General features: G+C 68.3%; 54 protein-coding genes, 4 tRNA genes and 1 pseudogene (2 of these 59 cut by a window edge). 21 read left to right on the top strand and 38 right to left on the bottom strand.

What is annotated here, in order from left to right; genetic code table 11:
* The 9 genes from WA675_RS11895 to hppD all read right to left on the bottom strand — a co-directional run.
* Window positions 1-127 carry the start of an alpha/beta fold hydrolase gene (locus WA675_RS11895; RefSeq protein WP_336084298.1) on the bottom strand. The gene continues 689 nt to the left of window position 1, outside the view, so the window shows 127 of its 816 coding nt (coding positions 1-127); it begins with the start codon at window positions 125-127; its stop codon lies beyond the left edge, outside the window.
* Between the two features lie 76 nt (window positions 128-203).
* Window positions 204-698, bottom strand: coding sequence for a hypothetical protein (locus WA675_RS11890; RefSeq protein ID WP_336084297.1), 495 nt, complete (start codon window positions 696-698; stop codon window positions 204-206).
* A 229-nt stretch (window positions 699-927) separates the two neighbouring features.
* Window positions 928-2118, bottom strand: coding sequence for an elongation factor Tu (tuf, locus tag WA675_RS11885; RefSeq protein ID WP_336084296.1), 1191 nt, complete (start codon window positions 2116-2118; stop codon window positions 928-930).
* Between the two features lie 113 nt (window positions 2119-2231).
* Window positions 2232-4334: an elongation factor G gene (gene fusA, locus WA675_RS11880; RefSeq protein ID WP_336084295.1), complete on the bottom strand. Its 2103-nt coding sequence runs from the start codon at window positions 4332-4334 to the stop codon at window positions 2232-2234.
* 148 nt (window positions 4335-4482) lie between these two features.
* Window positions 4483-4953, bottom strand: coding sequence for a 30S ribosomal protein S7 (rpsG, locus tag WA675_RS11875; protein ID WP_019049358.1), 471 nt, complete (start codon window positions 4951-4953; stop codon window positions 4483-4485).
* A 1-nt stretch (window position 4954) separates the two neighbouring features.
* Window positions 4955-5329 (bottom strand): 30S ribosomal protein S12, encoded by a 375-nt coding sequence (gene rpsL / locus WA675_RS11870; RefSeq protein ID WP_019049359.1) that lies wholly within the window; start codon window positions 5327-5329, stop codon window positions 4955-4957.
* A 269-nt stretch (window positions 5330-5598) separates the two neighbouring features.
* Complete coding sequence (locus WA675_RS11865; protein WP_336084294.1) at window positions 5599-6144, bottom strand: DUF3558 domain-containing protein; 546 nt, start codon at window positions 6142-6144, stop codon at window positions 5599-5601.
* Window positions 6141-6665, bottom strand: coding sequence for a DUF3558 domain-containing protein (locus WA675_RS11860; RefSeq protein WP_336084293.1), 525 nt, complete (start codon window positions 6663-6665; stop codon window positions 6141-6143). The genes WA675_RS11865 and WA675_RS11860 overlap by 4 nt, the downstream gene beginning before the upstream one ends.
* Window positions 6666-6696: 31 nt before the next feature.
* Window positions 6697-7842, bottom strand: a complete 1146-nt coding sequence (gene hppD, locus WA675_RS11855; protein ID WP_336084292.1) for a 4-hydroxyphenylpyruvate dioxygenase — start codon at window positions 7840-7842, stop codon at window positions 6697-6699.
* Window positions 7843-7985: 143 nt separating this feature from the next.
* On the opposite strand from hppD, the gene WA675_RS11850 reads away from it, so the two are divergent.
* Window positions 7986-8501, top strand: coding sequence for an Lrp/AsnC family transcriptional regulator (locus WA675_RS11850; protein ID WP_336084291.1), 516 nt, complete (start codon window positions 7986-7988; stop codon window positions 8499-8501).
* A 105-nt stretch (window positions 8502-8606) separates the two neighbouring features.
* Here the strand turns inward: WA675_RS11850 and WA675_RS11845 are convergent, their stop codons facing one another.
* The 3 genes from WA675_RS11845 to WA675_RS11835 all read right to left on the bottom strand — a co-directional run bounded on the left by WA675_RS11845 (window position 8607) and on the right by WA675_RS11835 (window position 12488).
* On the bottom strand, window positions 8607-9713 hold the full coding sequence (locus tag WA675_RS11845) for a winged helix DNA-binding domain-containing protein (RefSeq protein WP_336084290.1): 1107 nt from the start codon (window positions 9711-9713) through the stop codon (window positions 8607-8609).
* A gap of 96 nt (window positions 9714-9809) precedes the next feature.
* Window positions 9810-10784: an NADPH:quinone oxidoreductase family protein gene (locus WA675_RS11840; protein WP_336084289.1), complete on the bottom strand. Its 975-nt coding sequence runs from the start codon at window positions 10782-10784 to the stop codon at window positions 9810-9812.
* A gap of 51 nt (window positions 10785-10835) precedes the next feature.
* A complete protein-coding gene (locus WA675_RS11835; protein ID WP_336084288.1) occupies window positions 10836-12488 on the bottom strand; it encodes a serine/threonine-protein kinase in 1653 nt (550 codons plus the stop codon).
* Window positions 12489-12675: 187 nt separating this feature from the next.
* Between WA675_RS11835 and WA675_RS11830 the strand changes: the two genes are divergently transcribed.
* Entirely contained in the window at window positions 12676-13446 is a 771-nt protein-coding gene (locus WA675_RS11830) for an acyl-[acyl-carrier-protein] thioesterase (protein WP_336084287.1), read from the top strand.
* 119 nt (window positions 13447-13565) lie between these two features.
* On the opposite strand, the gene WA675_RS11825 is transcribed toward WA675_RS11830, so the two are convergent.
* A complete protein-coding gene (locus tag WA675_RS11825) occupies window positions 13566-15233 on the bottom strand; it encodes an FAD-dependent oxidoreductase (RefSeq protein WP_336084286.1) in 1668 nt (555 codons plus the stop codon).
* Between the two features lie 156 nt (window positions 15234-15389).
* Here WA675_RS11825 and WA675_RS11820 point away from each other — a divergent pair, with 156 nt between their 5' ends.
* Window positions 15390-15881 (top strand): SixA phosphatase family protein, encoded by a 492-nt coding sequence (locus WA675_RS11820; protein ID WP_336084285.1) that lies wholly within the window; start codon window positions 15390-15392, stop codon window positions 15879-15881.
* A 4-nt stretch (window positions 15882-15885) separates the two neighbouring features.
* Here WA675_RS11820 and WA675_RS11815 read toward each other — a convergent pair whose 3' ends face one another.
* Window positions 15886-16086: a hypothetical protein gene (locus WA675_RS11815; RefSeq protein ID WP_336084284.1), complete on the bottom strand. Its 201-nt coding sequence runs from the start codon at window positions 16084-16086 to the stop codon at window positions 15886-15888.
* A 47-nt stretch (window positions 16087-16133) separates the two neighbouring features.
* Between WA675_RS11815 and WA675_RS11810 the strand changes: the two genes are divergently transcribed.
* From WA675_RS11810 to WA675_RS11790, 5 genes and pseudogenes are all read left to right on the top strand, one after another.
* The gene (locus tag WA675_RS11810; protein ID WP_336084283.1) at window positions 16134-16502 is read left to right on the top strand and encodes a VOC family protein; all 369 of its coding nucleotides are present in this window, start codon (window positions 16134-16136) and stop codon (window positions 16500-16502) included.
* A gap of 32 nt (window positions 16503-16534) precedes the next feature.
* Complete coding sequence (locus tag WA675_RS11805; RefSeq protein ID WP_336084282.1) at window positions 16535-16990, top strand: MerR family transcriptional regulator; 456 nt, start codon at window positions 16535-16537, stop codon at window positions 16988-16990.
* Window positions 16991-17026: 36 nt separating this feature from the next.
* Window positions 17027-17488, top strand: a pseudogene (locus tag WA675_RS11800) (carboxymuconolactone decarboxylase family protein); the annotation flags it as partial.
* A 15-nt stretch (window positions 17489-17503) separates the two neighbouring features.
* Window positions 17504-17821: a GNAT family N-acetyltransferase gene (locus WA675_RS11795; RefSeq protein WP_336084532.1), complete on the top strand. Its 318-nt coding sequence runs from the start codon at window positions 17504-17506 to the stop codon at window positions 17819-17821.
* Complete coding sequence (locus WA675_RS11790) at window positions 17818-18807, top strand: pirin family protein (RefSeq protein ID WP_336084281.1); 990 nt, start codon at window positions 17818-17820, stop codon at window positions 18805-18807. Before WA675_RS11795 ends, WA675_RS11790 begins: the two co-directional genes overlap by 4 nt.
* Before the next feature lie 8 nt (window positions 18808-18815).
* On the opposite strand, the gene WA675_RS11785 is transcribed toward WA675_RS11790, so the two are convergent.
* The gene (locus WA675_RS11785) at window positions 18816-19292 is read right to left on the bottom strand and encodes an SRPBCC family protein (protein ID WP_336084280.1); all 477 of its coding nucleotides are present in this window, start codon (window positions 19290-19292) and stop codon (window positions 18816-18818) included.
* Window positions 19289-19621, bottom strand: coding sequence for an ArsR/SmtB family transcription factor (locus WA675_RS11780; RefSeq protein WP_336084279.1), 333 nt, complete (start codon window positions 19619-19621; stop codon window positions 19289-19291). The genes WA675_RS11785 and WA675_RS11780 overlap by 4 nt, the downstream gene beginning before the upstream one ends.
* Before the next feature lie 85 nt (window positions 19622-19706).
* Here WA675_RS11780 and WA675_RS11775 point away from each other — a divergent pair, with 85 nt between their 5' ends.
* The 5 genes from WA675_RS11775 (at window position 19707) to WA675_RS11755 (ending at window position 24564) form a co-directional block, all read left to right on the top strand.
* Window positions 19707-20963, top strand: coding sequence for an FAD-dependent oxidoreductase (locus tag WA675_RS11775; RefSeq protein ID WP_442945610.1), 1257 nt, complete (start codon window positions 19707-19709; stop codon window positions 20961-20963).
* A 111-nt stretch (window positions 20964-21074) separates the two neighbouring features.
* Window positions 21075-21785, top strand: a complete 711-nt coding sequence (locus tag WA675_RS11770) for a hypothetical protein (RefSeq protein ID WP_336084278.1) — start codon at window positions 21075-21077, stop codon at window positions 21783-21785.
* An 88-nt stretch (window positions 21786-21873) separates the two neighbouring features.
* Entirely contained in the window at window positions 21874-22560 is a 687-nt protein-coding gene (locus WA675_RS11765; RefSeq protein ID WP_336084277.1) for a hypothetical protein, read from the top strand.
* An 11-nt stretch (window positions 22561-22571) separates the two neighbouring features.
* On the top strand, window positions 22572-23558 hold the full coding sequence (locus WA675_RS11760; RefSeq protein ID WP_336084276.1) for a DMT family transporter: 987 nt from the start codon (window positions 22572-22574) through the stop codon (window positions 23556-23558).
* A 178-nt stretch (window positions 23559-23736) separates the two neighbouring features.
* Window positions 23737-24564 (top strand): formate/nitrite transporter family protein, encoded by an 828-nt coding sequence (locus WA675_RS11755; RefSeq protein WP_336084275.1) that lies wholly within the window; start codon window positions 23737-23739, stop codon window positions 24562-24564.
* Here WA675_RS11755 and WA675_RS11750 read toward each other — a convergent pair.
* The 6 genes from WA675_RS11750 to rplJ form a co-directional block, all read right to left on the bottom strand.
* Entirely contained in the window at window positions 24561-25094 is a 534-nt protein-coding gene (locus WA675_RS11750; RefSeq protein WP_336084274.1) for a hypothetical protein, read from the bottom strand. The two genes, WA675_RS11755 and WA675_RS11750, sit on opposite strands and share 4 nt — an antisense overlap.
* 83 nt (window positions 25095-25177) lie before the next feature.
* On the bottom strand, window positions 25178-29131 hold the full coding sequence (locus WA675_RS11745) for a DNA-directed RNA polymerase subunit beta' (RefSeq protein WP_336084273.1): 3954 nt from the start codon (window positions 29129-29131) through the stop codon (window positions 25178-25180).
* A gap of 98 nt (window positions 29132-29229) precedes the next feature.
* Window positions 29230-32730 (bottom strand): DNA-directed RNA polymerase subunit beta, encoded by a 3501-nt coding sequence (rpoB, locus tag WA675_RS11740; protein ID WP_336084272.1) that lies wholly within the window; start codon window positions 32728-32730, stop codon window positions 29230-29232.
* Window positions 32731-33270: 540 nt separating this feature from the next.
* Window positions 33271-34350, bottom strand: a complete 1080-nt coding sequence (locus tag WA675_RS11735) for an ABC transporter ATP-binding protein (RefSeq protein WP_336084271.1) — start codon at window positions 34348-34350, stop codon at window positions 33271-33273.
* 230 nt (window positions 34351-34580) lie between these two features.
* Window positions 34581-34967: a 50S ribosomal protein L7/L12 gene (gene rplL, locus WA675_RS11730; protein ID WP_336084270.1), complete on the bottom strand. Its 387-nt coding sequence runs from the start codon at window positions 34965-34967 to the stop codon at window positions 34581-34583.
* Window positions 34968-35027: 60 nt separating this feature from the next.
* Entirely contained in the window at window positions 35028-35558 is a 531-nt protein-coding gene (gene rplJ, locus WA675_RS11725) for a 50S ribosomal protein L10 (protein WP_336084269.1), read from the bottom strand.
* 401 nt (window positions 35559-35959) lie between these two features.
* Here rplJ and WA675_RS11720 point away from each other — a divergent pair, with 401 nt between their 5' ends.
* The gene (locus WA675_RS11720; protein WP_336084268.1) at window positions 35960-37570 is read left to right on the top strand and encodes an MFS transporter; all 1611 of its coding nucleotides are present in this window, start codon (window positions 35960-35962) and stop codon (window positions 37568-37570) included.
* 79 nt (window positions 37571-37649) lie between these two features.
* Here WA675_RS11720 and WA675_RS11715 read toward each other — a convergent pair whose 3' ends face one another.
* The 11 genes from WA675_RS11715 to WA675_RS11665 form a co-directional block, all read right to left on the bottom strand.
* Complete coding sequence (locus WA675_RS11715) at window positions 37650-38180, bottom strand: NADPH-dependent FMN reductase (RefSeq protein ID WP_336084267.1); 531 nt, start codon at window positions 38178-38180, stop codon at window positions 37650-37652.
* A gap of 111 nt (window positions 38181-38291) precedes the next feature.
* On the bottom strand, window positions 38292-39005 hold the full coding sequence (rplA, locus tag WA675_RS11710) for a 50S ribosomal protein L1 (RefSeq protein ID WP_336084266.1): 714 nt from the start codon (window positions 39003-39005) through the stop codon (window positions 38292-38294).
* Between the two features lie 81 nt (window positions 39006-39086).
* Window positions 39087-39521, bottom strand: coding sequence for a 50S ribosomal protein L11 (gene rplK / locus WA675_RS11705; protein ID WP_336084265.1), 435 nt, complete (start codon window positions 39519-39521; stop codon window positions 39087-39089).
* 240 nt (window positions 39522-39761) lie between these two features.
* A complete protein-coding gene (nusG, locus tag WA675_RS11700; protein ID WP_336084530.1) occupies window positions 39762-40559 on the bottom strand; it encodes a transcription termination/antitermination protein NusG in 798 nt (265 codons plus the stop codon).
* Window positions 40560-40672: 113 nt separating this feature from the next.
* Entirely contained in the window at window positions 40673-41053 is a 381-nt protein-coding gene (gene secE / locus WA675_RS11695; protein ID WP_336084264.1) for a preprotein translocase subunit SecE, read from the bottom strand.
* Window positions 41054-41084: 31 nt separating this feature from the next.
* A tRNA-Trp gene (locus tag WA675_RS11690) sits at window positions 41085-41157 on the bottom strand.
* A gap of 198 nt (window positions 41158-41355) precedes the next feature.
* Window positions 41356-42423 (bottom strand): fused (3R)-hydroxyacyl-ACP dehydratase subunits HadA/HadB, encoded by a 1068-nt coding sequence (locus WA675_RS11685; RefSeq protein ID WP_336084529.1) that lies wholly within the window; start codon window positions 42421-42423, stop codon window positions 41356-41358.
* Window positions 42424-42551: 128 nt separating this feature from the next.
* Window positions 42552-42722, bottom strand: a complete 171-nt coding sequence (rpmG, locus tag WA675_RS11680; protein ID WP_019049401.1) for a 50S ribosomal protein L33 — start codon at window positions 42720-42722, stop codon at window positions 42552-42554.
* Window positions 42723-42758: 36 nt separating this feature from the next.
* A tRNA-Met gene (locus WA675_RS11675) sits at window positions 42759-42834 on the bottom strand.
* 59 nt (window positions 42835-42893) lie between these two features.
* A tRNA-Thr gene (locus tag WA675_RS11670) sits at window positions 42894-42966 on the bottom strand.
* Window positions 42967-43220: 254 nt separating this feature from the next.
* Window positions 43221-43303 (bottom strand) — tRNA-Tyr (locus tag WA675_RS11665).
* 177 nt (window positions 43304-43480) lie between these two features.
* On the opposite strand from WA675_RS11665, the gene WA675_RS11660 reads away from it, so the two are divergent.
* Window positions 43481-43972 carry a YajQ family cyclic di-GMP-binding protein gene (locus WA675_RS11660; RefSeq protein WP_071930525.1) on the top strand — a complete coding sequence of 164 codons (492 nt, stop codon included), beginning with the start codon at window positions 43481-43483 and terminating at the stop codon, window positions 43970-43972.
* Window positions 43973-43986: 14 nt separating this feature from the next.
* Here WA675_RS11660 and htpX read toward each other — a convergent pair whose 3' ends face one another.
* Window positions 43987-44850: a zinc metalloprotease HtpX gene (gene htpX, locus WA675_RS11655; RefSeq protein WP_336084263.1), complete on the bottom strand. Its 864-nt coding sequence runs from the start codon at window positions 44848-44850 to the stop codon at window positions 43987-43989.
* Window positions 44851-44886: 36 nt separating this feature from the next.
* Window positions 44887-45909: a polyprenyl synthetase family protein gene (locus WA675_RS11650; RefSeq protein WP_336084262.1), complete on the bottom strand. Its 1023-nt coding sequence runs from the start codon at window positions 45907-45909 to the stop codon at window positions 44887-44889.
* Window positions 45910-46054: 145 nt separating this feature from the next.
* Here WA675_RS11650 and WA675_RS11645 point away from each other — a divergent pair, with 145 nt between their 5' ends.
* Complete coding sequence (locus WA675_RS11645; protein ID WP_336084261.1) at window positions 46055-47320, top strand: geranylgeranyl reductase family protein; 1266 nt, start codon at window positions 46055-46057, stop codon at window positions 47318-47320.
* Between the two features lie 36 nt (window positions 47321-47356).
* Here WA675_RS11645 and WA675_RS11640 read toward each other — a convergent pair whose 3' ends face one another.
* A complete protein-coding gene (locus tag WA675_RS11640) occupies window positions 47357-47854 on the bottom strand; it encodes a DUF2505 domain-containing protein (RefSeq protein ID WP_336084260.1) in 498 nt (165 codons plus the stop codon).
* Window positions 47855-47894: 40 nt separating this feature from the next.
* Here WA675_RS11640 and WA675_RS11635 point away from each other — a divergent pair, with 40 nt between their 5' ends.
* From WA675_RS11635 to WA675_RS11620, 4 genes are all read left to right on the top strand, one after another.
* Window positions 47895-48332: a DUF3592 domain-containing protein gene (locus tag WA675_RS11635; protein ID WP_336084259.1), complete on the top strand. Its 438-nt coding sequence runs from the start codon at window positions 47895-47897 to the stop codon at window positions 48330-48332.
* A 72-nt stretch (window positions 48333-48404) separates the two neighbouring features.
* Entirely contained in the window at window positions 48405-49550 is a 1146-nt protein-coding gene (locus tag WA675_RS11630; protein ID WP_336084258.1) for a glycosyltransferase family 4 protein, read from the top strand.
* A 33-nt stretch (window positions 49551-49583) separates the two neighbouring features.
* Window positions 49584-50297, top strand: coding sequence for a demethylmenaquinone methyltransferase (locus tag WA675_RS11625; RefSeq protein ID WP_336084257.1), 714 nt, complete (start codon window positions 49584-49586; stop codon window positions 50295-50297).
* Window positions 50298-50483: 186 nt separating this feature from the next.
* Window positions 50484-54845 carry a molybdopterin-dependent oxidoreductase gene (locus tag WA675_RS11620; protein ID WP_336084256.1) on the top strand — a complete coding sequence of 1454 codons (4362 nt, stop codon included), beginning with the start codon at window positions 50484-50486 and terminating at the stop codon, window positions 54843-54845.
* Window position 54846: 1 nt separating this feature from the next.
* Here WA675_RS11620 and WA675_RS11615 read toward each other — a convergent pair whose 3' ends face one another.
* Entirely contained in the window at window positions 54847-55890 is a 1044-nt protein-coding gene (locus WA675_RS11615; RefSeq protein ID WP_336084255.1) for an aldo/keto reductase, read from the bottom strand.
* Between the two features lie 82 nt (window positions 55891-55972).
* Here WA675_RS11615 and WA675_RS11610 point away from each other — a divergent pair, with 82 nt between their 5' ends.
* Window positions 55973-56584, top strand: a complete 612-nt coding sequence (locus WA675_RS11610) for a TetR/AcrR family transcriptional regulator (RefSeq protein WP_336084254.1) — start codon at window positions 55973-55975, stop codon at window positions 56582-56584.
* Here the strand turns inward: WA675_RS11610 and WA675_RS11605 are convergent.
* Window positions 56577-56658 carry the 3' end of a TIGR03086 family metal-binding protein gene (locus WA675_RS11605; protein WP_336084253.1) on the bottom strand. Its footprint extends 509 nt past the window's final position, so the window shows 82 of its 591 coding nt (coding positions 510-591); the start codon falls outside the window, past its right edge; it ends in the stop codon at window positions 56577-56579. The genes WA675_RS11610 and WA675_RS11605 overlap by 8 nt on opposite strands.

Here is a 56658-nt window from a genome sequence, read left to right as displayed (position 1 = left end):
TCGGATTGGCGTGATCGGGCATGAACCACCGCAGGAACACCAGCGGATTCCCCTGCCCGAACGCCAGGTACGGCATTCCGTGTTCGAGCACACCCTCGCTGACCTCGAACCCCTGCACCACAGCCACGCCGCCTCCGATCCGTCCGGACATCTGTGCCCGGAACGCTATCGGGCGCGGCGTGACTACGCGATGACTCCGGGGGTCAAGAACCGCTGCCGCCGCCCCCGCGCCCCAGTCCACCACGCTGGATGACGGTGCCGCTCTTGGTCTTGATCTCGACATTGCTCGGCTTGATGGTGGAACCACCTGTCGGCGCCTGACCCAGCTGGGCGTTGCCACCGTAGTAGTAGCGGTATTGCGGCCACGTCGTGGACGTCTTGCTGTACGACCCGCCCGAACCCGTACCGCTGCACTGGCTGTCGGCGACGACGGTGCGCGCCCCGTTGCGTTCCTCGCGCACGCACGAGGCCGTCACGGTCTCGGGCTTCGAAGGCCGGTCCAGCAGATAGGCACCACCGATGACCGCGGCGATGCCGACGATGGCGACGGCACCCATTACGGTGGCGCTGTTCGTCGAACCGGAGCGGGTGGGCGGCTTTCGCAGCTGTGCGCGGTAGGCCTCCTCGGACCGGCGCTGCGAGGGCAGCACGAACGGCTCCGGCGGCGGACGCGTGGGCCAGCGAGCTGGATCCGGCACGCGATACGGCGTGTGGGCCGGATCCCGACCCGAATTCTGTTCTCCCCCAGGCATCATGAGCATCACCCCCGCTACATCGCTACCCCCATGGTGCCATGTCCGGCCGGGGGACTCGAATGATTATCGCGGGGTGGGCTTGCGGAATCCTTGCGAGACAACAGGTCCCGGAAACGCCGAACGGCGCCGCTCCCGGAGGAGCGACGCCGTTGCGGTGTCAGTGATTACGAAATCACTTGACGATCTTGGTGACGCGACCGGCACCGACGGTGCGGCCACCCTCACGGATCGCGAAACGCAGGCCCTCGTCCATGGCGACCGGCTGGATCAGCTTGACGGACATCTCGGTGTTGTCACCGGGCATGACCATCTCGGTGCCCTCGGGCAAGGTCACAACGCCCGTCACGTCAGTCGTACGGAAGTAGAACTGCGGACGGTAGTTGTTGAAGAACGGGGTGTGGCGGCCGCCCTCGTCCTTCGACAGGATGTACGCCTGGCCCTCGAACTCGGTGTGCGGGGTGGTGGTGCCCGGCTTCACGACGACCTGGCCGCGCTCCACGTCCTCGCGCTTGATGCCACGAACCAGCAGACCGACGTTGTCGCCCGCCTGGCCCTGGTCGAGCAGCTTGCGGAACATCTCGATACCGGTGACCGTGGTCTTGGTCTTCTCCGGGCGGATGCCGACGATCTCGACTTCCTCGTTCACGTTGATGATGCCGCGCTCGACGCGACCGGTGACGACGGTGCCACGACCGGTGATCGTGAAGACGTCCTCGACCGGCATCAGGAAGGGGAGCTCGGTCTCACGGACCGGGTCCGGGATCGACTCGTCGACGGCGGACATCAGTTCGAGGACCGAGTCGGCCCACTTCTGGTCACCCTCGAGGGCCTTCAGGCCCGAGACGCGCACGACCGGCGCGTCCTCGTCGAACTCCTGCGAGGCCAGCAGCTCGCGGACCTCCATCTCGACGAGCTCGAGGATCTCCTCGTCGTCGACCATGTCCGACTTGTTCAGCGCGACCAGGATGTAGGGCACGCCGACCTGACGGGCGAGCAGCACGTGCTCACGGGTCTGCGGCATCGGGCCGTCGGTGGCGGCCACGACCAGGATCGCGCCGTCCATCTGGGCGGCACCGGTGATCATGTTCTTGATGTAGTCGGCGTGACCCGGGGCGTCGACGTGCGCGTAGTGACGCTTCTCGGTCTGGTACTCGACGTGGGAGATGTTGATCGTGATACCACGAGCCTTCTCCTCCGGCGCCTTGTCGATCTGGTCGAAAGCGAAGCTCTCGTTCAGGTCCGGGTACTTGTCGGCCAGCACCTTGGTGATAGCAGCCGTCAGCGTGGTCTTGCCATGGTCGACGTGACCGATGGTGCCGATGTTGACGTGGGGCTTCGTCCGCTCGAACTTCGCCTTCGCCACTGTGGTCCTCCTGGACTAGTTAGTGCGTGCTTTTTGCAGCAGTGCGGTTATTAAGGGGGGTCGTGCTGACGCCCGGTTGCCGCGGCCAAGCGTACTCGGCCGCGGCAAGCGAATTACTCGCCGGTCGCCTTGGCGATGATCTCCTTGGACACGTTGGCCGGAACCTCAGCGTAGGAGTCGAACACCATGGAGTAGTTCGCCCGGCCCTGGGTCTTCGACCGCAGGTCACCGATGTAGCCGAACATCTCCGAGAGCGGAACCAGCGCCTTGACGACACGGGCACCACTGCGTTCCTCCATGGCCTGGATCTGGCCACGGCGGGAGTTGAGGTCGCCGATCACATCGCCCATGTAGTCCTCGGGCGTGGTGACCTCGACCGCCATCAGCGGCTCGAGGATCACCGGACCGGCCTTACGGGCCGCTTCCTTGAGGGCCTGCGAGCCCGCGATCTTGAACGCCATTTCCGAGGAGTCGACGTCGTGGTACGCGCCGTCGAGCAGGATGACCTTCAGGTTCACCAGCGGGTAGCCGGCGAGCACGCCGTACTGCATGGCGTCCTGGGCACCCGCGTCGACCGACGGGATGTACTCACGGGGCACGCGACCGCCGGAGACCTTGTTCTCGAACTCGTAGGTCGCGCCGTCTTCGCCGACGAACGGCTCGACCGCGATGATGACCTTCGCGAACTGGCCGGAGCCACCCGTCTGCTTCTTGTGGGTGAACTCGAGCTTCTCGACGGTCTTGGTGATCGTCTCGCGGTAGGCCACCTGCGGCTTGCCGACGTTCGCCTCGACCTTGAACTCGCGCTTCATGCGGTCCACGAGGATGTCGAGGTGGAGCTCGCCCATGCCGCCGATGACGGTCTGGCCGGTCTCGGCGTCCAGCTTGACCGAGAACGTCGGGTCTTCGCGCGCCAGCTTCTGGATCGCGGTGCCGAGCTTCTCCTGGTCGGACTTGGTCTTGGGCTCGATGGAGACCTCGATGACCGGGTCCGGGAACGTCATCGACTCGAGGACGACCTGGTTCTGCGGGTCCGACAGGGTGTCACCGGTGGTGGTGTCCTTCAGACCGATCACGGCGTAGATGTGACCCGCCGAGGCCGAGGGAACCGGGTTCTCCTTGTTGGAGTGCATCTGGAACAGCTTGCCCAGACGCTCCTTCTTGCCCTTGGTCGAGTTGACGACCTGGGCACCGGAGTCGACCTTGCCCGAGTACACGCGGACGTAGGTGAGCTCACCGAAGAACGGGTGCACCGCGATCTTGAACGCCAGCGCCGAGAACGGCTCCTCGGCGCTCGGCTTGCGGGTGACGACCTCGTCTTCCTTGCCGGGCAGGTGGCCCTCGACCGACTCGACGTCCAGCGGGGACGGGAGGTAGTCGACGACGGCGTCGAGCATGGGCTGCACGCCCTTGTTCTTGAACGCCGAGCCACACAGCACCGGGTAGAGCTCGGAGCCGATGGTCATCTTGCGGATGGCGCCCTTGATCTCCTCGATCGAGAGCTCCTCACCACCGAAGAACTTCTCCAGCAGCGCCTCGTCCGACTCGGCGACGGTCTCGAGCAGCTCCTGGCGGTACTGCTCGGCCTTCTCCTGCAGGTCGGCCGGGATCTCCTTGACCTCGTACTTCTCGCCCAGCTTGGTCTCGCCGGTCCACACCTTGGCGTTCATCTCGACCAGGTCGACGATGCCCTCGAAGGTGTCCTCCGCGCCGATCGGCAGCTGGATGACCAGCGGCTTGGCACCGAGGCGGTCCTTGATGGTCTGCACGGTGAAGTAGAAGTCCGCGCCGAGCTTGTCCATCTTGTTGACGAAGCAGACACGCGGCACGTCGTACTTGTCGGCCTGACGCCACACCTGCTCGGACTGCGGCTCGACGCCCTCTTTACCGTCGAAGACGGCGACGGCGCCGTCGAGCACACGCAGCGAACGTTCCACCTCGACGGTGAAGTCCACGTGGCCCGGGGTGTCGATGATGTTGATCTGGTGCTGGTTCCAGAAACACGTCACCGCCGCGGAGGTGATCGTGATGCCGCGTTCCTGTTCCTGTTCCATCCAGTCGGTGGTCGACGCGCCGTCGTGCGTCTCACCGATCTTGTAGTTCACACCGGTGTAGAACAGGATGCGTTCGGTAGTGGTGGTCTTGCCCGCATCGATGTGGGCCATGATGCCGATGTTGCGGACCTTGTTCAGGTCGGTGAGCACGTCCTGTGCCACGGAAATCTTCCCCGCTCGTAGCTAGTTGGGATTCTCTGGTACGACCCTGGTTCGGGTCGTCACTATGTCAACGCCGGAAGTGGCACCGAAGTGCCACTCACGACTGTGAGCCTTCCGGCGCCGACACGAGCGACGGGCCGGGCGGCAATCACCAGCGGTAGTGCGCGAAGGCCCGGTTGGACTCGGCCATCTTGTGGGTGTCCTCGCGACGCTTCACCGAAGCGCCGAGGCCGTTGCTGGCGTCGAGGAGCTCGTTGGCGAGACGCTCGACCATGGTCTTCTCGCGACGGGCGCGGGAGTAGCTGACCAGCCAGCGCAGGGCCAGGGTGTTGGCGCGGCCCGGACGGACCTCGACCGGCACCTGGTAGGTGGCGCCACCGACACGGCGGGGCTTCACCTCGAGGGCGGGCTTGACGTTGTCCAGCGCGCGCTTGAGGGTGACGACCGGATCGGTGCCGGTCTTCTCGCGCGCCTGCTCCAGGGCACCGTAGACGATGCGCTCAGCGGTGGACTTCTTACCGTCCAGCAGGATCTTGTTGACCAGCTGAGTGACCAGCGGCGACCCGTAGACCGGGTCGTTGATCAGCGGACGCTTGGGTGCGGGGCCCTTGCGTGGCATATCAGCTCTTCTCCTTCTTGGCGCCGTAGCGGCTGCGGGCCTGCTTGCGGTTCTTCACACCCTGGGTGTCGAGCGAGCCACGGATGATCTTGTAGCGGACACCCGGGAGGTCCTTCACACGACCGCCACGGACGAGCACCATCGAGTGCTCCTGCAGGTTGTGGCCCTCGCCGGGGATGTACGCCGTGACCTCGACTGCGCTGGTCAGGCGAACACGCGCGACCTTACGCAGCGCGGAGTTCGGCTTCTTGGGGGTGGTGGTGTACACGCGAGTGCACACGCCACGACGCTGCGGGCTCCCCTTCAGGGCCGCGGTCTTGGTCTTGGAGACCTTGTCGCGACGACCCTTGCGGACCAGCTGGTTGATGGTTGGCATATACCGGCTTTCTGGCTCATCCCCGCCTGCGCAGGGACCCTTTGGTGTTGGTCGACGTTTAACCTGCACGTCCAGCCACGTTTCCTTTGACCCGCGGTCGGGCGTGTCGCGCGCAGGTCAGGGCCCCTTTTCAGGGCACGCTGGAACTTACCGGCCGCTCTCGCTGGCCTACGTTCACGCACGAACTTGCCCGTAGCAATCCGGGCACAGGGATCCACGATACCCGCGTGCCCGAATCCGGGTCAAAGTGGGGTGCGCCATCCGGGCTGCTACCGGGCCAGATCCAAGGTCAGCTCGACCAATTTCTGGGCCGCGGCGCAGGGGTCGGGATGCGCGGTGCCCGGGCGGTAGTTGATCCACCAGCCGATGACGCCGACATCGGCGGCCGGTGCGGTGACACCGCAGGAGTCGTTGTCGTTCGGTCTGCGGACCTGCAGGGCCCTGCGGCCCTGGACGGTGATGTCGCCGGTGAGGTAGCCCAGCTTGTCGTTGGTGGTCTTCTCGTTGTTGAGCGTGCCCATCTCGTACCAGTTCAGGGTGGCCATGGCCTCGCCGCCGGGTGCGTCGGAGATCGCCCACATGCAGACCGCGCCGCTGAAGGAACTGTTCACGAACACGGCGTCGCCGACGATCTGGCCGATTTTGTCCGTGGCCACCACTTCGCATTCGCGCATCAGCTTGTCGAAGTCGGTGTTGATCGTCTGGCCACCGCCGCCGCTGCCCACCGGCTGGGCGTTGCCCTCGATCTTGTCGCCGCAGCCGGTGAGGGTGACACCGACCAGCAGGGTGAGCGCCGCGAGCGCGCGGGCCCTCACCCCAGCCGTCCCACGGTGAGCTCGGCCAGGGCCCGGGCGCGGTCGCACGGGTTGCCCGCGGCGAAGATGCCGTTGTTGGTCGACCATTCGAAGAAGTCGTCATCGAGCTGGACCGCGAGATCGCAGATCGAGCCGTCCGGGTCGAGCGCCGCGAAGCCGGGCCGCCCGCCGACATCGATCGCCTCCGGCTCCCGCCCGAAGTTGGAGACCCAGGCCTTCTCCCGCTCGATCGGGCTGCCCCGGTAGGAGGCGAAGGTCACACTGGGACCGGCGATTCCGGAGCCCTGGTAGCTGCATCCGGTGGCGTTCTTGAACACCTGCGAGATGGTGCCGAGGCCGCCCAGGTCGCGCACCTCGTCGTCGGTGACGTGACCGCACTCGCCGACGAACGGGCCGAGCGAGGCCACCTTCGGTGGTGGTCGCATCGATCCGGTCGGCGCATCGGAGTCGCCCCCCGATCCGCACGACGTCAGCACGACAGCCAGGGCCATGCCGGTGATGATCGCCGAGGGGATCCGCATGCCATGAACTGTAGTGGCTGCGCGGCGGCACTCACAGATTGCCGCGGGCCTCCTGCTCGCGCTCGATGGCCTGGAACAGGGCCTTGAAATTGCCCTTGCCGAAGCCGAGTGAGCCGTGCCGCTCGATGAGTTCGAAGAAGACGGTGGGGCGGTCGGCCAGGGGCCGGGTGAAGATCTGGAGCAGGTAGCCGTCCTCGTCGCGGTCGACCAGGATGCCGCGGCGCTGGAGGTCCTCGACCGGCACGCGGACGTGGCCGATGCGGGCGCGCAGTTCCGGGTCCTCGTAGTAGGTGGCCGGGGTCGCCAGGAATTCCACGCCCTCGGCGCGCAGCGCGTCGACGGTGGCCAGGATGTCGGCGGTGGCCAGGGCGATGTGCTGTACGCCGGGACCGCGATAGAACTCGAGGTACTCGTCGATCTGGGATCGCTTGCGGCCCACCGCCGGTTCGTTGAGCGGGAACTTGACCCGGTGGTTGCCGTTGGCGACGACCTTGCTCATCAGCGCGGAGTACTCGGTGGCGATATCGTCACCGACGAACTCGGCCATGTTCGTGAATCCCATGACGCGGCGGTAGAAGTCGACCCAGGTGTCCATCATGCCCAGCTCCACATTGCCGACCACATGGTCGATGGCTTGGAAGAGCCGGTGCGCGCGCGGGGCGCGGGTGGAGGCGCGGCTGATGTAGCCGGGCAGGTACGGACCGGAGTAGCCGGAGCGGTCGATCAGGGTGTGCCGGGTCTCGCCGTAGGTGGCCAGCGCGGCCGAGCGGACGGTGCCGAACTCGTCGCTCTCGTCGTGCGGCTCGACCAGGACGGTCGCGCCGTGCGCGCGGGCCCAGTCGATACAGCGGTCGACATCGGGGACCTCGAGGGCGATGTCGACCACGCCGTCGCCGTGCCGGTCGTGATGGGCCACCAGCGGGCTGTCCGGGTCGACAGCGCCGGTGATGACGAACCGCGCTCCCCCGCTGCGCAGCACGAAGGCCTTGTGGTCGCGATTGCCGGTCTCCGGCCCGGAGTAGGCCTCCAGGCGCATACCGAAGGCGGACTGCAGGAAATGCGCGCTCTGGGTCGCGTTACCCACCACCCAGACCAGCGCGTCCCACCCGATCACCGGAAACGGATCGACACTGTCGTCGTGCTCGATCAGCCCGACGAGCTGCTGCTCAATGGTCATGACCAAGGAGAACTCGGCCGGGGCGATCTGGGCAACAACACCAGCTGGGTCTGGACATGCTGACACGAGAAGCCACCGGACCGGCCCCGATGGTGGACAATTTGAATAGCACCCGATCGCGCCCGGAGCACGGAGGTCCCGCGATGCGCACGCCCGCGAAACTCGACGAACTCGATCTCGCCATCCTCGACGCCATGCACGCCTACCAGAAGGCCGGAATCCTGGAGCTCTCCCGCCGGACCAAGGTCGCGCGGGCGACGGTGCAGGCGCGGATCAACCGGATGGAGGAATCCGGGGTGATCGCCTCCTACGATCCGCAGCTGGATGTCACCGCGGCCGGGTTCGATGTGCAGGCCTTCGTCACCTTGGAGATCGCCCAGGGCGCGCTGGACGCCGTCAGCGCCGAGCTCGCGGCCATTCCCGGCGTGCTGGAGGCTTACGCGACCACGGGCTCCGGGGACGTGCTGTGCCGGATCGGCGCCGACTCGCACGCGGGGTTGCAGGCGGTGCTGCTCAGTATCGACCGGACCGGGTCGGTGGTGCGCTCACACAGCGTGATCGTGTTGTCGACGGTGGTCGCCCGGCGGACGATGCCGCTGCTGCACACGCTGACGCCCACCGGCACGGCGAAGGCGCCCGCCTACCGCGAGCAGCGCTGACCGGTCGTCATCGGGCCGCCGACCTGAGCTCCAGGCTCCAGCATCTGCCGGATCCAGCTTCGCGTCCGGGTTCAGCGGCCGCCGCCTGCCCGAGATCTCGGGCGATCAGGGACGCAGGTCCGCACCGGGGGCGAGTATTTCGACGCGCCCGTCGGATTCCGGTTCGAGGAAGGCGAGCAGTGCGTTCGCCTCCGCGTCCACCTGTGCCGCTTCGGTTTTCGTCCAGGGACGAGTCGGGCTGATCCGCAGGCGCGCGACGCCGGATTTCGCGAAGACCTTGTACAGGCCCGCGACGAATCCGTCGACGAGTACCGGGGAGACCATGGTGCTGGTCGGCGGGGGCGACGCGGGCTCGGGGACCACGCGCGCGCGGCCCTGGTGGGAGAGCAGCGCGTTGTCGTACCAGCCGAGCAGGCGCACCGGCGCGGGCTGGTCCGGGTCGGCGAGTTCGAGGTCGGCGGCGTCGTAGAGGGTGCGGCCACGCTCGTCGGTGTAGGTGCGCACGCGATCGCCTAGTTCGGCCACGGCCTTCTTCATGGCGGGTAATCGCGACCAGGTCTGCATGTCCATGGTGGTGGCCGGGCCGAAGGCGCGCAGGTAGCGCAGGATCAGCTCGGCGACCGGGTAGTCCGGGTCCAGTGGGGCGCCGAGCCAGGGCTGCACCCGCGACCAGACCGGTCTGCTGTTGTCGCGCCAGCGGCCGCGCGGCGGGGTCTGCAGGACGGGCAGCTGGTACAGCCAGGTCTGCACGACCACGCCGGGGTCGCGGTCGGGATAGCGGCGGGCGGCCTCGGCGCGCAGGTCGGCCGCGGACATCGGCTCGTCGCCGAGAACCTGCTCGCCGTGCGCGCGCACCTCGTCGAAATCCAGGCCGACCATGGCGCCGTAGTTGAAACCCTTGCGCTGCGGGACCTTCTCCAGTTCCGGCTGGATGTGCGGGGCGATGCGCAGCGCGTCGGGCGGGGTGACGAGGTGGATCGTGCCGCGCATCAACGTGATCCGCACCAGCGAGCGGTCCGCCAGGCCGGTGGACACCGTCGCCGGGTCGAAATCGGTGACGCGGCTCCACAATCCGATGAACGGCGGCGGGACGTCCTGGGCCTGCAACCCGATCAGGTGCTCGCACATCCGCCCGGGGCTCAGGGTGGAGCGCTCCAGCAGGTGCTGGCGGGCGAGCAGGGTGCGATTAAGCACCCGATTCGACAGCGGCATGCGACTCCCCTTCGACGACCTGGCGACGTACGGGAGGCTACCGCCGAGCACCGACAGGTACCGGGTGCTCGACGCCGCCGAGCACCCGGCCACGGCTCAGCGCAGCTGGACGACCACCTTGCCGGTGGCGGTCCGCTCATCCAGTGCCGCAACGGCTTCGGCCGTCTTCGCCAGCGGGTACAGCACCGGCTCGGGCGCGGCGATGGCGCCGGAGGCGAGCAGCGGTTCCACCTCGGCCCACTGTTCGGCCAGGTAGGTGGGGTGGCTCATCACCCATTCGCCCCAGGCCGCGCCGACGACCTCGACGTTCTTGAGCAGCAGCCGGTTCACCTTCACCGTCGGGATCTCGCCCGCGGTGAACCCGACCACCAGCAGCCTGCCGCCACCGGCCAGCGAGCGGACGCTGTCGGTGAAGCGGTCACCACCCACCGGGTCCAGCACGATGTCGACCCCGCGCCCGTCGGTGAGCTCCTTGACCGCGGCCAGCCAGCCCTCGGTGAGCACCACATCGGTGGCGCCGTTGGCCTTGGCGACCTGGGCCTTGGACTCGGTGCTCACCACCGCGATCACCCGGCCCGCGCCCAGCGCCTTGGCCATGCGCAGGGTGGAGGTGCCGATCCCGCCCGCCGCGCCGTGCACCAGCACGGTCTCGCCGGGGGCCAGCCTGCCGCGCTTGGTCAGGCAGAAGTGCACGGTGAGATCGTTGAACAGAATGCCCGCACCGGCCTCGAGCGAGACATTGTCCGGCAGCTTGAACACGGCGTTGCCGGGGGCGACGGCCACCTCGGCGACGGCATTGCCGAGCATGGTCAGCGCCGCGACCCGGTCACCGGCGACCAGCCCGGACTCCGCGGGCGCCGCGCGCACCACCCCGGCCACCTCGCCGCCGACGACGAAGGGCAGGCCCGGCTTCATCTGGTAGAGGCCGCGGGTCATCAGCACATCGGGGAAGGCGATGCCCGCCGCGTGCACGTCGATCAGGACGCCGCCGGGGTAGGCGACGGGTTCGGGCAGGTCGACGATCTCGATCGCCGACGGTCCGTCCAACCGGCCTACCTGTGCTGCACGCATAGCGAAACCTCTCTGTTGACTTGCTCTGGCCGAACCTATCCCGGCCACGGCTCAGCGATGGGCGAATTCCAGCATCGTCTCGCTGACCAGCTCGTCGCCGTCCCGGGTGATGGTCAGCCCGGACGGCGTCAGGTGGTACTGGGTGTTGTCGACCGGGTTGACGGCGGTGAAGCCGCCACCGCCGGTGGGCAGCGGGTCGTCGAGTTCGAGGCCGAGACCGTCGCTGGCCCTGGCGCCCTTGTAGTAGTACCGGTTGTCGCCGGTGTGGCAGATGACGACCCGCGACCCGCTGGTACGGGCGATCGTCATGGCGGCGTCGTTGTCGTTGCAGCGCGGCCCGCCGGTGCGGAAACCCTGCCCGTCGGCACCGGACACGCTGGACTGCAGCGGCGGCACGGTGGTGACCACCGGGGTCGGCGACGGCGGGGTGTGCTCGCCGGTCGGCACGTCCTGGGTATCGCTGCCCTCGACCGGCGACTGCACCACCGACGGGGGCACGGGCGGCGGTTCGGCGATGGTTCCGGTGTCGTCGCCGGTGCCGAGCAGTACCCACACGACCGCGCCCACCACGGCGATCACGATCAGCGCGCCCAGCGCCCCGGCCAGGACCGGGGTCGAGGAATTGCGTCGCGGGGGCAGCGGCAAGGGCGCGGAGGGGTGGGTGTGGCCGCCGACGCGGGTGGGTTGCGGGCCGCTTGTGCGGTAGCCGGGCGGTGGGGTCCACTGGCCGCGCGGGGCGGCCGGGTCGACGACGACCTGCGGGCCCGAGACGGTGGGCGGCGGCGGGCCGGGATCGACCGGGCGCGGCGCGGTCACCGGGGCGGCGGTGACGGCCGCGATCTGCGGGCCCGGTGCCGTACTCGGCGCCGCCCGCTCGGCCTGCACCAGCGCCGCACGAGCCGCCCTGGCCAGATCGCCGGTGGCGGCGTATCGCTGCCGCGGTCGCTTGGCCATGCCGCGCTCGATCACCGCGTCGAAGAACGACAGCGCCGGATCGACCGCGCTGGGCCGCGGCGGGGGCGCCATCTGATGCGAGCCGATCGCGCCCGCGAGGCTGTTCACCGGGTACGGCACCCGGCCGACCAGGCATTCGTAGAGCACGCAGGTGAGCGCGTAGGTGTCCACCGCGGCGGTCAGCGGGGCGTCCTCGAAGCGTTCCGGGGCCATGTAGGCCATCGAGCCGACCGCGCTGCCGGTGCTGGTGAGCTGCGGGTCGGAGTCGGCGTGCGCGATGCCGAAATCCACCAGGTAGGCGAACATGCTGCTGGTGAGCAGGATGTTCGCCGGTTTCACGTCGCGGTGGATCAGGGCGATCTCGTGCGCGGCGTCGAGCGCGGCCGCGATCTGCTCCACCACCTGCACCGACTCGCCGGGGGTCAGTCTGCCGTGGCGCTGCAGCCGATCCTTGAGGTCGGTACCCTTGACCAGGCGCATGTCGATGTAGAGGACGCCACCGACCTCACCCCAGTCGTGCACCGGGATGACATGCGGTTCCTGCACACTGGCCATGGCGTGCGATTCGCGCCGGAAGCGCTGCACATAGACCGGATCCCCGGCCAGCTCGCGATTGAGCACCTTGACGGCGACAGTCCGGTTCTTGGAGGTGTCGTAGGCCTCGTAGACCTCCCCCATACCGCCGACTCCGAGGAGCCTGCGCATTTCATAGCGCCCGAACATCGAGCCCGCCATCGCCCCGCCGGCCATTCCAGCAGGCTACCCGGCGGCGGTTCGCTCTGTCATGTACGACAACCCCACCGCGGCCCGGCTGTGACCGCGACCTGGTACCGCTTGGCCCGGCTCCGCGTGAGGGTGTGATCTGCGCCCCGTAAAGTCGTATGCAGAACTACGCAAGAAGTCGCGGCGCACCCGCTGGGCCGTGCAAGGAGTACACGTGTCACTCGATCGGCCACTGGCCCCGCTTCCCCAGGAGGGCATGGGTTTCGCCGCGGCGTGGCCCGTCCGGCTCGGCGATGTGGATCCCTATCAGCGGCTGCGCTTCGATGCCGTGGCGCGCTACCTGTCCGATATCGCCTGGGACGAACTGCACCGCACCGAACTGCACCACACCGACCCCACCTGGATCGTGCGCCGCACCGTGATCGATGTGGTCCGCCCGATCGTCTGGCCCGACCAGGTACGGCTGACCCGCTGGTGCTCGAGCATGTCGACCCGGTGGACGAACATGCGCACCCGGATCACCAGCGAGGGCGGCGGGCTGATCGAGACCGAGGGCTTCTGGATCAACCTCAGCGAATCGAGCAATCTGCCCTCGCGGATCAGCGACGAGGGCCTGGCCTACCTGGCGCGCTCCACCGACGAGCACCGGCTGCGCTGGCGCCCCTACCTCACCGATCCGGCCCCGCGCGAATCCGACACCGACCTGCCGTTCCCGATCCGCGCGACCGATATCGACCAGTACAACCACGTCAACAACGCCTGCTACTGGCAGGCGGTGGAGCAGTATCTGGTCGACTACCCGAAGCTGGTCGCCGGGCCGCACCGCGCGGTCATCGAGTACGTGGCGCCGGTGCTGGCGCGCGAGCACATCACCGTGCGCGCCCGCTACGAACCCGGCGACGCGGGCGGACGGCTGACGCTGCGGTTGTGGTTCGTGGTCGGCGGCATCACCACCACCGTCGTAAGGGTCATGCCGCTGCCGTGACATGGCGGCTGGCGCCGCGGGTTCTCGGCCTGTTCCCTTGATCTTCCCTCCCGCCGGGCACTCCTTCGTCGCACCCTCTGGTCAGTCCAGATCAAGGCGGCCGAGAACCGCTGCGGCGGCTAGCCCTTGGCGGCCTTCAGCAGGTCCGCTCGGGTGGTGAACTTGACCCGCGGCCTGCCCGCCGCCTTGCCCGCCGACTTCTCGGCCTGGTCGATGGTCTTCCAGCCCTTGCGGTCGACCAGCTCGGGCTGGCGCTGGGCGAGCAGGGCCTGCAGCGCGGCCCGGTCCCCGCTCGGCGCGGTGAGCTTGCCCGCGATGAAATCGCTGATCAGCGCCTCCACCGTCTCCTCGGCATCGAGCCGGTTGGAGCCGATCACGCCGCGCGGCCCGCGCTTGATCCAGCCCGAGACGTACACGCCCGCAACCGGTTCGGTCGCCTCGATGACCCGGCCGTGCTCGCTGGGCACGGTGCCGCGGCGCTCGTCGAAGGGCAGCCCGGCGATCGGCACACCGCGGTAGCCGATGGCGCGCAGCACCAGACCGGTGTCGAGGGTCTCGGTGCGATCGGTGGCGGTGGCCACCAGCTGCCCGTTGTCCTCGGTCAGTTCGTTGTGCGCGAACTCCAGCGCGGTGGCGTGCGCGTCGCCGTGCACCGCGGTGGGGGTGGCCAGGTACCGGAAGACGATGCGCTTGTGCGCCGGGTCCGGGGTGAGCTGCGAGTATTCCTGGGCGAGCTGGTATTTCAGGCGCAGCGACGGCTCGATGTTCGGGTCGTCGAGCAGGGCCTGGCTGTGCGGGTCGAGCGCGAGCTCGGCCGGGTCGACGATGACGTCGACGCCCTTCATGTGCGTCAGCGCCAGGAACTCCGGCGAGCTGTAGGCCGCCTGCAGCGGGCCGCGCCTGCCCAGGATGACCACCTCGCGGATCTCGCTGCGGCGCAGCGCGTCCAGCGCGTGGTCGGCGATATCGGTCTTGGCCAGCTCGTCCGGGTCGGCGGTGAGCACGCGGGCCACGTCCAGGGCGACATTGCCGTTGCCGACGATCACCGCGCGCTCGCCGGACAGGTCGAACTCGCGCTCGGCGAAATCGGGGTGGCCGTTGTACCAGGCCACGAACTCCGTCGCCGAGTGACTGCCGGGCAGGTCCTCGCCGGGCACGCCGAGGCGCCGGTCGCTGGAGGCGCCGACGGCGTAGATCACCGCGTGATGGTGGGCCAGCAGCTCCTGGTGGTCGATGTGCTGACCGACCTCGACATTGAGGTAGTACTGCAGGGTGTCGCGGCGGAAGGCGGAGTCGAACATGTTCGCCACGCCCTTGGTGCCGGAGTGGTCGGGCGCGACGCCTGCTCGGATCAGGCCCCACGGCGTCGGCAGCCGGTCGAACATCTCGACCTCGACATCGCTGCGGCGCAGCAGTTCGTCGGCGGCGTAGCAGGCCGCCGGGCCCGCGCCGACGATGGCCACGCGCAGGGTGCCCAGGTCCTTGGGTGGGCGCACCGGGGTGCTCAGCGGGTCGAAATTCGACTCCAGCGGGTGGCGCTGGAAGTAGGCGGCGTTGATCTCGCGGTACCTGGCCAGCGAGGCGAGCAGGTCGTCCTCGGAGAAGATGGCGTCCACCGGGCAGGCGTCGACACAGGCTCCGCAGTCGATACAGGTGTCGGGGTCGATGTGCAGCATCTCCGCGGTCGCGAACTCCGGCTGATCGGGAGTCGGGCGAATGCAGTCGACCGGGCACTCGGTGACGCAGCTGGCGTCGTTGCAACAACGCTGCGTGATGACGTAGGCCATGGGTGCAGATCCTCGAAATATGTGGTCGGTGGCTCGAGACGCCGTCGCAGGACGTCCGCGGCGGGGTATGCCACGGGCGCGTCTACGGTGACGTAGCTTTCAGTGTGCCTCGAGTGTGACACCGACCTCACCCGCGGTCCGGATTACGGTGGTCGGATGGCGGTGACTCTGATCCTGATGCGACACGGCAAATCGGCCTATCCCGACGGCGTCGGTGATCACGACCGGCCACTGGCCCCGCGCGGACAGCGCGAGGCGGCGCTCGCGGGCGACTGGCTGCGCGCCACCCAGCCGCCGATCGACGCGGTGCGCTGCTCGACCGCCACCCGCACCCGCCAGACCCTCGCGGCCACCGGGATCGCCGCGCCGGTGGAGTACACCGACGACATCTACGAGGCGAACCCGCACACCCTGATCGAGCTCGTGCAGCTCACCGACGACGCCGTGTCCACCCTGCTCGTCGTCGGTCACGTACCCGGAATCCCCTGGACCGCCTGGGAGCTGGCGTACAACCGGGACTCCGATCAGGCCACCGAACTCAGCCGCAAGTTCCCCACCTCGGCGCTGGCCGTGCTCGAATTCGACCGGCCGTGGGCACAGGTCGACCCGGGTTCGGGTGAACTCACGTTCTTCCACGTCCCCCGCTGAGCCGCTACTTCAGCAGCTTGCCGCCAACCACGACGCCGACGCCGAGCAGGATCAGCAGGACGAAGGCGACGAAGCCGTTCGTCAGCCACCAGACCACGCCGAGTACCAGCACCACCGGCGCCACCGCGATGGCGGTGATCACCGGGCTCTCCTTGACCGTCTCCCACGCCGAGCGGGCCCGGATCCGGTCGATGTCCTTAGCCATGTGATCCACACTACGTTCGTGTCGGTGGTCGGTGCCATGCTGATCACATGGATTGGAAAATCGAACTCGTTGCCATCCCGGTCACCGATGTCGATCGGGCCAAAGACTTCTACACCAGCATCGGCTTCAACGCCGATCACGACCACACCCCGAGCCCGGACATCCGGTTCGTCCAGCTCACCCCACCCGGCTCCGGCTGCTCGATCTGCATCGGCCGCGGGTTGACCGAGGCCGCGCCGGGCAGCGTCGAGGGCATGCAGATCGTCGTGGCCAGCGCCGACAAGGCCTACGAGCAGCTCGTGGCCGCCGGGGTCGCGGCCACTCCGGTCCAGGACATGCCCTGGGGCCGGTTCACCTTCTTCGCCGACCCCGACGGCAACAAGTGGGCCGTACAGGAGCTGCTCAACTACACCTGAACCCACGCGTCCCACGGAACTAGGCTGGCACGATGGACCCGGACACCACCGCCCGCGCCGACGGGCAGCTCGACCGCCCGCGCTATTCGATCGGGGAGGTGGCCGAACGCTCGGGACTCAGCCGCGACACGCTGCGCTGGTACGAGAAGATCGGCCTGATGGGCTACATCGGCCGCGACCGCACCGGTAACCGCCGCTTCAGCGATCGTGATCTGGAGTGGCTGGCGCTGATCACCCGGTTGCGGCTGACCGGCATGCCGGTGGCCGACATGCTCCGCTACGCCGAACTGGTGCGCGCCGGGGAGCAGACCTTCCCGCAGCGGCTGGCGATGTTCCGGCAGACCAGGTCCGACGTGCTCGACAAGATCGCCGAACTCCAGCAGACCGTGGCCGTCCTCGACTACAAGATCGCCCGCTACGAGGGCCGATCCGATATCGACCGGCCTGCCACGCTCAGCGCGTACACGAGCGAGGAGTGCGACGCCTGAGTGTCTTCGCCGCCGCGCGGCGCTAGCATCGCGAGGGTGACCCAGGGCCATGAGCGCGTATGGATCGATAAGAAGCACCCGGCGATCTTCAAGGCCATGAGCGCGACGGCGGCCGAGATCCGCGCCGCCGCCGCGGCCGCGGGGATCGATCGCAGACTGGTCGAGCTGATCAATCTGCGCGTCTCGCAGCTCAACGGCTGCCCGTACTGCCTCGACGTGCACGAACACGCCGGGCTCGGGGCGGGGTTGACGGCCCAGGAGATCGCGGTACTGCCCGCCTGGCGCCGGGGCGGCACCTATTCGGCCGCCGACCGGGCCGCGCTGGGCCTGGCCGAGGCGGTCACGACGCTGCCCGACGAGGAGCGCACCGATCGGGAATACGCGATCGCGCGCGAGCATTGGTCCGAAGAACAGATCTCGGTGATCATCTGGATCGCCGTCGCGATCGGTGCGTTCAACCGCGTATCGATCCTCAGCGCGCACCCCGTTCCGGTGCGGAAGGAGCGTAAGACCATGAGCGAGGCCAAGACCGAAGGTGACCGCCGCGTCGTCCGCAACGAGGAGAAGAACCGGTACGACGTGTTCCTCGACGGCGAACTCGCCGGGTTCACCGAGTACGTCGAGCGCGGCAACGACACCGACTTCGTACACACCGAGATCGACGGCGCCTACGCGGGCAAGGGCCTGGGCGGGGTGCTGGCGCGGCTGGCCATCGAGGACGTGATCGCGCGCGGGCGCACCATCACCGCGCACTGCCCGTTCATCCGCGGCTACCTGGACAAGCATCCCGAGTACGACGCGCACGTGGTGGGCAAGGGCATCCCGAAATGAGCGATCTGGAGGCCGATCCCACCGAGGCGCTGTGTGAACCCTCGCCGAGCCCGGGACCGATCTCCGAGCTCTATCCGGCCAGGGAGGTCCCGCTCGGTGGCGTGCGTGGGGTGTATGTGGAACGCACCCTGCCGCAACGGGATCTGCCGACCGTCGGCGCCTGGTGCTTCCTGGACCGGTTCGGCTCCCCGACCGTCACCACCACCGGCGCCTCCCCCGATATCCTGCCGCACCCGCACATCGGCCTGCAGACGGTGACCTGGCCGTTCGACGGCCGGATCCGGCACCGCGATTCGGTGGGCTCGGACGTGGAGATCGAACCCGGCCAGCTCAACCTGATGACCTCCGGACGCGGCATCGCGCACTCGGAATTCGGGGTGCCCGGCGCCGCGGCGGGCAACGGCCTGCAGCTGTGGATCGCCCTGCCCGAGGACGCGCGCCACGGCGAACCGCACTTCGAGCAGCACCGCGCCCTGCCGGTGTACGAGGAACCGGGCCTGCGGGCCACGGTGCTGATCGGCGCGCTCGGCGGGGTGGTCTCGCCCGCGCGGGCCTACACCCCGATCCTCGGCGCCGACATCGTGCTCGACGCGGGCGCGCGGGTGCGGCTGCCGCTCGAGCGGGCCTTCGAACACGCGGTGCTGGTGGTCAGCGGCACCGTCGAGGTCGACGGGACCGAGCTCACCGCGGGACCGCTGCTGTACCTGGGCACCGATCGCGCCGAGCTCTCGCTCACCAGCACCGAGGGCGCGCACTTCGCACTGCTCGGCGGCGAGCCCTTCACCGAGGAACTGGTGATGTGGTGGAACTTCGTTGCCCGCACCCACGAGGAGATCATCGCCGCGCGCGAGGCCTGGGAAACCCGCGATACCAGCCGCTTTCCCACCGTGCTCGGCCACGATCCGGACGAGCGGATTCCGGCGCCACCCTTACCGCCGCTGCGGTTGAAGCCGCGCAAGCGCGCCACCGGCTGCACCCACGGCTGATCCGGCCCTCAGCCCTGAGCGAGCAGGGCGTCGAGGGCGCGGTAGCTGTCGTTGAGGCCGGTCTCCATGCCCGAGTCGAGCATGCCCGCGCACTCCTCGGCGGTGTGGAAGACGCTGTCGGTGACCACCTTGGTGCGCCCGTTGCCCAGATCGACGAAGGTGGTCGAGTCGATGGAGATGTGGGCGGGCATGCCGTCCCATTCGAAGGACTGCACGATGCGCTCTTTCGGGGTGATCTCACGGAAGCGGCCCTCGAAGCCGTAGCCCTGGTCGCCCTCGTATTCGACGAACCGCCAGTGCCCGCCCTTGCGGAACTCCCAGCGCTCGACATCGAGCTCGTGGCCGCGGCCCCACCAGCGCGAGAGCTGTTCGATGCGGCTGTAGGCGGCCCAGACCCGGTCCAGCGGGGCGTCGAATTCGCGTTCGATGTGCAGTTCGCGGTCCGAGGTGGAGGTGATGACCGCGTCCTTGGTGTCGGTACTCATTGCTCTGGCTCCGTTCGTCGCAGGAATTCATCGAGACGGTCCATCCGGGCTTCGAGCATCTGCCGATAACCCTGCATCCAGGCCACCTCCCGATCGAAGACGTGCTCGCCGATGCGGCAGTACCGCACCCGCCCACGCTTCTCGGTGACCACCATGCCCGCCGCTTCCAGCAGGCCGATGTGCTTCTTGATGCCGGTCAACGTCATCTCGAAGCGCTCGGCCAATTCGCTGATACTGGCGGGCCCGCGCCCGAGCTGCTCGAGGATGCCCCGCCGGGTGGGGTCCGCGAGCGCCCCGAACGAGGCATCGCGGCGAGGCGCGCGCGTCAAGACCGGGATCGCCGAAACCCTGGACGTCCGGCCGGATTTACTACTACGCTTTGTCGTAGACCATTCGGCGATCTTGGGGGATCACATGGACCAGACCACCTGCTGCGTCGTGGGCGGCGGACCCGCGGGCATGATGACGGGCCTGCTGCTGGCCAGGGCGGGCGTGCGGGTGACGGTGCTCGAGAAGCACGCGGACTTCCTGCGCGACTTCCGCGGCGACACCGTCCACCCGTCGACGGTACGGCTGCTCGACGAACTCGGCCTCGGCGAGGAGTTCGCCCGGCTCCCGCAATCCGCGCTCACCAAGATGCACATGTACGCCGGTGACCGGATGGTCGTGGCCGCCGACCTCACCCGGATTCCCGGCCGCTACCGGCACATCGCGATGGTGCCGCAGTGGGACTTCCTCGATCTGCTGGCCCGCGCCGCGGCCACCGAACCCACCTTCACCCTGCACATGCGCTCGGCCGTCACCGGGCTCGTGCACGAGTCCGGCGCGGTCGCGGGGGTGCGCTACCGGGATGCCGAGGGCGCCGAGCGGACCCTGCGCGCCGATCTCGTGATCGCCTGCGACGGACGCGATTCCGTGGCGCGCGAGGCCGCCGGGCTGCGTCAGCAGCGCGAGGACGTCCCGATGGACATGTGGTTCTTCCGCATCCCCAAAGCCGCCGACGACCATGCCGGTGGCGCCGTGCAGGCCCGCTTCACCAGCGGCAACTCCGCGGTCGCCATCGATCGGGGCGACTACTACCAGACCGGTTACATCATCGGGAAGGGCAGCGACGCGGCGATGCGGGCCGCGCACGAGGTGGGCTGGCTGCGCGAGCGTCTCGGTGAGTTGTTCGGCTGGCCGGAGACCGCGACCGCGGCGATCCGCTCCTGGGACGACGTCAAGCTGCTCGAGGTCAGCGTCGGCATGCTCGAGCAGTGGGCCGTACCTGGTCTGCTGTGTATCGGCGATGCCGCGCATACGATGTCGCCGGTGGGCGGAGTCGGGGTGAACCTCGCGATCCAGGATGCCGTGGCGGCCGCCCGGACCCTCGCGGCGCCGCTGCTGGACCACCGGGTCTGCCTCGCCGACCTGAAGAAGGTGCAGCGCCGCCGGATGCTGCCCGCGAGCTTCACCCAGCGCTCCCAGCGCGGCGAGCACGACCTGCTCATCGCGCCCGCGCTGCGCGGAAACCTGCACACCGCGCCGCTGCCGCTGCGCGTCGTCGACGCCGTGCCACCGCTGGCCGGGCTCGCCGCGTACCTCGGCGGCATCGGGCTGCGCCCCGAACACGCGCCGGATTTCGCCCGCCGCCCCAGCGGCACGACACCCCGGCCCAGCACGGCGCGCTGACCGGGAGTCGCACCCGCCGCCACGACTTCCCGAAACCCCCGCGCAACGGCTAGGTTTGCCGCAACGACCGGGACGATCCTGTCCCGGCTGACGCGTGGGAGGCTTTGCGGGATGAGGATCGGCACCGTGTTCGGGGCAGTGCTGCTGGCGGCGGGGGTCACACTGTCGGCGACCGGAATCGGCGCGGCCGATCCCACCCAGCCCGGCATCACGCCCCTGCCCGCGCAGACCACCGCACCCGCCCCGGCGGGCACCCAGCCCGGCATCACGCCCGCGCCCGAGGGCACCCAGCCGGGGATCACCCTGCGCGGTGCCGACAAGGACGTGGACTACCAGGTGGGCGTGTCCGAGGACCGGCGCGCGGTGGTGACCACGCTGGACGCGGGCCGGTTCGACCTGGCGCACGACGGCAAGGTCGTCACGATCACCGATGCCGCGGGCACGGTGCTCGCGGCGCTGCCGATGGCCGTGCGGCTCGGCGCGCACACCACCACGCTGACCCCGGCGATCGACGCCACCGGCACCGAGCTCACGCTCACCCCGATCGGCGAATCCGACACTCCCGTACGGGATATCAGCGCGCAGGAGCGGTTCTTCGCCGAGACCCAGCGGCTGCAGCCGGAGATCATCCAGGGCGCGGCGATCGGCGCGGCCATCGGCTTCGTGCTCGGTTTCCCGCTCGGGCTGTTCGTGCTGGACTTCATCACGGTGCCGGTGGCAACCGTCGCGGGCGCGGCGATCGGCGCGATGGCCGGGTACGCGATGGCCGGTGGGCAGCCCGCCGTGGACACCGCGATCGCCTACGTCACGGGGGCGCCCTGAGCCCTGTCGCGACGGCCGACCAGCCCCGTACCGTGGACAGCACGCGGACTCCGCACCGGCGCCGGAGACGCACGTTCGTGAGTGGGTGGTGAGAGACGTGTTCGACCCGCTGGCCGATATCGACCGGGCCCTGGCCGAGCAGGCCGGCTGGACCTGGTTCGACGACCACCTGCTCTACACCTGCGGGATCGTCGAGCTGCTCGCGAGCGGACGGGGCGCGCGGATCCCGTCCGCCCCGACCCGGGTGCGGCTCGACCCCGGCGAGATCTGCTTCGCCGACGGCGGCGCCCAGTGCTACACCTGGCGCGGTCTCGGTGACGGCCGCTGGACCCGCGGCCGGACCAGCGCCGACGGGCGCACCCCGCTGGGCGCGGTGGCCCACCTGGGCAACGCGGTACGCAACGAGACCCGCAGGCTGCGCGCCGAGGCCGCCGGGCAACCACGCTGGGTGACCGAACGGCCGGGCACGGCGATGATCTCCGACCGGCGCATCCACCTGGCCAATCCGGACCGCGCGTTCTCCCTGCACTGGTCCGCGCTGGAGAGTGCCGACCTGACCGCGCCCGACCTGGTCGGCTGCCGCTTCCCGGACCGCGCCGGGACGATGCAGCAGCTCCAGATCCGCAGTGCGTGGGCGCCGCTGATCTTCGTCACCGCCGCGCTGCGGCATTTTCCGCAGCATCCACTGCTGCGCAGCGGGGCGTGGCTGCCCGCCGGGTTCGAGGACAAGTGTCATCTGGCGGGCAAGAAGTGCCCGAAGGTGCGCGCGCTCTAGCGTCATCGGCCATGGCGACTTCGACCCATCACAGCGCCGCCCTGGTGCGGACCGGGCTGGTGTTCGCGCTGGCATCGGCCACCTCCTTCGGCCTGTCCGGTCCGCTCGCGCGCGGGCTGATGAACGCGGGCTGGAGCGCGGCGGCCGTGGTGGCCGTGCGGGTGCTGCTGGCCGGGGTCGTCCTGCTGCCGCTGGCGCTCCCGCAGCTCCGCGGCGACTGGATGCTGTTGCGCGCCAACGCCAAGCTGATCGTCGCGTACGGGCTGGTCGCCGTGGCCGGAACACAACTGGCCTATTTCAACGCCGTCGCGCACATGACCGTCGGCGCGGCGCTGCTGATCGAATACACCGCGCCCATCGCGGTGGTCGGCTGGTTGTGGGCGCGGCACCGCCAGCGTCCCGGTGCCGCGACCGTTGGCGGCGCGGCGCTGGGGATCCTCGGTTTGCTGCTGGTGCTCGATGTGGTCTCGGGACTGTCGGTGGACCCGGTCGGGATCATCTGGGCGCTGGCCGCGATGTTCGGCGCCGCCGCGTATTTCGTGCTCTCCGCCCACGGCACCGACCTGCCCGGCACGGTGCTCGCCGCGGGCGGCCTGCTGATCGGCGGCGTGATCCTGCTGCTGGCGGGCGCCGTCGGGATCGTGCCGCTGCGCGCCACCACCACCGAGGTGGTCTTCGCGGATTTCACCACGCCGTGGTGGATTCCGGTGGCACTCATCGGCATCGTCACCGCCGCCGTCGCCTACGTCACCGGGATCGCCGCCACCCGCCGCCTCGGTTCCCGCCTGGCCTCCTTCGTCGCCCTCACCGAGGTCCTGGCCGCCCTCGCCTTCGCCTGGGCGCTACTCGGCGAGGCACCGCGCCCAATCCAATTGCTCGGCGGCACAATGATTCTGCTGGGCGTCGTCATCGTCCGCCTCGGCGAGCCCACCCCCGTCCCGGTCGGCGACCCAGAGGCCCAGACCGCCGCCGACGACGCCGCGGCGAAACCCGGCTGACGCGCGATAGCCGAACGGTGGCCGGAGACCGAGACAGCCCGCGGCCGTGGGTATATCGTCGGATCCGACAGCCGCGCCGGGTCCGCGCTCCGCGCTGGCTGCCCACACACTCCTCCGGCCGCCCGGTGGTGTCCGACGGCGAAAACTGTTGCGCCGGAGGAACTATCAAGGGGTCTAGATGTCTTATCTCACACCGGCGGACTTCGTCGGGAAGATGGTCGACGCGGGCGAAGCCAAGGCGTTCATGTCCACCCGCGATACGGTGATCCGGGCCTATATGGCCGGCGCGATCCTGGCCCTGTCGGCCGCGTTCGCGGTGACGATCACGGTGAACACCGGCGAACCGCTACTCGGAGCGGTGCTGTTCCCGGTCGGGTTCTGCATGCTGTACCTGCTCGGATTCGACTTGCTCACTGGGGTTTTCACGCTCGTGCCGCTGGCGCTGATCGACAAGCGCCGCGGTGTCACCGTGCGCGCGGTGCTGCGCAACTGGGGCTGGGTGTTCCTGGGCAATTTCGCCGGCGCGTTCACCGTGGCGGTGATGATGGCGATAATCCTGACCATGGGCTTCTCCGTCGACCCCAGCGCGGTCGGCGAGAAACTCGGCGAGATCGGCGAGGCACGCACCGTCGGCTACGCCGAACACGGCGCCGCGGGCATGCTCACCCTGTTCGTGCGCGCGGTCCTGTGTAACTGGATGGTCTCCACCGGCGTGGTCGCCGCCATGATGTCCACCTCGGTCTCCGGCAAGGTGATCGCCATGTGGATGCCCATCATGCTCTTCTTCTACATGGGCTTCGAACACTCCATCGTCAACATGTTCCTGTTCCCCTCCGGCCTCCTCCTCGGCGGCGACTTCTCCCTGCGCGACTACCTCCTCTGGAACGAAATCCCCACCGTCGCAGGCAACCTCCTCGGCGGCCTCACCTTCGTAGGCCTCACCCTCTACGCCACCCACGCCCGCCCCGCCCCCACCCGCCAACCCACCGAATCGCGCCCCGACTAGAGCTCCTCCGAAGCGGGCAGAGCCGGGTCCGGGTACTCGAATGCCGAGTTGATCCACTCGACCCTGGGACGGCCACCCGCACCGTCGAACTCGAGAAACACAGCGCGCCGATACGCGAGCTGCTCGATGAATGCACAGAGCTTGATGTAGTCGAGTTCGCGATCTCGCGCCGAGACCCGCCCCTTCTTGGCCTCCAGCACAAGAAGATTGCGGCGGGTCGAAGCAGCACGCGGTTCGTGCACAATCAGATCCGGCACGACGAAATGGGCTTCTTCGAGCCCACCTCGCCGAATCCGCAGCTGCTTGCGCACTACTGCGAATCCCAGGTGGGCACGGCGATCGTACTCGACATCCGCCCGCCATTCGCCGGGTAGCGCAGCCAGCTGCTGGTTCAGCGCAGAGGCTATGTGTGCCACCACAGTTCGCTCGTGTACCGCGTCGGCGACCAGGTCGGCACAGTCCGTCCACACCTGCTTGATCGCTATACGGACCATGTTCTCGATCGGCAGATCGACTGCGGATTCCGGCACACTCCAGATGATTTCATGGGGCCTCCGACACCGAACGACGAACGCCCCGCTCCGGGAAGGAGCGGGGCGTTCGTTGTCACTGCTTAGCGGTAGTCGCTGAAGCCGTAGTCATCCAGCGGCACCGCGGCACCGGTGGAGGAGCCGAAGCTGTCCGGGGAGTAGTAGGTGTCGTCGTAGGACGGCACCGCGTACGCCGCGGCACGGGCCTCCTCGGTCGGCTGCACCTGGATGTTGCGGTAACGGTTGATACCGGTACCGGCCGGGATGAGCTTACCGATGATCACGTTCTCCTTCAGGCCGATCAGCTTGTCGGAGCGGCAGTTGATCGCCGCGTCCGTCAGCACTCGGGTGGTCTCCTGGAAGGAAGCCGCCGACAGCCACGAATCGGTGGCCAGCGACGCCTTGGTGATACCCATCAGCACCGGACGACCGGAGGCGGGCTCGCCACCCTCAGCCACCACACGACGGTTCGACGCCTCGAACTCGGCACGCTCGGTGAGCGAACCGGGCAGGAACTCGGTCGCACCCGAATCGATGATCGTCACACGACGCAGCATCTGGCGCACAATGACCTCGATGTGCTTGTCGTGGATCGACACACCCTGCGAGCGGTAGACCTCCTGGACCTCGTGGACCAGGTGGACCTGCACCTGACGCGGGCCCATCACGCGCAGCACCTCGTGCGGATCGGCAGCGCCCTCGAGCAGCTGCTGACCCACCTCGACGTGGTCACCGTCGGCCAGCAGGCGTTCGGTGCCGTCGTCATGCTTGAACACACGCAGACGCTGACGCTTCGACAGCTTGTCGTAGACCACTTCGTCCGAACCGTCGTCCGGAATGATCGTGATCTTGTAGAAGCGGTCGTCGTCCTCGAGCCGCACGCGACCCGAGACCTCGGCGATGGGCGCCTTGCCCTTGGGCACACGAGCCTCGAAGAGCTCCTGCACGCGGGGCAGACCACCGGTGATGTCGTCACCCGCGACACCACCCTGGTGGAAGGTACGCATGGTCAGCTGGGTACCCGGCTCACCGATGGACTGGGCGGCGACGATGCCGACGGCCTCGCCGATGTCGACCAGCTTGCCGGTGGCCATCGAGCGGCCGTAGCAGGTGGCGCAGACGCCGGTACCGGTGGTGCAGGTCAGCACGGAGCGGACCTTCACCTCGGTGATGCCCGCGTCGAGCAGCGCCTCCAGCGCCGGGTCGCCGAGGTCGGCGCCCTTGGCCACCACGACATTGCCCTTGGCGTCGACCGCGTCGGACGCGAGCGTCCGGGCGAAGGTCGAGGTCTCGACGTGGGCGTCGCGGATGATCGTGCCGTCGGCCAGCTTCTCCGCGATCGGCACGACGATGCCGCGCTCGGTGCCACAGTCGTGCTCGCGCACGATGACGTCCTGCGAGACGTCCACCAGACGACGGGTCAGGTAACCCGAGTCGGCGGTACGCAGCGCGGTGTCGGCCAGACCCTTACGGGCACCGTGGGTGTTGATGAAGTACTCGAGCACGGTCAGGCCCTCACGGAAGGAGGACTTGATCGGGCGCGGGATGAACTCACCCTTCGGGTTCGTCACCAGGCCCTTCATACCGGCGAGGGTACGGGTCTGGGTGAAGTTACCGGTCGCGCCCGAGTCGACGATCGTGATGATCGGGTTGTCGGCCGGGTAGTGCGAACGCAGCGCCGTACCGACCTCTTCGGTCGCTTCCTGCCAGATCTTGACCAGGGCGTTGTTGCGCTCCTGGTGATCGAGCGCACCACGCTGGTACTTCTTCTCGATCTGATCCGCCATGGCCTCGTACCGCTCCATGATGTCGGCCTTCTCCGGCGGAACGAGCACGTCCGACATGGAGACGGTGACACCCGAACGCGTGGCCCAGTAGAAGCCCGCGTCCTTGAGCTTGTCGACGGTCTGCGCGACCACGATCATCGGGTAGCGCTCGGCCAGATCGTTGATGATCGTGGCCTGCCGCTTCTTCGGCATCGGCTCGTTGATGAACGCGTAGTCCGCCGGGAGCAGATCGTTGAACAGCACGCGACCCAGGGTGGTCTCGGCCAGCCACGCGTCACCGCGGTGCCAGCCCTCCGGGAACAGCTCCGCCTCGATCTCGCGCGGCGGGCGCTGCTCGGTGAGGCGCACCTTGATCAGCGAACGCACGGTGAGCTCACCGCGGTCCACCGCCATCTGCGCCTCAGCGGGCGAGGAGTACACGCCCTGCTCGGCCTCGTCCTTGGTGGCCGCCCGGTAGGTGCCCACACCCTTCTCGTCGAGACGAGTCAGGTAGAACAGGCCGGTCACCATGTCCAGACGCGGCATCGCCAGCGGGCGACCCGACGCCGGGGACAGGATGTTGTTCGACGACAGCATCAGGATGCGCGCCTCGGCCTGTGCCTCCGCCGACAGCGGCAGGTGCACGGCCATCTGGTCACCGTCGAAGTCGGCGTTGAACGCCTCACACACCAGCGGGTGCAGCTGGATGGCCTTGCCCTCGACCAGCTGCGGCTCGAAGGCCTGGATACCCAGGCGGTGCAGGGTGGGCGCGCGGTTCAGCATGACCGGGTGCTCGGCGATGACCTCTTCGAGGACATCCCACACCTGGGCGCGCTGACGCTCGACCATCCGCTTGGCGGACTTGATGTTCTGCGCGTGGTTCAGGTCGACCAGACGCTTCATGACGAACGGCTTGAACAGCTCGAGCGCCATCAGCTTCGGCAGACCACACTGGTGCAGCTTCAGCTGCGGACCGACCACGATGACCGAACGGCCCGAGTAGTCGACGCGCTTGCCGAGCAGGTTCTGCCGGAAACGACCCTGCTTGCCCTTGAGCAGATCGCTCAGCGACTTCAGCGGGCGGTTACCCGGACCGGTGACCGGACGGCCACGACGGCCGTTGTCGAACAGCGCGTCGACGGACTCCTGCAGCATCCGCTTCTCGTTGTTGACGATGATCTCGGGCGCGCCCAGATCGATCAGTCGCTTGAGGCGGTTGTTGCGGTTGATCACACGGCGGTACAGGTCGTTCAGGTCGGAGGTGGCGAAACGGCCACCGTCGAGCTGAACCATCGGGCGCAGCTCCGGCGGGATCACCGGAACGGCGTCGAGCACCATGCCCATGGGCGAGTTGCCGTTGGCCTGGAAGGCCGCGACGACCTTGAGGCGCTTGAGCGCGCGCAGCTTCTTCTGGCCCTTGCCCGAGCGAATGGTCTCGCGCAGGTTCTCGGCCTCGGCGTCGATGTCGAAGTTCTCCATCAGCTTCTGGATGGACTCCGCACCCATGGCGCCGGTGAAGTACTCGCCGTAGCGGTCGACGAGCTCGCGGTAGAGCACCTCGTCGACGATGAGCTGCTTGACGGCCAGCTTGGTGAAGGTGGTCCAGATCTCGTCGAGACGATCCAGCTCACGCTGGGCGCGGTCGCGCAGCTGACGCATCTCGCGCTCGCCGCCGTCCTTGACCTTGCGGCGCACGTCGGACTTGGCGCCCTCGGCCTCGAGCTCGGCCAGGTCGGCCTCGAGCTTCTGCGCACGGGCCTCGAGATCGGCGTCGCGCTGATCGGCGACGGCCTTCTTCTCGACCTCCATCTCGGCCTCGAGGGTGCTGAGCTCGTTGTGGCGCAGCTCCTCGTCGACACCGACGATGACGTAGGCGGCGAAGTAGATGATCTTCTCGAGATCCTTCGGCGCCAGATCCAGCAGGTAGCCCAGGCGCGAGGGCACGCCCTTGAAGTACCAGATGTGGGTGACGGGCGCGGCCAGCTCGATGTGGCCCATCCGCTCACGACGCACCTTGGCGCGAGTCACCTCGACGCCACAGCGCTCACAGATGATGCCCTTGAAGCGGACACGCTTGTACTTACCGCAGTAGCACTCCCAGTCCCGGGTGGGGCCGAAGATCTTCTCGCAGAAGAGCCCGTCCTTCTCCGGCTTGAGCGTGCGGTAGTTGATGGTCTCCGGCTTCTTGACCTCGCCATAGCTCCACTGGCGGATGTCTTCGGCGGTGGCCAGGCCGATCCGGAGTTCATCGAAGAAGTTGACGTCTAGCACGTAACTTCCTTTCCCCTGTTCGGGTCGAATTCGAGCAAAAGTTCACTAGTTGTCGAGCGTGGTGCGCGGTGCGGGTCTCCCCGCACCGCGCCTACCACCTAGTTCGCCAAATCGTCGACGGTGGCCGCTTCGTTCCTGGACAGGTTGATGCCCAGGTTCGCCGCGGCGCGCTCCAGATCCTCGTCGTCACCGTCACGCATCTCGATCGCGGCGCCGTCGCTGGACAGCACCTCCACGTTGAGGCACAGCGACTGGAGTTCCTTGAGGAGCACCTTGAACGACTCCGGAATGCCCGGCTCCGGAATGTTCTCGCCCTTGACGATCGCCTCGTAGACCTTCACGCGGCCCACCACGTCGTCGGACTTGATGGTCAGGAGTTCCTGCAGCGTGTACGCCGCGCCGTAGGCCTGCATGGCCCAGCACTCCATCTCACCGAATCGCTGACCACCGAACTGCGCCTTACCACCGAGCGGCTGCTGGGTGATCATCGAGTACGGGCCGGTCGAACGGGCGTGGATCTTGTCGTCGACCAGGTGGTGCAGCTTCAGGATGTACATGTAACCGACCGCGACCGGGTACGGGAACGGCTCGCCGGAACGACCGTCGAACAGGGTCGCCTTGCCGTTCTCGTCGACCATGCGCTCACCGTCGCGGTTGGGCAGGGTCGAGCCGAGCAGACCGGTCAGCTCGTCGTCCTTGGCACCGTCGAACACCGGGGTCGCGATGTTCGAGTCGGCCGGGGCGCCGAGCATCTCCTCGGGCAGCGAGGCCGCCCAGTCGGGACGGGTGCCGTCGCTGGCGACGTCGACATTCCAACCGGCCTTACCGATCCAGCCCAGGTGGGTCTCCAGGATCTGGCCGATGTTCATACGACGCGGCACACCGTGGGTGTTCAGGATGATGTCGACCGGGGTGCCGTCGGGCATGAACGGCATGTCCTCGATGGGGAGGATCTTGCCGATGACGCCCTTGTTGCCGTGGCGACCGGCGAGCTTGTCGCCGTCCTGGATCTTGCGCTTCTGGGCCACGTAGACGCGGACCAGCTCGTTGACACCGGGAGGCAGATCGTCGTCGTCCTCGCGCGAGAACACGCGGATGCCGATGACCTTGCCGGACTCACCGTGGGGCACCTTCAGCGAGGTGTCGCGCACCTCGCGCGCCTTCTCACCGAAGATCGCGCGGAGCAGACGCTCCTCGGGGGTCAGCTCGGTCTCGCCCTTCGGGGTGACCTTGCCGACCAGGATGTCGCCGTCGCGGACCTCGGCGCCGATGCGGATGATGCCGCGCTCGTCCAGGTCGGCCAGCACCTCGTCGGAGACGTTCGGGATGTCCCGGGTGATCTCCTCGGCGCCCAGCTTGGTGTCGCGGGCGTCGATCTCGTGCTCTTCGATGTGGATCGAGGTGAGAACGTCCTCTTCCACGAGGCGCTGCGACAGGATGATCGCGTCCTCGTAGTTGTGGCCTTCCCACGGCATGACGGCGACGAGCAGGTTCTTGCCCAGCGCCATCTCACCGTTCTCGGTGCAGGGGCCGTCCGCGAGGACCTGCCCCTTCTCCACCCGCTGGCCCTCGTCCACGATCGGCCGCTGGTTGGAGCAGGTGCCCTGGTTGGAGCGGTTGAACTTGCGCATCCGGTAGGACTTGCGGCTGCCGTCGTCGGCCATCACGGTGACGTAGTCGGCCGAGACCTCCTCGACCACACCCGGCTTCTCGTTCACCACGACATCGCCCGCGTCCACCGCGGCGCGCAGCTCCATGCCGGTACCCACGATCGGGGACTCGGAACGGATCAGCGGCACGGCCTGACGCTGCATGTTCGCGCCCATCAGGGCACGGTTGGCGTCGTCGTGCTCGAGGAACGGGATCATGGCCGTCGCGACCGACACCATCTGGCGCGGCGAGATGTCCATGTAGTCGACCTGCGAGGGGTTGACGAACTCGACCTCTTCACCGGCGCGGCGCACGAGGACGCGGTCCTCGATGAAGCGGCCCTCGGCGTCGACCGGCGAGTTGGCCTGCGCGCGGACGTAGCGGTCTTCCTCATCGGCGGTCAGGTACTTGACCTCGTCGGTGACCTTGCCGTCGACGACCTTGCGGTACGGGGTCTCGATGAAACCGAACGGGTTGACCCGCGCGTACACCGACAGCGAACCGATCAGGCCGATGTTCGGGCCTTCCGGGGTCTCGATCGGGCACATGCGGCCGTAGTGCGACGGGTGGACGTCACGAACTTCCAGACCGGCGCGCTCACGGGACAGACCACCCGGGCCCAGCGCCGACAGACGGCGCTTGTGGGTCAGACCCGAGAGCGGGTTGTTCTGGTCCATGAACTGCGACAGCTGGGAGGTTCCGAAGAACTCCTTGATCGCGGCGACGACCGGGCGGATGTTGATCAGGGTCTGCGGCGTGATGGCCTCGACGTCCTGGGTGGTCATCCGCTCGCGGACCACGCGCTCCATGCGGGACAGGCCCACCCGGATCTGGTTCTGGATCAGCTCGCCGACGGTACGCAGGCGGCGGTTGCCGAAGTGGTCGATGTCGTCGACCTCGACGGGCACCTCTTCGCCACCGGGAGCGGTCATCACCTTGTCCCCGGCGTGCAGACGCACCAGGTACTCGATGGTGTCGACGATGTCTTCCTTGGTCAGCACCGAGGAGGTCACCGGCTCGTGCACGTGGATGCCGAGCTTCTTGTTGATCTTGTAGCGACCGACGCGCGCCAGGTCGTAGCGCTTCTCCTTGAAGAACAGGTTCTCCAGCAGGGTCTGCGCGGACTCCTTGGTCGGCGGCTCGCCCGGACGCAGCTTGCGGTAGATGTCGAGCAGCGCCTCGTCCTGGCCGGGCGTGCTGTCCTTCTCCAGGGTCGACATCATGATCTCGGAGAAGCCGAAGCGCTCGACGATCTCCTCGGTGGTCATCCCCAGCGCCTTGAGCAGCACGGTGACCGGCTGACGGCGCTTACGGTCGATGCGCACACCGACGGTGTCGCGCTTGTCGACGTCGAACTCCAGCCACGCGCCGCGCGAGGGGATCACGCGGACGCTGTGCAGGTCCTTCTCGGTGGTCTTGTCGATGCTGTGATCGAAGTAGACGCCCGGGGAGCGGACCAGCTGCGAGACGACGACACGCTCGGTGCCGTTGATGATGAAGGTGCCCTTGTCGGTCATCATGGGGAAATCGCCCATGAACACCGTCTGGCTCTTGATCTCGCCGGTGTTGTTGTTGATGAACTCCGCGGTGACGAACAACGGCGCCGCGTAGGTCATGTCCTTTTCCTTGCACTCTTCGATGGAGGCCTTGACCTCTTCGAAGCGCGGGTCGGAGAACGACAGGGACATGGAGCCGGAGAAGTCCTCGATCGGCGAGAGCTCCTCGAGCACCTCCTCGAGACCGCCCGCGAGACCGACGTCGCCGCGTGCGGCCGCCTTCTCACGCCAGTCGGGGGTACCGACCAACCAGGCGAACGAGTCCGTTTGTAGGTCGAGAAGTCCGGGCACCTCCAAGGGCTCTCGGATCTTCGCGAACGAAACCCTCGAGGGGGCTCCGGGGATTCCAGCCTTGGTCTGGGTGGAGACTGCCAAGATGCGTCCTTCCAGCACCTCACGCGCGTCGCGTGGTGGTCCGCGACCGTCGCTTGCCTGCTACGTTGAGATTCTCGCTGGTGACAGCCCGAACGAAACCAGAACAAGCAGCAGCGGAAGTAACACCGGAAGGTGGAACTCACGAGTGCGAATCAAGGTGTGGACAGGAGGCAGCCAGCGCAACGTCCAAACTTACACCCCTACACAAGGGGGTGTCAACATACCATCCGAGTGACCACTCGCACGGCAAACGCGCCGATGTCCATCAACGCTGGCCGCGTCGGACATTCCGGGCGCTGGGAGCCCCACAACAGCTGACGCCGTTGTGAATAGGGTGACGGTTCGCGCCCGCCTCGTCAAGTGGCGCGGCACAGTCTGTCCGGGAAGTGAGATCGCCTGGCGCGCTGCGCATCCCCCGGCCACAGCGGCGGCCATTTTACCCGCGACACGCCGAGTGCGCCAATCCACGGAACCGCCGCTCAACGCCCGTTTTCCGGCCCTGGAACGCAGCGAGCCCCGGCCGGGAGGGCCGGGGCTCGCTGGCGTGGGGAACGGCGCTCAGCCGTTGCTCTGGCCGTGCGGAACCGTCTTGCCGAAGACCTCGGTGGGCGCGTCGGCGCCGTAGGCCGCCATCACCTGGGTGTCGTCGGACTGGTCCAGCGACTCGCGGATCGCGACCTGGGCGGCGTGCGGCAGGGTATGCATGATCTCGCGCACCCGAGCCTGCCTGCGGAAGACCGCCTGGCGCACGGGCATGCCCGGCTCGGCCTTCATCTGCGGGATGATGCCCTCGATCTCCTCGGCGCCACCGTGGTGGTGACCGGCGTCGACGAGCGCCTGCTCGCGCGCCATCTGCGCCTCGTCCTTCTCCTCGGACATACCGATCGGGCCGATCATGCGACCGTTGAGGAACTGCTTGACCACCGGCTCGTCACTGGTGAGCAGCACCTCGCGGGGGCCGAACATCACCAGGTTGCGGCGGAAGAGCATGCCGATGTTGTCCGGCACGGTGCGGGCCAGGTTGATGTTGTGCGTCACGATCAGGATCGTGGCGTCGATCTGGGCGTTGATGTTGAGCAGCAGCTGGGCCAGGTACGAGGTACGCACCGGGTCCAGACCGGAGTCGGGCTCGTCGACCAGGATGATCTGCGGGTCCAGCACCAGCGCGCGGGCCAGGCCGGCACGCTTGCGCATACCGCCGGAGATCTCGCCGGGGAGCTTGTTCTCGGCACCGAGCAGACCGGTGAGCTCGAGCTTCTCCATGACGATGCGCTTGATCTCGCTCTCCGACTTCTTCGTGTGCTCACGAAGCGGGAAGGCGATGTTGTCGTAGAGGTTCATCGAGCCGAACAGCGCGCCGTCCTGGAACAGCACACCGAACAGCTTGCGAATCTCGTAGAGCTCCTTGTTGGAGCAGGTGGTGATATCGGTGCCATCGATGAAGATCGACCCGCGCTCGGGCCGCAGCAGACCGATGAGCGACTTCAGGAACACCGACTTACCCGTACCCGAGGGGCCGAGCAGCGCGCTCACCTCACCCGAAGGGAGCGTGATCGACACGTCCTGCCAAATTCGCTGGGAACCGAAGGATTTGGTAACACCCTCGGTCCTGACCTCGACGCCCACGCCTACCTCCATTGATCACTGCGAGCACCCCACCCGCTGTCCGCACGCGATATCACGGCGGCACCTCACGACACTGTGGGTCCGGTCACTGTATCCCATCAGTGAGACAGGGCACACCCTTCATATGACTGAAGAGTAACCCACCCGGTTGATACAGCGTGTATCACCTTCGCATGTCCCCACAAATAACAAGCGGGCGGCCCCCGGAAAGGGAGCCGCCCGCTCGAGCGCGAAGCGCGGAATTACTTGACCGAAACCTTGGCGCCGGCCTCTTCCAGCTTGGCCTTGGCAGCCTCGGCGGCGTCCTTGGCGACCTTCTCCAGGATCGGCTTCGGGGCACCCTCGACCAGGTCCTTGGCTTCCTTCAGGCCCAGGCCGGAAACGATCTCACGGACCACCTTGATGACCTGGATCTTCTTGTCGCCCGCGCTCTCCAGCACGACGTCGAACTCGTCCTGCTCCTCGGCGGCGTCAGCGGCGGCACCCGGGGCGGCAGCGGCGGCAACGGCGACCGGCGCGGCAGCGGTGACCTCGAACTTCTCCTCGAACGCCTTCACGAAGGAGGACAGCTCCAGGAGGGTCATCTCCGAGAAGATGTCGAGCAGCTCTTCGGTGGACAGCTTGGCCATGATATTTCCTTTCGATGGTGAATGTCTGTGTGCGCGGGCGGTAACACCCGAGCGGGGGTATTACTCGGCAGCGCCTTCGGCCTGCTTCTTGTCCGCCAGGGCGGCGGCCAGACGGGCCACCTGACCGGCAGGAGCCGAGAACAGCCCGGCAGCCTTGGACATGTTGCCCTTCATCGCACCGGCCAGCTTGGCCAGCAGGACCTCGCGGGTCTCCAGGTCGGCGATCTTCTCGACCTCGGACACGGACAGCGCGGCGCCGTCCATGTAGCCGCCCTTGATGATGAGCGCCTTGTTCTCCTTGGCGAAGGTCTTGAGCGCCTTCGCGGCGTTGACCGGCTCACCCTGGATGAAGGTGATGGCGGTCGGTCCGACGAACAAGTCGTCCAGGCCCTCGACGCCCGCTTCCGCGGCCGCGAGCTTGACCAGGGTGTTCTTGGCGACGGAGTACGTGGCCTCGGCGCCGAGCGCGCGACGCAGCTCGGTGAGCTTGCCGACCGAAAGACCACGGTATTCCGTGACAACGGTGGCCGTGGAGTTCTTGAACTGCTCCGCGATCTCCGCGACAGCGGTGACCTTTTCAGGCTTCGCCATACTTCGCCTCCTCTCTGATGTCGGTTCGTGAACGCGCACTACCGAATCAGGGGCCGGCGACAAAACTAACGCCCCGGACGCAGGGCGTACCGGGGCGCGAAAAGATCGGCCTCAGCTCTCCCTGCGTGGGCCGCCGGCAATGTCGCCGGACCTTCGATCGACCCCGCACAGGCGGCATCGACGACCAACGGTCTTCGGTAGAACGAATGGGTAGTCATCGAACAGGTCGATGACCGGAGTCCACTGTACCGGCACCTCCCCCCATCTGCCAAAACGAGTCCACCGGGCCTCTATTCCTCTGAACTTCCTGTGGTGTAGGTCACTTCACAGAGCAGATGTGGCAGCAATCCCACCGGAAAAGTGTTACGTCCGGTGACAGTAATCTGCTTCACTGCTTTGCTATGGCAACCTCCATAGTCGCTCCACCAGTGCTGCTGGACCGGCGTCCGCAGCGATTCCTCGCCCTCGTCGTCATCTGCCTGGCCGAATTGCTGGTGGTGCTCGACAACACCATCGTCAATGTCGCCCTGCCCTCGATCGGCGTCCAGCTCCAGACCGGCGTCTCCGGCCTGCAGTGGGTCGTCGACGCCTACACCCTCACCTTCGCCGGACTACTGCTCGCGGCGGGCAATCTCGGCGACCGCTACGGCCGCCGCCGGATCATGATCGTCGGCCTGATCGGCATCGCGGTGATGTCGGTCGGCGGCGCGCTGGCCGACTCGATGACGCAGGTCATCGCGGCCCGCGCGGCCATGGGCGTGTTCGCCGCCGCGGTCTTCCCGGCCACCCTGGCCCTGATCATCAATATCTTCACCGACCGGCGCGAACGCGCGCTCGCCATCGCCGCCTGGACCGCCATGGCCGGTTTCGCCATCGCCATCGGCCCGATCTCGGGCGGCTGGCTGCTCGAGCACTTCAGCTGGCACTCGGTGTTCTGGATCAATGTGCCGGTGGCGCTGGTGGCGCTGATCGCCACGCTGCTCTGGGTGCCCGAATCCCGCTCCGAATCGGTGGGCAAGCTCGATCTGCCCGGTATCGCGCTCTCGATCGCGGGCATCACCCTGGTGGTGTGGGCGATCATCGAGGCGCCGCACAACGGCTGGCTCTCGCTGACCACGCTCGGCACCGGGCTGCTCGGCGCCGTGCTGCTCGCCGCGTTCGTCACGTGGGAATTGCGTACCGCCGCACCGATTCTCGATATGCGACTGTTCCGCAATCGCCGATTCTCGTTGCCCGCCTTGGCTATTGCCGTCGGCTACTTCTCGATGTTCGGATTCCTGTTCCTGATCACCCAGTATTTCCAGGGCGTGCGCGAATACACCCCGCTCGAATTCGGTATCGCGTCGCTGCCGTTCGCGTTCTCGGTCGCCATCGGCGCACCGGTGGCGACGCTGCTCGCGCAACGCGTCGGCACCACCGCGGTGCTGGTGATCGGGCTGTTGCTCACCGGGCTCGGCCTGTATCTGGGTGGGCAGGTGACCGTGGACAGCAGTTATCTGATCGGCGTGCTGCCGTCGATGGTGTCGATGGCGCTGGGCCTCGGCATCGTGCAGGGCCCGGCCACGGAGTCGATCATGTCGGCGCTGCCGCTGAACGAGGCGGGCGCGGGCTCGGCCGTCAACGACACCACCCGCGAGATCGGCGGCACCCTCGGCGTGGCCGTGCTCGGCTCGATCGTGGCCTCCTACTACAGCAGCCGGATCGGCGCCCGGGTCGACGCCATCCCGCTCGGCATCATGAACGCCAATGAGAAGAGCCTGGTCAAGGCCAGTCCGCTCAGCGTGCTGGAGCTGCGCAAACGCGAGCTCACCCCGTTCCTGGAGACCCAGCGCGAGAACCTCATCGTCGCGATGAAGACCGCCACCCTGCAGGGCGCGCACACCGCGTCGCTGGTGGCGGCGGGCGCGGTCGCCGTCTGCGCGGTGATCGTGGCGATCTTCCTGCCGTGGAAACCGCAGGGTGGGGAATCGGTGCTGCTCGGCTGGCGTGCCAAGGACGACGCCGAGCACTGATCGGGACGGCGCCCCGGGCTGATCCGCAGTCCGGGGCGGCTGGCGCGCTAGGTGCGCGGCCAGCGCGCGGAGTGCACGATCAGTTCGCGAGGTGCGCGGCCAGTTCGGCCAGCACGACGGAGACGCCGTCGCGGAACTCCGGCGGGCGGACCAGACCGTCCTCGCCGAGATCGGCGGCGAGCACCGGCAGCCGCGCACACGCCCGCTCGACCACCTCGGCCCCCACATAGCCGAGCACCGTCGACAGGGTGGCGACCGCGCCCTCGCCGCGGCCGGGCACCGCCACCGTCAGCCAGGCGGTGGGCTTCTCGTGCAGGTCAGCGGTCCCGACGGTCCAGTCCAGCAGGTTCTTCATGCTGCCCGGCAGCGTGCCCGCGTATTCGGGCGTGCAGACGAGCACCGCGTCGGCGGCCGCCAGCTCAGCGCGCAGCGCGGCGACGGCCGAGAAGTCTTCCGGATCTGCACCGGGCACGAAGGCGGGTAGTTCCCGCAGGCCGGGATAGAGGTGGGTGTCGATCCCGGGCGGCGCGAGGGCAGCCACGGTGCGCAGGGCTGCGGTATTGGTCGAGCCGTCCCTGGTGCTTCCGGAGATCAGCAGAATTCTGGTCACATCGGGGCACAACCGGCCGTGCGGGCCGGATAGTCCCCGGAAAACCGCGAGGGTGGGAACGCAGTGCGTTCCCACCCTCGTGGTCGATCAGGAGCTACCTGTCAGTGAAGCTCACGCATCCTCGTCGAGGAGGTTGCGGGTGCGGTTCGGGTCCACCGGGATGCCCGGTCCGGTGTTGGTCGAAACCGTGATCTTCTTGACGTAGCGACCCTTGGCGGTCGACGGCTTCACACGCAGGATCTCGTCCAGCGCGGCACCATAGTTCTCCACCAGCTTGGCGTCGTCGAACGAGGCCTTGCCGATGACGAAGTGCAGGTTGGCCTGCTTGTCGACGCGGAAGTTGATCTTGCCGCCCTTGATGTCGTTGACGGCCTTGGTCACATCGTTGGTGACGGTGCCCGTCTTCGGGTTCGGCATCAGACCGCGCGGGCCGAGGACACGCGCGATGCGGCCGACCTTGGCCATCTGGTCGGGGGTGGCGATCGCGGCGTCGAAGTCCAGCCAGCCGCCCTGGATCCGCTCGATCAGGTCCTCGGCGCCCACGGCGTCGGCACCGGCGGCCTCGGCCTCGGCGGCCTTCTCACCGGCGGCGAACACGATGACGCGGGCGGTCTTACCGGTGCCGTGCGGCAGGTTGACGGTGCCACGGACCATCTGGTCGGCCTTGCGGGGATCGACGCCGAGACGGACGGCGACCTCGACGGTCGCGTCGGTCTTGGTGGTCGAGGTCTCCTTGGCCAGGCGCGCGGCGGCCAGCGGGGAGTACAGCTTGTCGCGATCGACCTTCTCAGCAGCGGCGAGATACGCCTTGCTTCGCTTTGCCATGTTTCTCTGTCCTTAAGTTTCTGAGTTCAGATGTGGTGTTACGGGCCTGGCCGGCCCTCCCACAGTGAGCGAGGGGTTCGCTCAGCCTTCGACGGTGATACCCATCGAACGCGCGGTACCGGCGATGATCTTCGCGGCCTGATCGAGATCGGTGGCGTTGAGATCCTCGGCCTTGGTCTTGGCGATCTCCCGGACCTGGTCCATGGTGACCTTGGCGACCTTGGTCTTGTGCGGCTCGGCCGAGCCCTTCTGCACACCGGCGGCCTTGAGCAGCAGCTTGGCGGCGGGCGGGGTCTTCAGCTTGAAGTCGAACGTCCGGTCCTCGTACACCGAGATCTCGACCGGGATGACGTTGCCACGCTGCGACTCGGTCGCGGCGTTGTACGCCTTGCAGAACTCCATGATGTTGACGCCGTGCTGACCGAGCGCGGGGCCGACCGGAGGAGCCGGGTTGGCGGCGCCTGCCTGGATCTGCAGCTTGATGAGCCCGGCGAGCTTCTTCTTCTTGGGGGGCATCTTTCTTCCTTGGGTTTCGGGTTCCTTACGGTTGCCGTAAGCCTGTTGCGGGATCACTCCCACGCCGGGTCCAAACCCGGCATTCGCGCACGACCGCACCGCCGGGCGGAAAACGCCTGGCGCGGGTCTGCACACGAACTGTCACACTCTACCGAACCGCGGCACGGCCACCGCAGGCGGGGAGGTGGGTAAACGGCAACGGCACCGCCGAAGCGGTGCCGCTACCGAAGCTGGATCGAGCTAGATCTTGGAGACCTGGGTGAAGTTCAGCTCGACCGGGGTCTCGCGACCGAAGATCGAGACGAGCACCTTGAGCTTCTGCTGCTCGGCGTTGACCTCGCTGATGCTGGCGGGCAGCGTGGCGAACGGGCCGTCCATCACGGTCACCGACTCGCCGACCTCGAAGTCGACCTCGATGATCGGCTTGGCCGCGACCTCGCCCGAGGACTCGGTGGACGTGGTGGTGGTCGCCGCGGCGGCCGCCTTCTTCTGCTGCGCACCGGCCGGGACCAGGAACTTCACGACCTCGTTGATGGTCAGCGGGGTCGGCTTGGCGCCGGGGCCGCCGCCGGTCATCCCGACGAAACCGGTGACACCGGGGGTGTTGCGCACCGCGCCCCACGACTCGTTGTTCAGTTCCATCCGGACCAGGATGTAGCCGGGCAGCACCTTGCGGTTGACGTGCTTGCGCTGGCCGTTCTTGATCTCGGTGACCTCTTCGGTCGGCACCTCGACCTGGAAGATGTAGTCCTCGAGGCCGAGGTTCTGCACGCGGGTCTCGAGGTTGGTCTTGACCTTGTTCTCGTAGCCGGCGTAGGAGTGCACGACGTACCAGTCGCCGGGGACGCGGCGCAGCTTGGCCTTCATCGACTCGACCGGGTCGGCTTCGGGGTCTTCCTCGGTGGCGACCTCCGCGGCGGGGGCCTCGTCGGCAGCTGCGTCCTCGGTGGCGGCCTCGACCTCGTCGGTGGCGGTCTCCGCCGCGACAGCGTCGTCAACCGGGAACTCGTCGTTGGTGTCGTTCTCCGGGGTGCTCACTGAGGCACTCGCTTCCTGTGTCGTCACGTACATCCTCTGGCCGGGTCAGGTCGGGCGCGCGGCGCGCACTCCGCCGTTCCACCCGGGATCGGCTACCGGCGTTGTGTCGGCGATCAGCCGAACAGCCAGTCGATACCCTTGACGAACGCCACGTCGATCCCGGCGATGAACGCGACCATGAAGACCACGAACACCAGAACGACGGCCGTATAGGTGACCATCTGCTTCCGGTTGGGCCAGATCACCTTGCGCAGTTCCGCGATGACCTCTCGCAGGAACTTGATCAGCCGCTTGAACGGATTGCCCGTCTTGGCCTTACCAGCGTTCTTGTCCGCCTTGCGCGCGGCCGAGGGCCGATCGAGCGTGGCGACCGAACCGGTGTCCGCCGGAGAATCCGACGTACGCGCACGGCGAGCTGTCCGCTTGCCGCTCGGCCGAGTGGCAGCGGCGGTGTCGTCGCCGTCTTCGGCGCGAGTTTCCCGCTCGTCCGTCACGTCGATCCTTCCTCGTCGCTGGCATTCAGGGCAGGGGCGACAGGACTTGAACCTGCAACCTGCGGTTTTGGAGACCGCTGCTCTGCCAATTGAGCTACGCCCCTTCGGTTGGACCGGCCTGAGCCGCTACGTCCAACCACAGTCGATATTCATTTATCGAGCTCTGGTGTCACACAACATGCGCGCCGCCTTCGAGGGGAGCCAGCTCCCCGGGAAGATCAGCGCGCAGCAGCCGGTGACCCCAGAGCTCCGAGTGTACGGTACCGCGTGCGGTATTCGCCAATCCGGGGCAGGTGTCCAGGTCAGGACAGCTGCACGGTGGCCGTAGCGCGCCCGAAGATCTTCTTCCCCGCCGACTTCGCCGTGATGGCGACGACCGCGGTGCGCGTTTCCGGATCCACCGATTTCACCTTACCGGTGAATTCCACCTCGGCCGGGGACTCCGCGCCGACATACACCGGACTGGTGAAGCGGACGTTGTACTCCTTGACCGCGCCGGGATCACCCAGCCACGAGGTGACGAAACCGCCGCCGAGGCCCATCGTGAGCATGCCGTGGGCGACCACGTCGTCCAGGCCGACCAGCTCGACGATCTCGTCGCTCCAGTGGATCGGATTCGCGTCGCCGGAGACGCCGGCGTAGTTCACCAGGTCGCCGCGGGTCAGGCGCACCGTGCGCGGCGGCAGCGCGTCGCCCGCGGCGATGCTGTCGAAAGCCAGCGCGTGGGTGCTCACGATCGGCGCGGGCGCCTTGGTGACCGGGTCCGGGGCGATCGGGATGTCGGCGGGGGCGTGGTGGGCGGGCTCGTCCTCGCCGAGGCCGTGCATGAGCACATTGCGCACCGCGTCGGACATCCTGGGATCGATGTCACCGCCGCTGCGGCCGATCAGGGTGGTGTAGGTGGTGAGCACCAGCTCGTCGTCCTGGGCGGTGACAATGTTCTTGGTCACGATGATGTCGCCACCGAAGGCCTGCCGGAACGAGTGCAGGTACACATCGCAGGTCAGCTGGTCGCCGACCCGGATCGGGCGGTGGAATTCCAGGATCTGGTCGGTCTGCATGATCTGGCTCAGGTCGTAGCCGGTGACGATCTGCTCGAACAGCTTGCGCTGGGCCAGGATGCCGACCAGGGAGATGAAGGTGAGCGGGGCGAGCAGGCCGTCGTGGCCGTATTCGCGCGCGACGTCCTCCTCCCAGTGCACCGGGTGGTAGTCCTGCACGGCGCGGGCGTATTCGCGCACCTTCTCGCGGCCGACCTCGTAGAAGTCGTCGACGCGGTAGTGGTGGCCGACCATCGCCGTCGCGTGCGCGGCGGGATCGAACGGTGCGGCGGCTGCGGCGGAGACCGCTTCGTCAGTTCCGGTGTTCAGTGTCACAAGGGGGACCTTACTCACCGGTCACCACCGCGTTCGCCCACGGGGGTCGGCGGGCGGGAACACGAAAAACGCCGAAGGCCGGACTCTCGTCCGGCCTTCGGCGTGAAATCTGAGGTGCTGAATCAGCGCGACTCGCGGTGCGCCCGGTGGGTTCCGCAGTTCGGGCAGAACTTCTTCAGCTCGAGACGATCCGGGTCGTTACGCCGGTTCTTCTTGGTGATGTAGTTGCGGTGCTTGCACTCTTCGCAGGCCAAGGTGATCTTTGGCCGGACATCGGTGGACTTCGCGGCCACGATATGCCTTCTTTCCGGTCTGGGCTGAGTCGTTATTGGTAGCGATGGCCGGACTTGAACCGGCGACACAACGATTATGAGTCGTTTGCTCTACCGACTGAGCTACACCGCCACGGCGGACCTATTACGATGGCACCGGCGGGAAAGTCGGCTACCACCGGCAATCCGGCGAGCCCCCTAACGGAATCGAACCGTTGACCTTTTCCTTACCATGGAAACGCTCTGCCGACTGAGCTAAGGGGGCATGACTACGTGGCACAGAGTCTGTATCGGCGGGCCGATCAGCGTGACCCCGTGCTCCGGCGTCCTGAAGAAGATTACACACTACCAGGCGAGAGCACCAAATCAGCTGGTCAAGGCATGAATTTACTGCATTCAATGCGATGCATCGCAGTCAACTGCGGGACCGTCGGCCGAGCCTGCCCAGCGACGCATCCAACTGTGCGGACCCCACATACCAAAGAACCCCGCCGATCTGATGATCGACGGGGTTCGATGTGGCAGATGTAGGATTCGAACCTACGTAGGCTTTCACCGACAGATTTACAGTCTGCTCCCATTGGCCGCTCGGGCAATCTGCCTTGTGCGCCGTTTCCGGTGCGCTGAGCAGCTTACAACGAACCCACCCCGCCAACGCAAACCGCCTGCACAGGACCCCTGCGAGCACGGGTGGCGGGGCCGTACGGGTACAACTGTCTCGGTGGCCGGTAGACCTCCGGCCCCGGAGTTTGCCGGACCTTCAGGGACAGGAGCGCAGTGTGGCTGATTCGTCATTCGACGTGGTGAGCAAGGTCGATCGGCAGGAGGTCGACAATGCGCTGCACCAGGCGGAGAAGGAGCTGAACTCCCGCTACGACTTCAAGGGCACCGACGCTTCGATCGCGTGGTCCGGTGAAGAGGCCATCGTGCTGACCGCCAATGCCGAGGAGCGGGTCAAGGCCGCGCTCGAGGTGTTCAAGGAGAAGCTCATCCGCCGCGACATCTCGCTCAAGGCGTTCGACGCGGGCGAGGCGCAGCCCTCGGGCAAGGTGTTCAAGATCACCGGCACGCTGGTGCAGGGCATCGACACCGAGAAGGCCAAGAAGATCAGCAAGAAGATCCGCGACGAGGGTCCCAAGGGCGTGAAGGCGCAGATCCAGGGCGAGGAGCTGCGAGTCAGCAGCAAGAAGCGCGACGACCTGCAAGCGGTGATCTCGCTACTCAAGGGCGAGGACTTCGGCATCGCACTGCAGTTCGTCAACTACAGGTAGTGCGGCGGCGGCACTCAATGACGGTGGGTGCCGCCTGCCATTTCCTCCAGGCGCTTGATGCGTTCGGCCATCGGGGGGTGGGTGGAGTACCAGCGGGCGATGCGGTCGCCCGCGCGGAACGGGTTGGCGATCATCAGGTGCGATTCGCTGGTGAGCTTGGGGTCCGGGGGCAGGGGGGCCGCCTGGACGCCGCGCTCGATCTTGCGCAGTGCCGAGGCCAGGGCCAGCGGGTCGCCGGTGAGTTCGGCGCCGGACTGGTCGGCCTGATACTCCCGTGACCGGGAGACGGCCATCTTGATCAGGCCCGCGGCGAGCGGGCCGAGCAGCGAGACCAGCAGCACGCCGATGATGTTCGGGCCCTGACCGTCGCGCCCGCCGAAGGAACCGGCGAACAGCGCCATATTGGCCAGACCGGTGATCACCGAGGCCATCGCGCCCGCCACCGACGAGATCAGGATGTCGCGGTTGTAGACGTGCGAGAGCTCGTGGCCGAGCACCGCGCGCAACTCGCGCTCGTCGAGCAGTTGCAGGATGCCGCTGGTACAGCAGACCGCCGCGTGCCGCGGGTTGCGGCCGGTGGCGAAGGCATTGGGCGCGTTGGTGGGGCTGATGTAGAGCCGCGGCATGGGCTGGCGCGCGGCGGTCGCCAGCTCACGCACGATGCGGTAGATGACCGGGGCTTCCAGCTCGCTCACCGGCTGCGCGTGCATGGCCCTCAACGCGAGTTTGTCGCTGTTGAAATAGGCGTAGGCGTTCATGCCGACGGCCAGCACGATCGAGATGACCAGGATCGTGGGACTGCGGAACATCGCCCCGATGGCGACGATCAACGCCGACATCCCGACCATCAAGCCGAACGTCTTGATCCCATTGGGCATGGTTGTGCAACGTCGCCGGGGTGGGGAAAGTTCCGGTTATCCCACGCGCTCGATGGTGTACCGGACCAGGCGGGTGAGGGCGTCGTTGGCCGGACCGGCGGGCAGCGCGGCCAGTTCGGTGTCGGCGAGGTCGGCGTAGGACTGGAGCTTGTCCTTGGCCTTGGCCATGCCCGGCGAGCGGCGCAGCAGGTCGAGGGCCTCGTCGACCTCGGCGTCGGTTTCCAGCGGACGCGCCAGCAGGGTGCGCAAGCGGTCGCCGTCGGCGCCGGACTCGCGCAGGGCGTAGAGCACCGGCAGGGTGTGCACGCCTTCGCGCAGGTCGGTGCCGGGCGTCTTGCCGGACTGCTCGGCCGAGGACGAGATGTCGATGATGTCGTCGGAGATCTGGAAGGCGGTGCCGACGGCGTCACCGAGGCGGGCCAGCCGCTCGACGTGCTCGGCGCTCGCGCCGGAGAAGGTGCCGCCGAAGCGGCCCGCGGCGGCGATCAGCGAGCCGGTCTTCTCCCACACCACGCGCAGGTAGTGCTCGACCGGGTCCTGGGACTTCTTGGCGCCCATGGTTTCCCGCATCTGGCCGGTGACCAGTTCGGCGAAGGTCTCGGCGATGATTCGGACCGCGTCGGGGCCCAGCGTTGAGGTCAGCCGGGAGGCGTGCGCGAACAGGTAGTCACCGGACAGGATGGCGATGCTGTTACCCCAGCGCGCGTTGACGCTCACCGCGCCGCGCCGCTGCGGGGCCTCGTCCATCACGTCGTCGTGGTACAGCGTGGCCAGGTGCACCAGTTCCACCACGGTGCCCGCGGTGACCAGGGCCGGGTCGGTCGGGTTGGGGCCCAGCTGGCCGGTGAGCAGGGTGAACAGCGGCCGGAAGCGCTTGCCGCCCGCGCGGGCCAGATGCAGGGCGGCTTCCTGGAGGAAATCCTCACCGTCGGAGAGTTCGTCCACGAGCAGCTTCTCGACCGCGGCCAGGCCGTCGCGCACGGTGGTCGCGAGTTCGGGATCGACGAGATCGACCCCGGCAACCACGGTGCTCTCGTCGCTCACAGCCGATGCGCTCATGTTCTTCTCCCAGTGAATGGTCCGACCCCGACGGGTAGCAACCTAGCGTGTTCCGGGGCCCACGCCGATGAACACCGTCACACACTGACTATTCCCCGTGTACCCGACACTCTCGCACAGCGCCCGCAGGTGCCAGTATTGAGACATGGGTTCACCGGATCTCACCCCCGCCGACCGTGCTCCGCTGCCCGCCGCCGTCGAGGTGCTGGTGGTCGGAGCCGGGCCCGCGGGCTCGGCGTCGGCGGCCTGGGCCGCCCGGGCCGGCCGCGATGTGCTGCTGCTCGACGCGGCGATCTTCCCGCGCGACAAGACCTGTGGTGACGGGCTGACCCCGCGCGCCACCGCCGAGCTCGAGCACCTCGGCCTGGGCGAATGGGTGCGCGCGCACACGGTCAACCACGGGCTGCGGATGGCCGGTTTCGGCCGCGAGGCGCTGCTGCCCTGGCCGGGCGGGTCGTTCCCGACCTACGGAAGCGCCGTTCCGCGAACCGAACTCGACGACAAGCTGCGCGAGACCGCGATCAAGTCGGGCGCTCGAATGGTCGACGGCGCGAAGGTCACCGAGGTGCTGCGCGACGGCGAGCGGGTCACCGGGGTGACGGTGCGGCTCGGTGCGCAGACCCACACCGTGCGCTGCGAGACGCTGGTGGTCGCCGACGGCGTGCGCTCCCCCGTCGGCAAGCAGCTGGGCCGCACCTGGCACCGCCGCTTCGCCTACGGCACCGCCGCGCGCGCCTACATCAAGTCCGGGCGCAGCGACGACCAGTGGATCTCCTCGCACCTGGAACTGCGCAACGCCGACAACGAGCTGATCCCCGGCTACGGCTGGATCTTCCCGCTGGGCAACGGCGAGGTGAATATCGGCGTCGGCTCGCTGGCCACCGAGGCCCGGCCCTCGCACATCGCGCTCAAGCCGCTGCTCGAGCACTACACCCGGCTGCGCCGCGAGGAATGGCAGTTCGAGGGCGAGCTGCGCGCGGTGGCCTCGGCGCTGCTGCCGATGGGCGGCGCGGTCTCCGGGGTCGCCGGGCCGAACTGGGTGCTGGTCGGTGACGCGGCGGGCTGCGTCAACCCGCTCAACGGCGAGGGCATCGACTACGGCCTCGAGGGCGGGCACATGCTCTCGGAACTGCTCGACGAACGCGACCTGCGCGCGGTGTGGCCGCAGCTGCTGCGTGAGCGCTACGGCCGGACCTTCTCGGTGGCCCGCAGGCTGGCCGGGCTGGCCACCCATCCGCGGATGGTGCCGCTGGGCGGTCCGCCGGTGATGCGCTCGAAGTACCTGCAGCGCACCGCGGTCCGGGTGATGGGCAACCTGGTCACCGACGAGGATCTCGACCTCACGGCGAAGGCCTGGCGGGCGGCGGGCCGGGCCTCGCTACGCGCCGACGATCTGGCCCCCTTCAGCTGACGGTGCCGCCCGGTGGACGGCACCCGCTGCGATGTCCTACAGCTTGGCGAACCATCCTTCGATGAATTTGCGTTCACTGTTGAGCACCCGCTGGTGCAGCTGTTCGGCCAGCGGTTCGATGGCCCCACCCACCAGCGGGACCTTGACGGTGACGGTGCCGACGACTTCGATCTCGCTGCCCTCGGCGGTCGGGCGCAGCTCGTAGGTGCCCGACATCTCGGTATTGATGCCCCCGGTGTGGCCGGTGAAGCTGCCCTTGGCGATCTCACCCCGCAGCGGCTGCCAGTGGTCGGTGCGCGCGAGCACCAGATCGCTCTTGAGCACCTTGCGGACCAGGCCGGGAACCTTGTCCTGGCCGGGGGTTTCGGTCATCTGGATCCGGATCGAACCCGGTCCGTCGGGATGGGAGAGTTCCAGGGTCGCGGTGTCGGCGCCGGCGAATCGCTGCTGCCAGACCGCATCGTCGACGAGTGCCCGGTGAAGATCTTCGACCGGGACGGTGTAGGGCACGGTGAAGCTGAATTTTCGGGACATGCCCGCACACGCTAGTCCAGCGGACCATTAAGGTGGCCGGGTGTCGGAAACCAGCCAGTCGGAGCGGCGGAACGTGCGCCTGCGACGGGTGCGCGCCGGGGTGCTCGGCACCGCGACGGTGATCAGCGTGCTGATGGTGCTGCTGGTTCTGGCGGCCTGGCGCAACGACTACGAGATCGAGAATCATCGCGGCGTCACCTCCGGGGAGGTGCTCTCGGCGGGCAGGCTGCGCTCGGCGGTCATGTACGTGACACCGGACAGCGTGACCCACAATCCCAAGGTCGGCATCCTGTATCCGACCAACCTGACCGCAGGTCAGCGGATCAATGTCGAATACAGCACGCGCGATCCCGACCTGGTCCGGGTGGCCGGGCGCGACGCCCGGGTGGCGATCATCCCGGCGGCCTCGGTGATCGTGGTGGTGTGGGCGCTGGCCCTGCCGGTGCTGTGGCTGGTGCGGCGCAAGCGCGCGGCGTGATTTCCCCGGCTGTTCGCCGGGGCTTCACATCGGCGTAGGGGTGTCGCGTACCGGGCCGGTCAGGCTGACGGGGTGCGCGTAGCCATCGTGGCGGAGTCATTTCTGCCGAACATGAACGGCGTCGTCAACTCCGTGCTGCGGGTGGTGGACCATCTGGACCAGCACGGGCACGACGTGATGATCGTGGCGCCCGACACCCTGCGCGGTGTGGCCCCGGCCCCGCGCTGCCACGGCCGCTTCCCGGTGCACCGGGTGCCCGCGATGATGGTGCCCAAGGTGAGTTCGCTGCCGGTGGGCCTGCCGCAACCGGGGATCACCGCGGCCATCGCCGCCTTCGACCCGGATGTGGTGCACCTGGCCTCGCCGTTCCTGCTCGGCGCGGGCGGGCTGGCGGCCGCGACCCGGCTCGATCTCCCCTCGATCGCGGTATATCAAACCGATGTGGCCGGGTTCGCCAAGAGCTACGGGCTGGGACTGGCCTCCCGGGCGGCCTGGGCCTGGACCCGCCGGATCCACGAGGGCGCCACCCGCACGCTGGCCCCGTCCTCGGCGGCCGCGCACGATCTGGCCCAGCACGGCATCCCCCGGGTACATCGCTGGGGCCGCGGGGTCGATATCGACCGGTTCACCCCGGCCGCGCGCAGCGCCGAGCTGCGGGCGAGCTGGCTGGGCGCTGACCCGCAGCGGCTCGTGGTCGGCTTCGTGGGCAGGCTGGCGCCCGAGAAGCACGTCGAACGGCTGGCGGTGCTGGCCGGTGATCCGTCGATTCAGCTGGTCGTCGTCGGTGGCGGGCCCGAGCGCGAGAAGCTGGGCGAGCTGCTGCCCGGCGCGGTGTTCACCGGTGAGCTCGGCGGCGACGAGCTGGCCACGCACTACGCCAGCCTGGACGTGATGGTGCATCCGGGCGAGCACGAGACCTTCTGCCAGGGCGTGCAGGAGGCGCTGTCCTCGGGGGTGCCGGTGATCGGCCCCGACCAGGGCGGACCGCGCGATCTGATCGCGCACTGCCGCAACGGCTACCTGCTGCCGGTCGACCGGTTCACCGAACTGCTGCCCAGCGCGGTGTCGGCGCTGCGGGCCGCCGAGATCCGCGCGCGATTCTCCGCGGCGGCGCGCAAATCGGTGCTGCACCGCACCTGGCCCGCGATCTGCACCGAACTGCTCGGGCACTACGCGGATGTGACCGGATCGCGCGAACGCATGCCGCGCTCGGCCTAGAAGCCCGGCGCGGCCGACCGATAAGCTCGGTTCGTGGCGACAACAGAGCAGCGGGAACCGATTCGGGCTTCGCTGGACAAGCAACCCCACGAGGTCGCGTCGATGTTCGACGGTGTGGCGAAGCGCTACGACCTCACCAATACGGTCATCTCCGCGGGCCAGGACCGGTACTGGCGGTGGGCTACCCGGCGCGCGCTCGCGCTGCGCCCGGGCGAGCGGGTGCTCGACCTGGCGGCCGGGACGGGGGTGTCCACGGTGGAGCTCGGCAAGTCCGGCGCCTGGTGCGTGGCCGCGGACTTCTCCCAGGGCATGCTCGGGGCGGGCCGGTTCCGGCAGGTGCCGATGGTGGCCGGGGACGCGATGGCGCTGCCCTTCGCCGACAACTCCTTCGACGCGGTGACCATCTCCTTCGGCCTGCGCAATGTGGCCGAGATCGATGTGGCGCTGCGCGAGATGCTGCGGGTAACCAAGCCCGGTGGCCGGGTGGTGGTGTGCGAGTTCTCCACACCGGTGTTCGGGCCGTTCCGCACCGTCTACATGGAATACCTGATGAAGGCGCTGCCCCGGGTGGCCAAGGCGGTCAGCTCCAATCCGGACGCCTACGTGTATCTCGCCGAATCCATCCGTGCCTGGCCCAACCAGCGCAGGCTGGCACGCCGCATCGCGGACGCGGGCTGGGACTCGGTGCAGTGGCGTGACCTCACCGGCGGTGTGGTGGCGCTGCACCGCGGCTACAAACTGGCCTGAACCGGCCGCCGGGCCGGGGTGAGAACGGTCACCCCGCGCCCGCGCCGAGCGGGCGGCGACCACCCGGCACATCCCCTGATCAGCGGCGATATTCCGGCCGCAACCTCACAGCGAAAATTTCGTCCGGTGAGGTCGATTGTCACCTGGACATAACTTTCGGTAAATCCGGCGCAACGACGAGTGCGGATGATCGAAGCCATGACAGGGGAAGCTGACATCCGCGGCGCGGACACTGTGCGTACACAGTGTTCGTATTGCGGCGTCGGCTGCGGAATTACGGTCCAGACCAAGACTGATCAGTCGGGCGCTCGGGTGATCGCGAAGGTCAGCGGCGACAAGCTGCACCCGACCAACGCAGGCAGGCTCTGCACCAAGGGCGCCACCCACGCCGAGATGACGGCCGCGCCGGGCCGGATGGACACCGCCTACCACCGCCCCGAACGCGGACAGGTGCCGGTTCCGTTCCCGGTGGACGAGGCCGTGCACGAGACCGCCACCCGGTTGCGCGCGATCCTCGACGAGCACGGTCCCGACGCCATCGCCCTCTACGTCTCCGGGCAGATGTCGCTCGAGGCCCAGTACCTGGCCACCAAGCTGGCCAAGGGATATCTGCGGACCAAGCACATCGAGGCCAACTCCCGGCTGTGCATGGCCAGCGCGGGCACCGGCTACAAGCAGTCGCTGGGCGCCGACGGGCCCCCCGGGTCCTACGACGATTTCGAGCACGCCGACCTGTTCTTCGTCAGCGGCGCCAATATGGCCGACTGCCACCCCATCCTGTACCTGCGGATGACCGACCGGCTCAAGGCGGGCGCCAAGCTGATCGTGGTGGACCCGCGCCGCACCGATACCGCCGCCCGGGCCGACCTGTACCTGCAGATCGCCCCCGGCACCGACCTGGCGCTGCTCAACGGCCTGCTGCACCTGCTGGTCGCCGACGGCGCGATCGACACCGGCTTCATCGCCGCCCACACCGAGGGCTGGGACGCGATGCCGGAATTCCTCGCGGACTATCCGCCCGCCCGGGTCGCCGAGATCACCGGCCTGGCCGAGGCCGATATCCGCGCCGCGGCCACCATGATCGCCGAGGCGGGCGAGTGGATGTCGCTGTGGACGATGGGCCTGAACCAGTCCACCCACGGCACCTGGAACACCAATGCCCTGATCAACCTGCACCTGGCCACCGGCGCGATCTGCCGCCCCGGCAGCGGCCCGTTCTCGCTCACCGGCCAGCCCAATGCCATGGGCGGGCGCGAGATGGGTTACATGGGTCCCGGCCTGCCCGGCCAGCGCAGCCTGCTCTCCGCCGACGACCGCGCCTTCGTCGAGACCGCGTGGGAGCTGCCCGCGGGCACCCTGCGCACCGAGGCCGGGCCGGGCACCATCGAGATGTTCCGTGGTCTGGCCGAGGGCGAGATCAAGGCCGCCTGGATCATCTGCACCAATCCGGTGGCCACCGTGGCCAATCGCAAGACCGTGATCGCCGGGCTGGAGGCGGCCGAGCTGGTGGTGGTGCAGGACGCCTACACCGAGACCGCGACCAACGCCTACGCCGATCTGCTGCTGCCCGCCACGCTGTGGGCCGAAAGCGATGCGGTGATGGTGAATTCGGAGCGCAACGTCACCCTGCTGCGGCAGTCGCTGGACCCGGTCGGCGACGCGCGGCCGGACTGGCTGCTGATCGCGCAGGTCGCCACCGCCATGGGTTTCCCCGGCTTCGACTTCGCGTCCAGCGCCGAGGTGTTCGCCGAGCTGCGGCAGTTCACCAACCCCGCCACCGGCTACGACCTGAGCGGAATGAGCTACGAGCGGCTGGGCGAGGGCCCGATGCAGTGGCCGTGCGCCGACGAGAACTCGCCGCGCAATCCGATCCGCTACCGCAACGACGGCCGCCACCAGCCGCTGCACGTGGAGGCCGACGGCACCACCCCGGCGCTGGCCTTCGCGACGCCCAGCCGCCGCGCGGTGTTCTTCGCGCGCCCGCACCTGCCCGCCGCCGAGCTGCCCGATGACGACTACCCCTTCCTGCTCAATACCGGCCGCCTGCAACACCAGTGGCACACGATGACCAAGACCGGCAAGGTCGGCAAACTCACCAAGCTCACCGGCGCGCCGTTCGTGGAGATCCACCCGGCCGACGCGCAGCGCCTGGACCTGCGGGCCGGTGATCAGCTCGAGATCGCCTCGCGCCGGGGCCGGGCCGTGCTGCCGGTGCGGGTCAGTGATCGGGTTCGTCCCGGTGATTGTTTTGCTCCTTTCCATTGGAACGACGAACAGGGCGAGTACCTGACGATCAACGCTGTCACCAACGACGCCGTCGACCCTGCCTCGCTGCAACCGGAGTTCAAGGCCTGCGCCGTGGCGCTGCGCCGGGTGGGTCCGGCCGCCGAGCCCGAGCAGGCACCCGCCGCACCGGTCGCCCACCCGCTGGCCGGGATCCTCGGCCTGGCGGCGGGCACCGCGCCGACCCTGAGCGAGACCGAACGCATCTACCTGGGCGGCTATCTCGCGGCGCTGCAGTCGCTGCCGGTGACCGGTCAGCCGGTGCTGCCCGCGAGCGCGCCGCTGTCGGCCCCGTCGCGACTATGGGTCGACGGCCTGCTGGCCGGGATGTACTCGCGCGGCACCGCGGGCGCCACCGAGCCCCTCGCCGCCCCGGCCCCGGCGACGCGGCCGCTCACCGTGCTGTGGGCCTCGCAGACCGGTAATGCCGAGGAGCTGGCCGCCACCGTCGCGGCCCGGCTCGCCGAGGCAGGCCGCACCCCCGCCCTGCTGGACATGGACTCCTGCGAGCTGACCGCCCTCACCGGCGACATCCTGGTGGTGACCAGCACCTTCGGTGACGGCGGCCCGCCCGACAACGGCGCCGATTTCTGGACCCGGCTCGACGACAGCATCATCCGCCTGACCGAGGTCCGCTACGCGGTGTTCGCACTGGGTGACTCCTCCTATGACGATTTCTGCGGCCACGGCCGCAAGTTGGACACGCTCCTCGCCGCCCGCGGCGCGCAGCGGCTGCTCCCCCGCGTCGACAGCGAACCCGATTTCGCCGACGCCGCCGACCAGTGGCTCGACGAGGTGATCGAGGTGCTCACCGCGGCCGCCACGGACCACCCCGCGACCAGCACTGCTCCGGCGGGCCTGCCGACCGGACCCGGCTCCGGCGGTGCGACCGACCCCGCGCACTTCGGCACGGGTACCAACGGACCCGGCTCCAGTGGTCCGGCCGGTCCGGCCGGTTTCGCCACCCCGGGCGCCCTCGCTCCCGCGAGCGGACTGGTGAACTCCGGTTCGGGCAACCTCGGTGCAGGTGGCCCCGCGAGCGGTCCGGCACCCGCGGGCGTGGGTAGCGCTCCCGCCGGACGCGGTGGCGCGACCGTGCTCGACCGCCCCCAGGCCACGCGCACCCAGCGGCCCGCACCCGCACCGTTCACCCGTCAGTCGCCGGTCCGCGTGACGCTGATGCGTAACGAGATCCTCAGTGCACCCGGCTCGTCGAAGGAAGTGCGCCGCTTCGGTTTCGACCTGCACGACCTCGAGGCCGGGTACGAGGTGGGCGACTCGCTGGGTGTGCTGCCCGCCAACTGCACCGATCTCGTGGAGGAATGGCTGACGGCCACCGGGCTGGACGGCCGCCGGAGCGTCGAGCTCGACAACCGTGAGCTCCCGCTCGCCGAGGCGCTGCGCACGCACTTCGACATCACCAAGGTGAGCCAGGATCTGCTCGGCTTCATCGCCGAACGCAATCCGCATCCGCAGCTGGCCAAGCTGCTGCGCCGCGACAATCGCAACGAGCTCGCGGGCTATCTGTGGGATCGCCAGGCCGTCGACGTGCTGCGCGACTTCCCCGTCCGCACCGATCTCGTCGACTGGCTCGGCGCGCTGAAAAAGCTTCAGCCCCGCCAGTATTCGATCTCCTCCAGCCCGCTGACCACCCCGGACGAAGTCCAGCTCACCGTCGGCGTGGTGCGCTACGGCGACCCGGTGGGCGATGCCGCTCGCCGCGGTGGGGTGTGCTCGACCTTCCTGGCGGACCGCGCAGGCGCCGAGGTGCCGATCTTCTTGCAGCGGGCACCACATTTCCGCCCGCCGCTGGACCCGAACGCCCCGATGATCATGGTGGGTCCGGGCACCGGTATCGCTCCCTTCCGTGGTTTCCTGCACGAGCGCCGGGCGCTCGGCGCGACCGGCCGCAACTGGCTGTTCTTCGGCGACCAGCACGCCGCGCAGAACTTCTACTACCGCGCCGAACTGGAGGACATGTTCCGCTCGGGCTTCCTCACCCGGCTCGACCTCGCTTTCTCCCGCGACCAGCGCGAGCGGATCTATGTGCAGTACCGGATGATCGAGCACGGCGCCGAGCTGTGGGCCTGGCTGCGCGAGGGCGCCCACTTCTATGTGTGTGGTGACGCCGCCCGCATGGCCAAGGACGTCGACGACACGCTGCTGCGGATCGCCCAGATCCACGGCAAACTCGACGAGGCCGGGGCCCTGGCCTTCAAGAAGCAGCTGGTCGCCGAGAAGCGCTACGTGCGCGACGTCTACTGACTCACGCCGCCCGGACCGCGGGCGGGTTGAGCCGGGCGAAGTCCGGCAGCCGGTGGTACGGGTAGTAGGGGTAGGGCGGGGTGGTGGCGCTCGCGGCGTCGAGGGCGGCCAGGTGCTCCGGGTCGAGCTGCCAGCCGACGGCGTCGAGGTTCTGCCGTAATTGCTGCTCGTTGCGGGCGCCGATCAAGACGGTGGCGACCGTGGGGCGGGTGAGCAGCCAGTTCAGCGCGATCTGGGGGACACTGCGGCCGGTCTCGGCGGAGATCCGGTCGAGGACCTCGACCACCGTGTAGAGGTGTTCGTCGTCCACCGGCGGACCGGCCTGCGCCGTCTCGTGCAGGCGGCTGCCCGCCGGAAGCGGTTGACCGCGCCGCACTTTGCCGGTGAGCCTGCCCCAGCCCAGCGGGCTCCAGACTACCGCGCCGACGCCCTGATCGGCGCCGACCGGCATGAGCTCCCACTCGTAGTCGCGGCCGACGAGCGAGTAGTAGACCTGGTGGGCCACCGGCTTTTCCAGGCCGAGCGACTCGGCGGTGGACAGCGTCTTCATCAGTTCCCACCCGGCGAAGTTGGACACGCCCAGATAGCGAATCTTGCCCGCGCGCACGAGATCGTCCAGGGCCGAGAGTGTTTCGGCCAGCGGTGTGCCCGCGTCGTAGGCGTGCAGCTGGAACAGGTCGAGATAGTCGGTGCCGAGGCGGCGCAACGACGCGTCGACGGCGCGGATCAGCCGGGCCCGGCCGGACCCGGCCTCGTGCGGGCCCGGCCCGGTCGGCAGGGCGGATTTCGTGGACAGCAGCACCTGATCGCGCCTGCCCTTGATCGCCGCGCCGAGCACCTCCTCCGAGGCGCCCTCGGAGTAGACGTCGGCGGTGTCGAAGAAGGTGACGCCCGCGTCGAGGCTGATGTCGACCAGGCGCCGGGCCTGGGCGGCGTCGGTATCGCCCCAGGCGCTGAACAGGGCGCCGCGGCCGCCGAAGGTGCCCGCACCGAAGCCGAGCGCCGGAACGAGAAGTCCGGATGCGCCGAGCCGACGGTATTCCATGAGAACTCCTAAAGGGTCTATAGTTCCGTTAACAGGATCGACAGTACACCCGATCACCACTAAATGAAACAGGAGTTCCGTTATGCGCCACGACATCGCCTGGCCCGGCTCGGTTCGCCCAGGTGGACGCACCGCCAGGGTGCGCGAATCGGTGTTGCAGGTCGCTGGTGATCTGCTCGCCGATCACGGTTACCCGGCCCTGGATCTGGCCGAGGTGGCCGCCACGGCCGGGGTCGGCAAGACCACCGTCTACCGCCGCTGGCGCACCCCCGCGGGCCTGGTGGCCGATCTGCTGGTGGAGATGGCCGAGCAGTCGCTGCCCCGCGCCGACACCGGCTCCCTGCTCGACGACCTCACCGCCAATGCCCGGCTGGTCGCCGGGACGCTCACCGATCCCCGGCAGGGCAATCTGTTCCGGGCCGTCATCGCCGCCGCCACCGGCGACGAGTCCACCGCCACCGCCCTGCACACCTTCTACGACATCCGGCTCACCGAGTGGGCGCCCTGCGTCGAGGACGCGGTGGCCCGGGGTGAGGCGCCGCCGGGCACCGACCCGCGCGCGGTCCTCTCGGCGGTCTCCGGCCCGCTGTACTACCGATTACTCGCCAGCGGCGACCCGATCGACGAGGCCGCCGCCGACGCCGCCGCCCGCGCGGCCACCATCGCCGCCGCCGCGGGCGCCTTCGTCAGCTGACGGCCGGGGCGGCCGGACGCCAGGCGGGGTCGCGGCCGGTGAGCCCGAGCAGCCGGTCCAGCTCCGGCGCCGCC

The sequence above is a fragment of the Nocardia sp. SSK8 genome (assembly GCF_037034205.1).
Lineage (GTDB): Bacteria > Actinomycetota > Actinomycetes > Mycobacteriales > Mycobacteriaceae > Nocardia.
Note: the sequence above shows the minus strand (reverse complement) of the source record. Positions and strands in the feature narration are given on the sequence as shown.

Bases quoted from the DNA above. Each gene is read 5' to 3' on its own strand.
- rpsG (WP_019049358.1), bottom strand. From the start codon at position 4,953: ATGCCACGCAAGGGCCCCGCACCCAAGCGTCCGCTGATCAACGACCCG.
- WA675_RS11785 (WP_336084280.1), bottom strand. From the start codon at position 19,292: ATGAGTACCGACACCAAGGACGCGGTCATCACCTCCACCTCGGACCGC.
- WA675_RS11810 (WP_336084283.1), top strand. From the start codon at position 16,134: ATGGATTGGAAAATCGAACTCGTTGCCATCCCGGTCACCGATGTCGAT.
- WA675_RS11735 (WP_336084271.1), bottom strand. From the start codon at position 34,350: ATGGAGGTAGGCGTGGGCGTCGAGGTCAGGACCGAGGGTGTTACCAAA.
- WA675_RS11825 (WP_336084286.1), bottom strand. From the start codon at position 15,233: ATGGCCTACGTCATCACGCAGCGTTGTTGCAACGACGCCAGCTGCGTC.
- rplK (WP_336084265.1), bottom strand. From the start codon at position 39,521: ATGCCCCCCAAGAAGAAGAAGCTCGCCGGGCTCATCAAGCTGCAGATC.
- hppD (WP_336084292.1), bottom strand. From the start codon at position 7,842: ATGACCATTGAGCAGCAGCTCGTCGGGCTGATCGAGCACGACGACAGT.
- WA675_RS11760 (WP_336084276.1), top strand. From the start codon at position 22,572: ATGGCGACTTCGACCCATCACAGCGCCGCCCTGGTGCGGACCGGGCTG.
- WA675_RS11645 (WP_336084261.1), top strand. From the start codon at position 46,055: ATGGGTTCACCGGATCTCACCCCCGCCGACCGTGCTCCGCTGCCCGCC.
- WA675_RS11620 (WP_336084256.1), top strand. From the start codon at position 50,484: ATGATCGAAGCCATGACAGGGGAAGCTGACATCCGCGGCGCGGACACT.
- WA675_RS11640 (WP_336084260.1), bottom strand. From the start codon at position 47,854: ATGTCCCGAAAATTCAGCTTCACCGTGCCCTACACCGTCCCGGTCGAA.
- WA675_RS11775 (WP_442945610.1), top strand. From the start codon at position 19,707: ATGGACCAGACCACCTGCTGCGTCGTGGGCGGCGGACCCGCGGGCATG.
- WA675_RS11840 (WP_336084289.1), bottom strand. From the start codon at position 10,784: ATGCGTGCAGCACAGGTAGGCCGGTTGGACGGACCGTCGGCGATCGAG.
- WA675_RS11805 (WP_336084282.1), top strand. From the start codon at position 16,535: ATGGACCCGGACACCACCGCCCGCGCCGACGGGCAGCTCGACCGCCCG.
- WA675_RS11835 (WP_336084288.1), bottom strand. From the start codon at position 12,488: ATGGCCGGCGGGGCGATGGCGGGCTCGATGTTCGGGCGCTATGAAATG.
- rplA (WP_336084266.1), bottom strand. From the start codon at position 39,005: ATGGCAAAGCGAAGCAAGGCGTATCTCGCCGCTGCTGAGAAGGTCGAT.
- WA675_RS11770 (WP_336084278.1), top strand. From the start codon at position 21,075: ATGAGGATCGGCACCGTGTTCGGGGCAGTGCTGCTGGCGGCGGGGGTC.
- WA675_RS11755 (WP_336084275.1), top strand. From the start codon at position 23,737: ATGTCTTATCTCACACCGGCGGACTTCGTCGGGAAGATGGTCGACGCG.
- WA675_RS11650 (WP_336084262.1), bottom strand. From the start codon at position 45,909: ATGAGCGCATCGGCTGTGAGCGACGAGAGCACCGTGGTTGCCGGGGTC.
- WA675_RS11860 (WP_336084293.1), bottom strand. From the start codon at position 6,665: ATGCGGATCCCCTCGGCGATCATCACCGGCATGGCCCTGGCTGTCGTG.
- WA675_RS11720 (WP_336084268.1), top strand. From the start codon at position 35,960: ATGGCAACCTCCATAGTCGCTCCACCAGTGCTGCTGGACCGGCGTCCG.
- WA675_RS11610 (WP_336084254.1), top strand. From the start codon at position 55,973: ATGCGCCACGACATCGCCTGGCCCGGCTCGGTTCGCCCAGGTGGACGC.
- WA675_RS11820 (WP_336084285.1), top strand. From the start codon at position 15,390: ATGGCGGTGACTCTGATCCTGATGCGACACGGCAAATCGGCCTATCCC.
- rplL (WP_336084270.1), bottom strand. From the start codon at position 34,967: ATGGCCAAGCTGTCCACCGAAGAGCTGCTCGACATCTTCTCGGAGATG.
- htpX (WP_336084263.1), bottom strand. From the start codon at position 44,850: ATGCCCAATGGGATCAAGACGTTCGGCTTGATGGTCGGGATGTCGGCG.
- WA675_RS11615 (WP_336084255.1), bottom strand. From the start codon at position 55,890: ATGGAATACCGTCGGCTCGGCGCATCCGGACTTCTCGTTCCGGCGCTC.
- WA675_RS11815 (WP_336084284.1), bottom strand. From the start codon at position 16,086: ATGGCTAAGGACATCGACCGGATCCGGGCCCGCTCGGCGTGGGAGACG.
- rplJ (WP_336084269.1), bottom strand. From the start codon at position 35,558: ATGGCGAAGCCTGAAAAGGTCACCGCTGTCGCGGAGATCGCGGAGCAG.
- WA675_RS11850 (WP_336084291.1), top strand. From the start codon at position 7,986: ATGCGCACGCCCGCGAAACTCGACGAACTCGATCTCGCCATCCTCGAC.
- WA675_RS11845 (WP_336084290.1), bottom strand. From the start codon at position 9,713: ATGCCGCTGTCGAATCGGGTGCTTAATCGCACCCTGCTCGCCCGCCAG.
- WA675_RS11790 (WP_336084281.1), top strand. From the start codon at position 17,818: ATGAGCGATCTGGAGGCCGATCCCACCGAGGCGCTGTGTGAACCCTCG.
- rpsL (WP_019049359.1), bottom strand. From the start codon at position 5,329: ATGCCAACCATCAACCAGCTGGTCCGCAAGGGTCGTCGCGACAAGGTC.
- WA675_RS11795 (WP_336084532.1), top strand. From the start codon at position 17,504: ATGAGCGAGGCCAAGACCGAAGGTGACCGCCGCGTCGTCCGCAACGAG.